Origin of the sequence: Pseudomonas sivasensis (assembly GCF_013778505.1) — a bacterium.
In the GTDB taxonomy this organism is placed as follows: Bacteria; Pseudomonadota; Gammaproteobacteria; order Pseudomonadales; family Pseudomonadaceae; genus Aquipseudomonas; species Aquipseudomonas sivasensis.
In genome coordinates, this window is record NZ_JAAOWU010000003.1 from 1 (window position 1) to 57671 (window position 57671).

At 59.1% G+C, this 57671-nt stretch carries 50 protein-coding genes, 1 tRNA gene, 1 rRNA gene and 1 pseudogene (1 of these 53 running past the window's edge); 41 read left to right on the top strand and 12 right to left on the bottom strand.

Annotation, left to right across the window (positions count from 1 at the left end; all coding sequences use genetic code 11):
• Positions 1–76: ribosomal RNA gene (gene rrf / locus G9Q84_RS29980) — 5S ribosomal RNA — on the top strand; the annotation flags it as partial.
• Between the two features lie 193 nt (positions 77–269).
• Positions 270–691, top strand: a pseudogene (locus G9Q84_RS06370) (IS3 family transposase); the annotation flags it as partial.
• A gap of 85 nt (positions 692–776) precedes the next feature.
• On the opposite strand, the gene G9Q84_RS06375 reads toward G9Q84_RS06370, so the two are convergent.
• On the bottom strand, positions 777–926 hold the full coding sequence (locus tag G9Q84_RS06375) for a hypothetical protein (RefSeq protein WP_241149728.1): 150 nt from the start codon (positions 924–926) through the stop codon (positions 777–779).
• Positions 927–1460: 534 nt separating this feature from the next.
• A tRNA-Leu gene (locus G9Q84_RS06380) sits at positions 1461–1545 on the bottom strand.
• Positions 1546–1653: 108 nt separating this feature from the next.
• Between G9Q84_RS06380 and queA the strand changes: the two genes are divergently transcribed.
• From queA to G9Q84_RS06410, 6 genes are all read left to right on the top strand, one after another.
• On the top strand, positions 1654–2703 hold the full coding sequence (queA, locus tag G9Q84_RS06385; RefSeq protein ID WP_099602713.1) for a tRNA preQ1(34) S-adenosylmethionine ribosyltransferase-isomerase QueA: 1050 nt from the start codon (positions 1654–1656) through the stop codon (positions 2701–2703).
• A gap of 5 nt (positions 2704–2708) precedes the next feature.
• Positions 2709–3824, top strand: a complete 1116-nt coding sequence (gene tgt, locus G9Q84_RS06390) for a tRNA guanosine(34) transglycosylase Tgt (RefSeq protein ID WP_003175976.1) — start codon at positions 2709–2711, stop codon at positions 3822–3824.
• Between the two features lie 43 nt (positions 3825–3867).
• On the top strand, positions 3868–4206 hold the full coding sequence (gene yajC, locus G9Q84_RS06395) for a preprotein translocase subunit YajC (RefSeq protein ID WP_003175975.1): 339 nt from the start codon (positions 3868–3870) through the stop codon (positions 4204–4206).
• Positions 4207–4268: 62 nt separating this feature from the next.
• Positions 4269–6137 carry a protein translocase subunit SecD gene (gene secD / locus G9Q84_RS06400; RefSeq protein WP_032890673.1) on the top strand — a complete coding sequence of 623 codons (1869 nt, stop codon included), beginning with the start codon at positions 4269–4271 and terminating at the stop codon, positions 6135–6137.
• Between the two features lie 9 nt (positions 6138–6146).
• Positions 6147–7061, top strand: a complete 915-nt coding sequence (gene secF, locus G9Q84_RS06405; RefSeq protein ID WP_032890676.1) for a protein translocase subunit SecF — start codon at positions 6147–6149, stop codon at positions 7059–7061.
• A 124-nt stretch (positions 7062–7185) separates the two neighbouring features.
• Positions 7186–7728: a glycine zipper 2TM domain-containing protein gene (locus G9Q84_RS06410; RefSeq protein ID WP_032890678.1), complete on the top strand. Its 543-nt coding sequence runs from the start codon at positions 7186–7188 to the stop codon at positions 7726–7728.
• Between the two features lie 203 nt (positions 7729–7931).
• Here the strand turns inward: G9Q84_RS06410 and suhB are convergent, their stop codons facing one another.
• Positions 7932–8747 carry a type III secretion system regulator SuhB gene (gene suhB, locus G9Q84_RS06415; RefSeq protein WP_181643050.1) on the bottom strand — a complete coding sequence of 272 codons (816 nt, stop codon included), beginning with the start codon at positions 8745–8747 and terminating at the stop codon, positions 7932–7934.
• A 145-nt stretch (positions 8748–8892) separates the two neighbouring features.
• Here suhB and trmJ point away from each other — a divergent pair, with 145 nt between their 5' ends.
• The 19 genes from trmJ (at position 8893) to der (ending at position 25660) form a co-directional block, all read left to right on the top strand.
• Positions 8893–9663, top strand: a complete 771-nt coding sequence (gene trmJ, locus G9Q84_RS06420; RefSeq protein WP_095185821.1) for a tRNA (cytosine(32)/uridine(32)-2'-O)-methyltransferase TrmJ — start codon at positions 8893–8895, stop codon at positions 9661–9663.
• A 2-nt stretch (positions 9664–9665) separates the two neighbouring features.
• The gene (gene cysE / locus G9Q84_RS06425; protein WP_032890682.1) at positions 9666–10448 is read left to right on the top strand and encodes a serine O-acetyltransferase; all 783 of its coding nucleotides are present in this window, start codon (positions 9666–9668) and stop codon (positions 10446–10448) included.
• Between the two features lie 302 nt (positions 10449–10750).
• Entirely contained in the window at positions 10751–11242 is a 492-nt protein-coding gene (gene iscR, locus G9Q84_RS06430) for a Fe-S cluster assembly transcriptional regulator IscR (RefSeq protein WP_003194020.1), read from the top strand.
• Between the two features lie 50 nt (positions 11243–11292).
• Complete coding sequence (locus G9Q84_RS06435; RefSeq protein WP_181643051.1) at positions 11293–12507, top strand: IscS subfamily cysteine desulfurase; 1215 nt, start codon at positions 11293–11295, stop codon at positions 12505–12507.
• 99 nt (positions 12508–12606) lie between these two features.
• Positions 12607–12993, top strand: coding sequence for a Fe-S cluster assembly scaffold IscU (gene iscU / locus G9Q84_RS06440; RefSeq protein WP_003209682.1), 387 nt, complete (start codon positions 12607–12609; stop codon positions 12991–12993).
• Positions 12994–13021: 28 nt separating this feature from the next.
• Positions 13022–13345, top strand: a complete 324-nt coding sequence (gene iscA / locus G9Q84_RS06445; RefSeq protein ID WP_003209680.1) for an iron-sulfur cluster assembly protein IscA — start codon at positions 13022–13024, stop codon at positions 13343–13345.
• Between the two features lie 8 nt (positions 13346–13353).
• A complete protein-coding gene (gene hscB, locus G9Q84_RS06450) occupies positions 13354–13875 on the top strand; it encodes a co-chaperone HscB (protein WP_032890686.1) in 522 nt (173 codons plus the stop codon).
• A 51-nt stretch (positions 13876–13926) separates the two neighbouring features.
• On the top strand, positions 13927–15789 hold the full coding sequence (gene hscA / locus G9Q84_RS06455) for a Fe-S protein assembly chaperone HscA (RefSeq protein ID WP_032890687.1): 1863 nt from the start codon (positions 13927–13929) through the stop codon (positions 15787–15789).
• A 3-nt stretch (positions 15790–15792) separates the two neighbouring features.
• Positions 15793–16134, top strand: a complete 342-nt coding sequence (fdx, locus tag G9Q84_RS06460; protein ID WP_032890689.1) for an ISC system 2Fe-2S type ferredoxin — start codon at positions 15793–15795, stop codon at positions 16132–16134.
• Positions 16135–16148: 14 nt separating this feature from the next.
• A complete protein-coding gene (iscX, locus tag G9Q84_RS06465; protein ID WP_032890702.1) occupies positions 16149–16349 on the top strand; it encodes a Fe-S cluster assembly protein IscX in 201 nt (66 codons plus the stop codon).
• 91 nt (positions 16350–16440) lie between these two features.
• Positions 16441–16866: a nucleoside-diphosphate kinase gene (ndk, locus tag G9Q84_RS06470; protein ID WP_003175956.1), complete on the top strand. Its 426-nt coding sequence runs from the start codon at positions 16441–16443 to the stop codon at positions 16864–16866.
• 29 nt (positions 16867–16895) lie between these two features.
• The gene (gene rlmN / locus G9Q84_RS06475; protein ID WP_032890704.1) at positions 16896–18044 is read left to right on the top strand and encodes a dual-specificity RNA methyltransferase RlmN; all 1149 of its coding nucleotides are present in this window, start codon (positions 16896–16898) and stop codon (positions 18042–18044) included.
• Positions 18045–18056: 12 nt separating this feature from the next.
• Positions 18057–18815 (top strand): type IV pilus biogenesis/stability protein PilW, encoded by a 759-nt coding sequence (pilW, locus tag G9Q84_RS06480; protein ID WP_122756090.1) that lies wholly within the window; start codon positions 18057–18059, stop codon positions 18813–18815.
• Positions 18815–19804, top strand: coding sequence for a RodZ domain-containing protein (locus G9Q84_RS06485; RefSeq protein ID WP_122756091.1), 990 nt, complete (start codon positions 18815–18817; stop codon positions 19802–19804). Before pilW ends, G9Q84_RS06485 begins: the two co-directional genes overlap by 1 nt.
• A 2-nt stretch (positions 19805–19806) precedes the next feature.
• Entirely contained in the window at positions 19807–20916 is a 1110-nt protein-coding gene (gene ispG, locus G9Q84_RS06490; RefSeq protein ID WP_003175952.1) for a flavodoxin-dependent (E)-4-hydroxy-3-methylbut-2-enyl-diphosphate synthase, read from the top strand.
• Positions 20917–20939: 23 nt separating this feature from the next.
• Positions 20940–22229 carry a histidine--tRNA ligase gene (hisS, locus tag G9Q84_RS06495; protein ID WP_122756092.1) on the top strand — a complete coding sequence of 430 codons (1290 nt, stop codon included), beginning with the start codon at positions 20940–20942 and terminating at the stop codon, positions 22227–22229.
• A gap of 41 nt (positions 22230–22270) precedes the next feature.
• A complete protein-coding gene (locus G9Q84_RS06500) occupies positions 22271–22912 on the top strand; it encodes a YfgM family protein (RefSeq protein WP_032890712.1) in 642 nt (213 codons plus the stop codon).
• Positions 22905–24056, top strand: a complete 1152-nt coding sequence (bamB, locus tag G9Q84_RS06505) for an outer membrane protein assembly factor BamB (protein WP_032890714.1) — start codon at positions 22905–22907, stop codon at positions 24054–24056. The genes G9Q84_RS06500 and bamB overlap by 8 nt, the downstream gene beginning before the upstream one ends.
• A 134-nt stretch (positions 24057–24190) precedes the next feature.
• Positions 24191–25660, top strand: coding sequence for a ribosome biogenesis GTPase Der (der, locus tag G9Q84_RS06510; protein ID WP_032890716.1), 1470 nt, complete (start codon positions 24191–24193; stop codon positions 25658–25660).
• A gap of 34 nt (positions 25661–25694) precedes the next feature.
• Here der and G9Q84_RS06515 read toward each other — a convergent pair whose 3' ends face one another.
• The gene (locus G9Q84_RS06515; protein WP_095185819.1) at positions 25695–26954 is read right to left on the bottom strand and encodes an NHL repeat-containing protein; all 1260 of its coding nucleotides are present in this window, start codon (positions 26952–26954) and stop codon (positions 25695–25697) included.
• Between the two features lie 243 nt (positions 26955–27197).
• Between G9Q84_RS06515 and G9Q84_RS06520 the strand changes: the two genes are divergently transcribed.
• Both G9Q84_RS06520 and G9Q84_RS06525 read left to right on the top strand, forming a co-directional pair.
• Positions 27198–28346, top strand: a complete 1149-nt coding sequence (locus G9Q84_RS06520; RefSeq protein WP_122756093.1) for a pyridoxal phosphate-dependent aminotransferase — start codon at positions 27198–27200, stop codon at positions 28344–28346.
• Positions 28334–29125 (top strand): amidohydrolase, encoded by a 792-nt coding sequence (locus G9Q84_RS06525; protein WP_122756168.1) that lies wholly within the window; start codon positions 28334–28336, stop codon positions 29123–29125. Before G9Q84_RS06520 ends, G9Q84_RS06525 begins: the two co-directional genes overlap by 13 nt.
• Before the next feature lie 170 nt (positions 29126–29295).
• On the opposite strand, the gene leuA is transcribed toward G9Q84_RS06525, so the two are convergent.
• The 4 genes from leuA to G9Q84_RS06545 all read right to left on the bottom strand — a co-directional run bounded on the left by leuA (position 29296) and on the right by G9Q84_RS06545 (position 34405).
• Entirely contained in the window at positions 29296–30975 is a 1680-nt protein-coding gene (leuA, locus tag G9Q84_RS06530) for a 2-isopropylmalate synthase (protein ID WP_017530007.1), read from the bottom strand.
• A gap of 324 nt (positions 30976–31299) precedes the next feature.
• The gene (locus G9Q84_RS06535) at positions 31300–32121 is read right to left on the bottom strand and encodes a M23 family metallopeptidase (RefSeq protein ID WP_032890722.1); all 822 of its coding nucleotides are present in this window, start codon (positions 32119–32121) and stop codon (positions 31300–31302) included.
• Between the two features lie 3 nt (positions 32122–32124).
• Entirely contained in the window at positions 32125–33504 is a 1380-nt protein-coding gene (xseA, locus tag G9Q84_RS06540) for an exodeoxyribonuclease VII large subunit (protein ID WP_122680807.1), read from the bottom strand.
• Between the two features lie 10 nt (positions 33505–33514).
• A complete protein-coding gene (locus tag G9Q84_RS06545) occupies positions 33515–34405 on the bottom strand; it encodes a LysR substrate-binding domain-containing protein (protein WP_122756094.1) in 891 nt (296 codons plus the stop codon).
• 99 nt (positions 34406–34504) lie between these two features.
• Here G9Q84_RS06545 and G9Q84_RS06550 point away from each other — a divergent pair, with 99 nt between their 5' ends.
• From G9Q84_RS06550 to G9Q84_RS06570, 5 genes are all read left to right on the top strand, one after another.
• The gene (locus tag G9Q84_RS06550) at positions 34505–35272 is read left to right on the top strand and encodes a sulfite exporter TauE/SafE family protein (protein ID WP_181643052.1); all 768 of its coding nucleotides are present in this window, start codon (positions 34505–34507) and stop codon (positions 35270–35272) included.
• Between the two features lie 137 nt (positions 35273–35409).
• Positions 35410–35958, top strand: a complete 549-nt coding sequence (locus G9Q84_RS06555) for a hypothetical protein (protein WP_032890730.1) — start codon at positions 35410–35412, stop codon at positions 35956–35958.
• A 104-nt stretch (positions 35959–36062) separates the two neighbouring features.
• Positions 36063–37532, top strand: a complete 1470-nt coding sequence (gene guaB, locus G9Q84_RS06560) for an IMP dehydrogenase (protein ID WP_003209646.1) — start codon at positions 36063–36065, stop codon at positions 37530–37532.
• A gap of 80 nt (positions 37533–37612) precedes the next feature.
• Positions 37613–39190, top strand: a complete 1578-nt coding sequence (gene guaA / locus G9Q84_RS06565) for a glutamine-hydrolyzing GMP synthase (RefSeq protein ID WP_032890732.1) — start codon at positions 37613–37615, stop codon at positions 39188–39190.
• 225 nt (positions 39191–39415) lie between these two features.
• Positions 39416–39823: a hypothetical protein gene (locus G9Q84_RS06570; RefSeq protein WP_122756096.1), complete on the top strand. Its 408-nt coding sequence runs from the start codon at positions 39416–39418 to the stop codon at positions 39821–39823.
• A 28-nt stretch (positions 39824–39851) separates the two neighbouring features.
• Here G9Q84_RS06570 and G9Q84_RS06575 read toward each other — a convergent pair whose 3' ends face one another.
• Entirely contained in the window at positions 39852–40622 is a 771-nt protein-coding gene (locus G9Q84_RS06575) for an APH(3')-II family aminoglycoside O-phosphotransferase (protein ID WP_206287249.1), read from the bottom strand.
• A 19-nt stretch (positions 40623–40641) separates the two neighbouring features.
• A complete protein-coding gene (gene treR / locus G9Q84_RS06580) occupies positions 40642–41346 on the bottom strand; it encodes a trehalose operon repressor (protein ID WP_032890738.1) in 705 nt (234 codons plus the stop codon).
• Between the two features lie 227 nt (positions 41347–41573).
• On the opposite strand from treR, the gene treP reads away from it, so the two are divergent.
• The 5 genes from treP (at position 41574) to G9Q84_RS06605 (ending at position 48929) form a co-directional block, all read left to right on the top strand.
• Positions 41574–43016, top strand: coding sequence for a PTS system trehalose-specific EIIBC component (treP, locus tag G9Q84_RS06585; protein WP_032890740.1), 1443 nt, complete (start codon positions 41574–41576; stop codon positions 43014–43016).
• Between the two features lie 105 nt (positions 43017–43121).
• Entirely contained in the window at positions 43122–44768 is a 1647-nt protein-coding gene (treC, locus tag G9Q84_RS06590; RefSeq protein ID WP_032890742.1) for an alpha,alpha-phosphotrehalase, read from the top strand.
• Positions 44769–44840: 72 nt separating this feature from the next.
• Complete coding sequence (locus tag G9Q84_RS06595; protein WP_122680810.1) at positions 44841–46061, top strand: maltoporin; 1221 nt, start codon at positions 44841–44843, stop codon at positions 46059–46061.
• A 49-nt stretch (positions 46062–46110) separates the two neighbouring features.
• Positions 46111–48627, top strand: a complete 2517-nt coding sequence (ptsP, locus tag G9Q84_RS06600; protein ID WP_181643053.1) for a phosphoenolpyruvate--protein phosphotransferase — start codon at positions 46111–46113, stop codon at positions 48625–48627.
• A gap of 2 nt (positions 48628–48629) precedes the next feature.
• Positions 48630–48929: a PTS sugar transporter subunit IIB gene (locus tag G9Q84_RS06605; RefSeq protein ID WP_122756099.1), complete on the top strand. Its 300-nt coding sequence runs from the start codon at positions 48630–48632 to the stop codon at positions 48927–48929.
• A 67-nt stretch (positions 48930–48996) separates the two neighbouring features.
• Here G9Q84_RS06605 and mltF read toward each other — a convergent pair whose 3' ends face one another.
• Entirely contained in the window at positions 48997–50457 is a 1461-nt protein-coding gene (gene mltF, locus G9Q84_RS06610; RefSeq protein ID WP_032890750.1) for a membrane-bound lytic murein transglycosylase MltF, read from the bottom strand.
• A gap of 286 nt (positions 50458–50743) precedes the next feature.
• On the opposite strand from mltF, the gene purL reads away from it, so the two are divergent.
• Positions 50744–54640 (top strand): phosphoribosylformylglycinamidine synthase, encoded by a 3897-nt coding sequence (purL, locus tag G9Q84_RS06615; RefSeq protein ID WP_181643054.1) that lies wholly within the window; start codon positions 50744–50746, stop codon positions 54638–54640.
• Between the two features lie 4 nt (positions 54641–54644).
• Positions 54645–54956 carry a YqfO family protein gene (locus tag G9Q84_RS06620; RefSeq protein WP_095185810.1) on the top strand — a complete coding sequence of 104 codons (312 nt, stop codon included), beginning with the start codon at positions 54645–54647 and terminating at the stop codon, positions 54954–54956.
• A gap of 65 nt (positions 54957–55021) precedes the next feature.
• On the opposite strand, the gene G9Q84_RS06625 is transcribed toward G9Q84_RS06620, so the two are convergent.
• Positions 55022–57671, bottom strand: the final stretch of a protein-coding gene (locus tag G9Q84_RS06625; RefSeq protein ID WP_181643055.1) for a membrane-targeted effector domain-containing toxin. Its footprint extends 3029 nt past the window's final position; the window shows 2650 of its 5679 coding nt (coding positions 3030–5679); its start codon lies beyond the right edge, outside the window; the stop codon is at positions 55022–55024.

Below are 57671 nucleotides of genomic sequence, written 5' to 3' on the forward strand. Positions count from 1 at the left end.
CGAACTCAGTAGTGAAACGATGCATCGCCGATGGTAGTGTGGGGTTTCCCCATGTGAGAGTAGGTCATCGTCAAGATTAAATTCCGAAACCCCATTTGCGAAAGCAGATGGGGTTTTGTTTTGGGCGATCGGAAAGTGCGAGGGCGGGTCAGGGCGAGCTCTCGAATATCCTCAGGGACGGCGGGCCTGAACTGGCCTAATGATTTTGAACACTTCAATCGGGCGCTATATTGGTACCCAAGTCTGAGGTGTTTGGATACTTCGCCAAAAAGTGCGCCTTTATCAAGCAGCGCACGGGCGACTACTCGATTCGACGGCTTTGCCTGACGCTGATAGTGTATCCCGGTGGTTATTCCAGCGTGGCGGTCTGAGCCGCAATCTATACGCGCCAAAGACGACCAGCGACTGCTGGGTTTGATCAAGCATTCCTGGCTGGAGAGCGGCGGCGTTTACGGCTATCGAAAAATCCATGACGATCTGCGCGAGGTCTGTGAGGATTGTGGTAGTCATCGTGTGGCGAGGCTGATGCGTCTTTAAGGTATGCGTTCTCAGACAGGTTATCGACGCCGCCCCGGAAAGTGTGGGGGGGAAGCCAGCGGTCGCACCACCCAGTTTGTTGAAGCACCAGTTCGATGTCGTGGAATCCAACAGCGTTTGGGTCACTGACATCACCTACATTCGTACGTATGAAACAACGTAAAACGCCGCCATGGTTTCAACAATCAGCTGCCATCGGTAGAGTTTGAAAAGCGTTACGCAATGAGCTTGCAAGGTGTCTAGAGAATCCGGGGCGATTCACACTGATTGAGAAGGCGCGGGATGACCGGCAAATAGTTAGGATTATTTTTGCCGTCCCAGTTCGGACGATCAATCGCATCTTGAACGTCAAGGATAACAATCAGGATAGGGGCGGATTGGTCCTTCATCTCATCTCCTTTGGGTAGGGCGGCAGGCCGAGTGTGCTAAGACGAGCCTCAACCAACAGTTGATTGCACTCGAAACCTGCCTACAGCTCTCTGCGAAGCCCTCCATAATGAATCTCAAGCTTATGCAAGTTGAGTTCGGCAGACGCTTACCGATACGCGCACTGTCTGATGCGGAACATTTGCCAGGATTCCTAACGGATATTGCCTTCTACCTAAGCTAGAAATCTCTCAATGGTTGGGCCTGGGTGTTGCCGACGCCTCGGCGTAGCCCAAATTCGTCCAATCGATAAGGCCGATATCGTAATTCGAGATTCGCGCGTTGGCTTATGCGTGATGGGAGGTGAGCGAGAGTGGGCTTTCGATGTCATCACAAGGCTTCTGGGGCGGGGCGTGAGCGCGCTCAACGATCTTTAAGGTTGTGGGCTGGTTTTGTCTGTTCTCGCCTTCTGGGCACCTTTGCCGGCCTCTGGCGACGTGACTTCACTTTTCCACAGACGAAAAAAAAGACCTTGAAATTCAAGGTCTTTTTTAAGATGGTGCCCCGAGGGAGACTCGAACTCCCACTCCTTTCGAAAACGGATTTTGAATCCGCCGCGTCTACCAATTCCGCCATCAGGGCTCAATGGCGGCGAAGTATAGAGATGAGATTACCGTTGGTCAATCACGTTTCATGGTCTATTTTCACTATTTCCGCTAAACTTCCCGGCCCTGCTAGACGAACCCCATCATGCGCGTTTCTGACTTTACTTTTGAACTCCCTGATTCGCTGATCGCACGCCACCCTTTGGCCGAGCGTCGCGCCAGCCGACTGCTTACCCTGGAAGGGGTCAGCGGTGCCCTCGCACACCGTCAATTCACTGATTTGCTTGAGCATTTAAACCCAGGCGACTTAATGGTATTCAACAACACCCGCGTAATTCCTGCGCGGTTGTTTGGCCAAAAAGCCTCCGGCGGCAAGCTGGAAATTCTGGTGGAGCGCGTGCTGGACAGCTATCGCGTGCTAGCCCATGTGCGCTCCAGCAAATCACCGAAGCCGGGTTCGAGCATTCTGATCGAAGGCGGCGGCGAAGCCGAGATGGTGGCGCGCCATGATGCATTGTTCGAGCTCAAGTTCGCCGAAGAGGTTCTGCCTCTGCTGGAGCGCGTCGGCCATATGCCGCTGCCTCCCTATATCGACCGCCCTGATGAAGACTCGGACCGCGAGCGCTATCAGACGGTGTACTCCCAGCGCCTAGGCGCGGTTGCCGCGCCAACGGCCGGACTGCATTTCGACCAGCCGCTGCTGGATGCGATTGCGGCCAAGGGCGTCGAGACGGCCTATGTGACCCTGCACGTGGGGGCCGGCACCTTTCAGCCGGTGCGTGTGGATAACATCGAAGACCACCATATGCACAGCGAGTGGCTGGAAGTCAGCCAGGAAGTTGTCGATGCGGTATCTGCGTGCAAGGCTCGTGGCGGGCGTGTAGTCGCAGTGGGTACCACCAGCGTGCGCTCCTTGGAGAGCGCGGCGCGTGATGGTGTGCTCAAACCGTTCAGTGGCGACACCGATATATTTATCTTCCCAGGCCGGCCGTTCCACGTCGTCGATTGCCTGGTCACCAATTTCCATCTGCCGGAATCCACGCTCTTGATGCTGGTGTCGGCATTTGCCGGTTACCCGGAAACCATGGCGGCTTATCAAGCGGCCATCAATAATGGGTACCGTTTTTTCAGCTACGGTGATGCGATGTTTATCACCCGTAACCCGGCGCCACGCGGCCCAGAGGAAACCTTATGAGTCGTATGTCGTTTGAATTATTGGCCACCGACGGCAAAGCCCGTCGCGGTCGCCTTACTTTCCCTCGCGGTACGGTAGAGACGCCGGCGTTCATGCCGGTTGGCACCTACGGCACCGTAAAGGGCATGCTGCCCCGTGACATCGTCGCCACCGGTGCCGAGATCATTCTTGGTAACACCTTCCACCTGTGGCTGCGTCCGGGCACGGAAGTGATCAAGAAGCACGGCGACCTGCACGATTTCATGAAGTGGCAAGGCCCAATTCTCACCGACTCCGGTGGTTTTCAGGTGTTCAGCCTGGGCGCCATGCGCAAGATCAAGGAAGAGGGCGTAACGTTCGCCTCGCCGGTGGATGGTTCTAAAGTATTCATGGGGCCGGAAGAGTCGATGCAGGTACAGCGTGACCTGGGTTCGGACATCGTGATGATTTTCGACGAGTGCACGCCTTACCCGGCCGATGAAGATGTCGCGAGAATCTCCATGGAGTTGTCGCTACGTTGGGCTCAGCGGTCGAAGAACGCCCACGGTGATAACACCGCTGCGCTGTTCGGTATCGTCCAGGGCGGTATGCATGAAAGCTTGCGTAAACGCTCGCTTGAAGGCCTCGACAAAATCGGGTTCGATGGCCTGGCCATCGGCGGTTTGTCGGTAGGCGAACCCAAACACGAGATGATCAAGGTGCTGGACTATTTGCCAGGCCTGATGCCCGCTGACAAACCTCGTTACCTTATGGGCGTTGGCAAACCGGAAGATCTCGTAGAGGGTGTGCGCCGCGGTGTGGACATGTTCGATTGCGTGATGCCAACCCGTAATGCCCGCAATGGGCATCTGTTTATCGATACAGGCGTGCTGAAGATCCGTAACGCGTTCCATCGCCATGATGATTCGCCGCTGGATCCCACCTGTGATTGCTACACCTGCCAGAACTTCTCCCGTGCTTATCTGCACCATCTGGACAAATGCGGGGAAATGCTGGGTAGCATGTTGAATACCATCCACAATTTGCGTCACTACCAAGTCCTGATGGCTGGTTTGCGCGAGGCTATTCAACAGGGTACATTGGCCGCCTTCGTCGATGCCTTCTATGCCAAGCGCGGGCTCCCTGTGCCGCCCTTGGACTGAGTTTTCCGACCCTAAGATTCACTATTTGCAACTGGAGTGCTAAATGAGCTTTTTTATCTCTAACGCCATGGCTGACGCCGCTGCGCCTGCTGCTGCCGGCCCTATGGGCGGTGGTTTCGAGTGGATTTTCCTGGTCGGCTTCCTGGTCATCTTCTACCTCATGATCTGGCGTCCACAGGCCAAGCGTGCCAAAGAGCAGAAAAACCTGCTGGGCAGCCTGCAGAAAGGTGACGAAGTTGTGACTACTGGCGGTATCGCCGGCAAGATCACCAAGGTTTCCGACGCTTTCGTGGTTCTGGAAGTCTCCGACACTGTAGAAATGAAGTTCCAGAAGGGCGCCATCGCCGCCACGCTGCCAAAAGGCACGCTCAAAGCGATCTAAGTAACAACCTTTACCAATCGACGGGGCGCGCAAGGCGCCCCGCGTTATAAGCGGGCGGCGTGATGCTGAACAAATACCCTCTGTGGAAATACGTACTGATCCTGGCGGTGCTGGCGATCGGTTTTATTTATTCCGCTCCCAATCTCTATCCTGATGATCCGGCGATCCAGATCACTGGCGCCAGCACTTCGTTGCAGGTCAATCAGGCTGACCTGGAACGCGCGAGCAAGGCTCTGAACGACGCGGGTATCCAAGTTAAAGCGGCAACATTGGCGGCTGGTGCGAAGGGCGGCTTGTTGCGCCTGACCAAGCAAGAAGACCAATTGCCGGCCAAAGACGTCGTGCGCAAGGCCATGGGTGACGACTACGTCGTTGCGCTGAACCTGGCACAGACCACGCCGCAATGGCTGCGCAGCATTGGCGCGCACCCGATGAAGTTGGGTCTGGACTTGTCCGGCGGTGTGCACTTCCTGCTGGAAGTCGACATGGACAAAGCCCTCGACGCACGCCTGAAAGTCTATGAAGGCGATGTGAAGAGCCTGCTGCGCAAAGAAAAGTTGCGTTATCGCAGCCTGCCGCAGCTCAACGGCGCCATCCAGTTGGGCTTCTCAGACGAAGCTTCCCGCGAACAGGCCCGTGCGCTGATCCGCAAGAACTTCAACGATTTTGACATCGTACCGGCTGACCTGAACGGTCAGGCCGTGCTGCGTCTTGCAATGAGCCCGGCCAAGATCGCCGAAATCCGCGAGTATTCCATCAAGCAGAACTTGACCACGGTACGTAACCGCGTCAACGAGCTGGGCGTGGCCGAGCCGATCGTTCAGCGCCAGGGCGCCAACCGCATTGTGGTTGAGCTGCCAGGCGTGCAGGACACCGCTGAAGCCAAGCGTATCCTGGGTAAAACTGCCAACCTGGAATTCCGTCTCGCAGCTGAGCCAGGCGCTTCCCGCGCGACTTCCGAGGAGTTCGAATTCCGTGAAGGCAATCGTCCGCCGGCGCAAATCGAGCGTGGTTTGATCATCACGGGTGATCAGGTAACCGACGCCAAGGCCGGGTTCGGCGAGCACGGCACACCTGAAGTTAACATTCGCCTGGATGGTCACGGCGGCGAACTGATGAGCCGCGCCACGCGCAGCAACGTCGGTCGCAGCATGGCGGTGATCTTCATCGAGCAGCGTCCTGTTACTACCTACACCAAGCAGATCGTCAACGGCGTCGAGAAAGACGTGCCGGTGCAGACCTTCAAGGAAGAGAAGAAGATCATCAGCCTGGCGACCATCCAGTCGCCGCTGGGTGCTCAGTTCCGTATCACTGGCCTGAACGGCCAGGGTGAATCCTCGGAGCTGGCACTGCTGCTGCGTGCTGGTGGCCTGGCGGCGCCGATGTACTTCGCTGAAGAGCGCACCATCGGCCCAAGCCTGGGTGCGGACAACATCACCAAAGGCGTGGACGCTGCACTGTGGGGCATGTTGTTCGTGTCGCTGTTCATCATCGCCATCTACCGCTTCTTCGGCATCATCGCTACCGTAGCCCTGGCGGGCAACATGGTGATGCTGCTGGCTTTGATGTCGCTGCTGGGCGCTACGCTGACCTTGCCGGGTATCGCCGGTATCGTACTCACCATGGGTATGGCGGTAGATGCCAACGTGCTGATCTTCTCGCGGATACGTGAAGAGATCGCCGCAGGCATGACTGTGCAGCGCGCAATCAACGAAGGCTTCGGCCGGGCATTTACCGCGATTCTCGACTCCAACCTGACCACATTGCTGGTTGGCGGGATTCTCTTTGCCATGGGCACCGGCCCTGTCAAAGGTTTTGCGGTGACCATGTCCCTCGGTATCTTTACCTCGATGTTCACGGCCATCATGGTGACCCGCGCAATGGTCAACCTGATCTTTGGCGGGCGTGACTTCAAGAAGTTGTGGATTTAAGGGGCTGCCATGTTACGTACAATCAACTTCATGGGCGTTCGCAACATTGCGTTCGGCGTCACTGTGCTCCTTACCGTTCTGGCGTTGTTCAGCTGGTTCCATAAGGGCCTGAACTACGGTTTGGATTTCACCGGGGGTACGCTCATTGAGCTGACCTACGAGAAGCCGGCCGACGTTACCTTAGTGCGCAACGAGCTGGTAAAGGCCGGTTATCACGAGGCCGTGGTGCAGAGCTTTGGTGCGACCACCGACCTGCTGGTGCGCATGCCAGGCGAAGATCCGCAACTGGGTCACCAAGTAGCCGAAGCCTTGCAAAAGGTTGGCGGCGACAATCCCGCGTCGGTCAAGCGCGTCGAGTTTGTCGGCCCGCAAGTAGGTGAAGAGCTGCGCGACCAAGGCGGCCTTGGCATGCTGATGGCACTCGTCGGCATCATGATTTACCTGGCTTTCCGCTTTCAGTGGAAGTTCGGTGTCGGCGCGATTGTGTCGCTGATCCACGACGTGATCGTGACCGTAGGTATTCTGGCGTACTTCCAGATAACCTTCGATCTGACCGTACTGGCGGCTGTGCTGGCGATTATTGGTTACTCGCTCAACGACACAATCGTGGTATTCGACCGGGTTCGTGAGAACTTCCGCGTATTGCGCAAGGCGACGCTGATCGAGAACATCAACATCTCCACCACTCAGACCCTGCTGCGTACCATGGCGACATCAATCTCCACTTTGCTGGCGATTGCTGCGCTGATGATCTTCGGCGGTGACAACTTGTGGGGCTTCTCCCTGGCGCTGTTTATCGGCGTTCTGGCGGGTACTTACTCGTCGATCTACATCGCCAACGTGGTGCTGATCTGGTTGAACCTCAACAGCGAAGACTTGATCCCTCCAGCCGCGACTGGCAAGGAGGTCGACGACCGCCCTTAATGAGCGCTTGTTGATCTGCTGTTACAAGAAAGGCACGAGTATTGAACTCGTGCCTTTTTTTTTGCTCCAAGGCTGGGTATAGCGCGGATCTTTCGGTCCGTTTGTGATGGTCAGGAGGTTCAACGTGAACAAGTCGTTACTGGTTGGTGCGGTATTGGGTGCTGTCGGTGTAACTGCCGGGGGTGCTGTCGCCACCTACAGCCTGGTAAAAAGCGGCCCTGAGTATGCGCAAGTGCTGGCGGTGCAGCCGGTAAAAACCCAGATCAAGACCCCTCGCGAAGTCTGTAAGGACGTCGCAGTTACTCGGCAGCGACCGGTGCAGGACCAGCATCAAATCGCAGGTACCGTTGTAGGTGCCCTGGCGGGTGGTTTGCTGGGTAATCAGATCGGTGGCGGTAACGGTAAGAAGCTAGCGACGGTAGCCGGTGCGGTCGGTGGTGGTTATGCCGGTAACAAGGTTCAAGAGGGTATGCAGAATCGCGATACCTACACCACCACACAAACGCGTTGTAACACCGTCAACGACATCAGCGACAAGGTAGTCGGCTATGACGTGCGTTACACCTTGGATGGCAAGGAAGGCTCGGTGCGGATGGATCGTGATCCGGGTGGCCAGATTCCGGTCGATAAAGAAGGTCGTTTAGTGTTGGGTCAAAACCAGCAATAATTTGAGGCTTGTCATAGTTGAAGGTGTGGGAGGGTGCTTGCTCTTGATGTGGGCGCATCGGTTAATGAGTCTGTAACTGAGCTGCTGTCATCGGAGGCAACATCCCTTTCACATTGATTGGTAGCGTTGCTGGTATTCAAGTTCGCACCAAATCGCAGGCATAAAAAAGCACCCCGAAGGGTGCTTTTTTTATGCTCGCTAGCTTAGCGCTTCAGCGAGGCTGGCAGGTGTGGCTGTATAGCCGTCAGCACTGCCTTGAAGCATTTGGTGTTGCCAGCAACGACGTGGCCTTTTTCCAGGAAGTCGTGACCACCGGTGAAGTCGCTCACCAAGCCACCGGCTTCCTGGATCAGCAGAGCGCCTGCAGCCATATCCCACTCGGACAGGCCTGACTCCCAGAACGCATCAAAACGACCGGCAGCAACATAGGCCAGGTCCAGGCTGGCTGCGCCAGCGCGACGGATGCCTGCGGTCTGGCCAACCAGGGCGCGGAACATGCCCAGGTAGTTTTCCAGGTTGTCCATCTGGTCGTCACGGAATGGGAAGCCGGTACCCAGCAGGGCGCCGTCGAGACTGGTACGGCCGCTGACTCGCAGGCGACGACCGTTCAGCTGGGCGCCACGGCCACGGCTGGCGGTGAATTCTTCCTGGCGAACCGGGTCGAGGACGACGGCATGTTCCAGGCGGCCACGGTATTTGCAGGCGATACTTACTGCGAAGTGGGGGATGCCGCGCAGGAAGTTGGTGGTGCCATCCAGTGGGTCGATGATCCACAGGTAGTCTTCGCCTTCGACGCTACCTTTATGCAGGCCGGTTTCCTCACCCAGGATGCCGTGGGTAGGGTAAGCCTTGCGCAGTGCGTCGATGATTTTCTGTTCGGCGGCGCGGTCTACCTCGGATACATAATCCTTGGCGTCTTTTTCGTCGACCTTGATGGTATCCAGGCGCTCGATGGAGCGGAAAATCAATTCACTGGCGCTGCGGGCGGCGCGCAGCGCGATATTCAGCATGGGCTGCATGGATGTGTCACCTAAGGTTGTTAAAGAAAGCCGAGCATTCTAGCAGAAACTTTCTTCAGGTGAAGGACGACGTTAGCTTTCATGGCATAACCTTAGGCTGTTCTGTAAGATTTGCTCCCCTTTCCCGTGTCCGAGAGCGCCTCCCTTGCTGCAAAACATTCGTGTCGTCTTGGTCAATACCAGTCATCCAGGCAATATCGGTGGGGTGGCGCGTGCCATGAAAAACATGGGGCTGACGCGCCTGGTGCTGGTCGAACCGCGTGTGTTCCCGCATCACGAGGCCGATGCCCGTGCATCCGGTGCCAATGACATCCTTGAAAAAGCCCAGATCGTCGCCACCCTGGAGGATGCTTTGGTCGGCTGCAATCTGGTGCTCGGCACCAGCGCCCGTGATCGTCGTATCCCCTGGCCTTTGCTGGATCCCCGTGAGTGCGGCGGCAAAGTGGTGGAAGAGGCTGCTGGTGGCGCTGAAATCGCCTTAGTGTTCGGTCGTGAAGACTCCGGCCTCACCAATGAGGAGCTGCAGCGATGTCACTACCATGTGCACATTCCATCGGACCCTGAATTCAGTTCACTGAACCTCGGGGCTGCGGTGCAGGTGCTGACTTACGAAGTGCGCATGTCGTGGCTGGCAGCTGCCGGTCAGCCAAGCAAAATGGAAAAGGAAGAAGTTGCGTCGACCAAAAGTGGCGAGCTGGCCACCATGGATGAGCTGGAGCGGTTCTATGAGCACCTGGAGCAAACCCTGGTGGCTATCGAATTCCTTGACCCTGACAAGCCGCGGCACTTGATGGCGCGCCTGCGTCGGTTGTACGGGCGCAGTTCGGTAAGCCGGGCGGAAATGAATATATTGCGTGGCATCCTCACGGAAACCCAAAAAGCGGCCCGTGGCGAGCTTCTTAAGCGGAAGGATTAAAAATGTTCGAGCGTTTGCGAGAAGATATCCAGAGTGTTTTCCACCGTGACCCGGCGGCCCGCAACGCCTTTGAAGTGCTGACCTGCTATCCGGGTATGCACGCGATCTGGATTCATCGGTTATCCGGCGCCTTGTGGGGCATGGGCTGGAAGTGGCTGGCGCGACTGGTGTCGAACTTCGGCCGCTGGTTGACGGGTATCGAGATTCATCCGGGGGCCAAGGTGGGGCGCCGTTTTTTTATCGATCATGGTATGGGTATCGTCATCGGTGAAACTGCTGAGATTGGCGATGATGTCACGCTCTATCAAGGTGTGACGTTGGGCGGCACTAGCTGGAACAAAGGCAAGCGCCACCCAACGTTGGGCGATGGCGTGGTGGTAGGGGCCGGCGCCAAGGTGCTAGGGCCATTCACTGTAGGTGCTGGCGCTAAGGTCGGCTCCAATGCGGTCGTAACCAAGGCTGTACCGCCTGGCGCAACCGTGGTGGGTATTCCGGGCCGAATCATCGTCAAGCCGGAAGTTGGCGATGAGCAGGAAGCAAAGCGCAAGGCAATGGCCGAGAAGATTGGCTTTGATGCCTATGGAGTCAGTGAAGACATGCCTGATCCGGTCGCGCGCGCCATCGGCCAGTTGCTTGACCACTTGCAGGCGGTGGACGGGAAGCTGGACGGTATGTGCGGTGCGCTGAAGGAGCTGGGCAGCAGTTACTGTGCGAAAGAACTGCCTGAACTGCGCGAAGAGGACTTCGCCGAGATCAAGGACGAAGCTGCGACGAAGACTGGTTAAGGTCTTCCAAGCACTGAAAGTCACCTGTGGGAGGTGGCTTGCTCTCGATAGCGGTTCCTCAGTCGTTCACTACGTGGGCTGGTCCGCTGCTATTGGGAGCAGCTGCCTCCCACATCTTGACCTCCATTGGTCTCGGAGTAGCCGCTAGGCCCTGTTCCCGCTGTTCGTCCCCACCCCATCCTGCTATGATTCGCGCGCCCTTTTTACGGGTAATCCTGACTAAAGTACTAGGTCTTATAGTTGACTTAAATACTCGGGAATCGCATACTTGCCCACATTCTGAAACACCTTGGTAATTGTCCATGAGACTGACTACAAAAGGCCGATACGCGGTGACTGCCATGCTCGACCTGGCTCTGCACGCGCAAACTGGGCCGGTGTCCCTGGCCGATATCTCCGAGCGCCAAGGCATTTCCCTGTCCTATCTTGAGCAACTGTTCGCCAAATTGCGCCGTAGCAATCTGGTCTCCAGCGTGCGTGGGCCAGGTGGCGGCTATCAGTTGTCCCGCGATATGCAGGGCATTCAGGTGGCCCAGGTGATCGATGCGGTCAACGAATCCGTTGACGCGACCAAATGCCAGGGCCTGGGTGACTGCCATGCAGGCGACACCTGCCTGACGCACCATTTGTGGTGTGACTTGAGTCTGCAGATCCATGAGTTTTTGAGTGGTATCAGCTTGGCTGATCTTGTGACTCGCCGTGAGGTACAAGAAGTAGCCCAGCGTCAGGACCAGCGCCGTTGCAACACTAAGGCGCCGCGTCTGGACAAGATTGAAGCGTCCGCCGTCGAGTGACAGCCGAAGAGCTAACGGCACGCCAGCCAGCCTGATTTAGGAGAAAGTCCATGAAATTGCCGATTTACCTTGATTACTCAGCGACCACCCCGGTTGATCCGCGTGTCGCGCAAAAGATGAGCGAGTGCCTGCTGGTCGACGGAAACTTCGGCAACCCGGCCTCCCGTTCCCATGTATTCGGCTGGAAAGCCGAGGAAGCGGTCGAGAATGCTCGTCGCCAAGTCGCCGACCTTGTTAATGCCGACCCGCGCGAAATCGTCTGGACTTCCGGCGCCACTGAGTCCGACAACCTGGCAATCAAGGGCGCGGCGCATTTCTACGCGACCAAAGGCAAGCACCTGATCACCACCAAGATTGAGCACAAGGCTGTCCTCGACACCATGCGTCAACTGGAGCGTGAAGGTTTCGAAGTTACCTACCTTGAGCCGACCACCGACGGTAACGTCACCCCGGCCATGATTGAAGCCGCGCTGCGTGAAGACACAATCTTGGTTTCCGTGATCCACGTAAACAACGAAATCGGCACCATCAACGACATCTCGGCCATCGGCGAGCTGACTCGCTCCAAGGGCATTCTGTTGCACGTCGACGCTGCTCAGTCCACCGGCAAGGTTGATATCGACCTGTCCAAGCTGAAAGTTGACCTGATGTCGTTCTCGGCCCACAAGACTTACGGGCCTAAAGGTATCGGCGCGCTGTACGTGAGCCGTAAGCCACGCGTGCGCATCGAGGCCACCATGCACGGCGGCGGTCACGAACGCGGCATGCGTTCTGGCACCCTGGCGACCCACCAAATCGTAGGCATGGGCGAAGCCTTCCGTGTAGCCAAGGAAGACATGGCTGCCGAAAACGTGCGCATCAAGGCCCTGAGCGATCGCTTCTACAAGCAGGTCGAGAACCTTGAAGAGCTGTACATAAACGGCAGCATGACCGCCCGCGTACCGCATAACTTGAATTTGAGCTTTAACTACGTCGAAGGCGAGTCGCTGATCATGGCGCTCAAGGACCTGGCGGTTTCGTCCGGTTCGGCCTGCACCTCGGCCTCTCTTGAGCCTTCGTACGTACTGCGCGCCCTGGGCCGCAACGACGAACTGGCACACAGTTCGATCCGCTTTACGTTCGGCCGCTTCACCACCGAAGAACAAGTCGACTACGCCGCGCAGAAAGTCTGCGAAGCCGTCAACAAGCTGCGCGTTCTTTCGCCGCTGTGGGACATGTACAAAGACGGTGTCGATATTTCCAAGATCGAGTGGGCGGCACACTAACTATAGAAGCCGCCACCCAAGCTCTGTAGGAACGTGGCGGAAAACGCAGGCGTTTTTACAGGGTTCCAGAGCGGCCCTGATGAGTGAGGATTCAGTACCATGGCTTACAGCGAAAAGGTCATTGACCACTACGAAAACCCGCGCAACGTCGGCAAGATGAACGCGGAAGATCCTGATGTCGGGACCGGCATGGTCGGCGCTCCGGCGTGCGGCGATGTGATGCGCCTGCAGATCAAAGTCAACGAAGCTGGCGTCATCGAAGACGCCAAGTTCAAGACTTACGGTTGCGGTTCGGCCATCGCCTCCAGTTCTCTGGCAACCGAATGGATGAAAGGCAAGACTCTGGATGAGGCTGTGACTATCAGCAACACCCAGTTGGCCGAAGAACTGGCCCTGCCGCCAGTGAAAATCCACTGCTCCGTACTCGCAGAAGACGCCATCAAGGCGGCCGTTCGCGACTACAAGCAGAAGAAAGGCTTGATCTAAGCATTTGGCGACGAGTAAGGAGTCAACGATGGCTATCAGCATGACAGAAGCGGCTGCGCAGCACATTCGCCGCTCCCTGAATGGGCGCGGTAAAGGTGAGGGGATTCGTCTGGGTGTTCGCACCACGGGCTGTTCCGGCCTTGCCTACGTGCTGGAGTTTGTCGACGAGGTGGTTGAGGAAGACCAGGTGTTCGAAAGTCACGGCGAGAAAGTGATCATCGATCCTAAAAGCCTGACCTACCTGGACGGCACCGAACTCGATTTCGTCAAGGAAGGGTTGAACGAGGGCTTCAAGTTCAACAACCCCAACGTACGCGGTGAGTGTGGCTGCGGCGAAAGCTTCAACATCTGAGGCTATTCGTGGGTACTCCTTGTCATTTCGCTTTATTCGAGCTGCAGCCGAGCTTTCGGCTGGACCTTGAGCAGCTTGCCACGCGCTACCGAGAGTTGGCGCGTGGGGTGCATCCGGACCGCTTCGCTGACGCTTCCGAGCGTGAGCAACGCCTGGCCCTGCAGCAGTCGGCCAGCCTCAACGAGGCCTATCAGACACTGAAGAGTCCGCCAAAGCGCGCGCGTTACCTGCTCGCCATGAACGGCGGCGAGTTGCCGATTGAAGTCACGGTTCACGATCCCGACTTCCTGATGCAGCAAATGCAGTGGCGCGAAGAGCTCGAAGACCTACACGACGAGGCCGATGTGGCCGGTGTCGCCGTCTTCAAGCGCCGTCTGAAAGTGGCCCAGGATGAGCTCAACGAAAGCTTCGCAGCCTGTTGGGATGATGCAGCGCAACGTGAACAGGCCGAACGCCTGATGCGACGCATGCAGTTCCTCGACAAGCTCACCTACGAAGTGCGCCAGCTAGAAGAGCGCCTCGACGATTAACCCAGTGCTGCCCGTGATGCACGCCTGATAGACAGATAAGACCTGATTACCATGGCATTACTGCAAATCGCCGAACCCGGCCAAAGCCCTCAACCGCACCAGCGTCGCCTGGCGGTCGGGATTGACCTGGGCACCACCAATTCCCTGGTCGCTGCCCTGCGCAGTGGCCTTTCCGAACCGCTGCCGGACGCTGATGGCCAGGTCATCCTGCCCTCGGCCGTGCGCTATCACGCTGATCGCACCGAGGTCGGTGAGTCTGCCAAGTTGGCGGCATCTAGCGATCCTTTGAACACTGTGCTGTCTGTCAAGCGCTTGATGGGGCGTGGCTTGTCCGACGTCAAGCAGCTCGGCGACCAACTGCCGTATCGCTTTGTCGGCGGCGAATCCCACATGCCTTTCATTGATACTGTTCAGGGGCCGAAAAGCCCGGTGGAAGTGTCGGCTGATATCCTCAAGGTGCTGCGCCAGCGCGCAGAAACGACCTTGGGCGGCGAATTGGTCGGTGCAGTGATCACGGTTCCAGCCTATTTCGACGACGCACAGCGTCAAGCCACCAAGGATGCGGCGAAGCTTGCCGGCCTCAACGTGCTGCGCCTGCTCAACGAGCCGACTGCTGCTGCTGTGGCCTACGGTCTGGACCAGCACGCCGAAGGTCTGGTTGCCATTTATGACCTGGGCGGCGGCACTTTTGATATTTCGATCCTACGCCTGACCGGCGGTGTGTTTGAGGTGCTGGCTACTGGTGGCGACAGCGCGCTGGGCGGCGATGACTTCGACCACGCGATCGCAGGCTGGATTATCAGCAGTGCCGGCTTGTCCGCGGACTTGGATCCAGGCGCACAGCGCAACTTGCTGCAAACTGCTTGTGCCGCTAAAGAAGCGCTGACTGATGCTGCCTCTATTGACGTGTCTTACGGCAACTGGTCGGCACCGCTGACGCGCGAAGCCTTCGATGCGTTGATCGAGCCAATGGTCGCCCGCAGCCTCAAGGCGTGCCGTCGCGCCGTACGTGATTCCGGTATCGAGTTGGAAGACGTCGGTGCCGTGGTCATGGTGGGTGGTTCGACCCGTGTGCCGCGTGTTCGTGGGGCAGTTGCCGAGGCTTTTGGTCGCGAGCCACTGACCGAAATCGACCCCGATCAAGTAGTCGCCATCGGCGCAGCGATCCAGGCAGACACCTTGGCCGGCAACAAGCGCGATGGTGGCGAACTGCTGCTCCTCGACGTGATTCCGTTGTCGCTGGGGCTGGAGACCATGGGCGGCTTGATGGAGAAGGTGATTCCGCGCAACACCACCATCCCCGTCGCCCGCGCCCAGGACTTCACCACTTATAAAGACGGCCAGACGGCCATGATGATTCATGTGCTGCAAGGCGAGCGCGAGCTGATCAGTGACTGCCGCTCCCTGGCGCGTTTCGAATTGCGTGGTATCCCTGCAATGGTAGCCGGTGCTGCGAAAATTCGTGTGACCTTCCAAGTCGACGCCGACGGCCTGCTTAGTGTCGCGGCCCGTGAGCTGGGGTCGGGTGTTGAAGCCAGCATCCAGGTGAAGCCTTCCTACGGCCTCACCGACGGCGAAATCGCCAAGATGCTCAAGGACTCGTTCCAGTACGCCGGTGATGACAAGGTCGCCCGTGTGCTGCGCGAACAGCAAGTGGATGCACAGCGCCTGCTTGAAGCGGTGCAGGGCGCCCTTGAGGCTGACGGCGAACGCTTGCTGGATGCCGAAGAGCGCATGGTCATCGACCTGCAGATGCATGAATTGGCCGAACTGATGAAAGGCACTGATGGTTATGCTATCGAGCAACAGACCAAGCGCTTGTCGCAAGTGACTGATGCCTTTGCCGCCCGCCGTATGGACCAGACGGTAAAGGCCGCCCTGGCGGGACGCAACCTGAATGAAATCGAGGAATAATTAATGCCGCAGGTCATTTTTCTGCCACACGCCGAGCATTGTCCGGACGGTATGGTTGTGGAGGCTGAGACCGGCAAGTCCATCCTCGAAGTTGCCCATGACAACCACATCGAGATCGAAAGCGCTTGTGGTGGCGTGTGCGCCTGTACCACTTGTCACTGCATCATTCGCGAGGGTTTCAATTCGCTTGAAGAAGCCGACGAGCTGGAAGAGGACTTTCTCGATCGTGCCTGGGGCTTGGAAGCGCAATCGCGTCTAAGCTGTCAGGCAAAGGTGGGAACTGAGGACATCACTGTCGAAATTCCGAAATATTCGCTCAACCATGCGGCCGAAGCGCCGCATTGATTCAAGGAACTGTCATGAGCCTGAAATGGGTTGATGTACAAGAAATCGCTATACAACTTGCTGAAGCTCATCCTGAGGTCAATCCTCTTACCGTGAACTTCGTCAAACTGCGTGATCTCGTAATGGCGCTGCCGGAATTCGATGACATCCCGGATCGGGGTGGCGAAAAGGTTCTGGAGGCGATTCAGGGCCTGTGGATCGAAGAAGCAGACTGAGCCGCCTTTTACGCAGTTAGGCAATACCCAATAACCCGCGTATAATTCGCGGGTTTAATTTTTCGTAAATTACCGTTTCTGGAGTTACACCATGGCTGTTCAACGTACTTTCTCCATCATCAAGCCTGACGCTGTTGCAAAAAACGTCATCGGCGAGATCACCACTCGTTTCGAAAAAGCCGGCCTGAAGGTTGTAGCTTCGAAACTCAAGCAACTGTCCAAGGCTGAAGCTGAAGGCTTCTACGCTGAGCACAGCGCTCGTGGCTTCTTCGGCGACCTGGTTGCCTTCATGATCTCCGGTCCTGTTGTTGTTCAGGTTCTGGAAGGCGAAAACGCTATCGCTCTGAACCGTGAGCTGATGGGCGCTACCAACCCTAAAGAAGCGGCTGCCGGCACTATCCGTGCTGACTTCGCTGAATCCATCGACGCCAATGCTGTACACGGCTCGGACTCCGAAGCTGCCGCTGCTCGCGAAATCTCGTACTTTTTCGCTGCTACTGAAGTAACCGCTCGCTAAGCATTGGCTTAAAGAGTGAGGGTGAATCCATGACTACATCGACTGTTAAAACCAACCTGCTGGGTCTGACTCAGCCGGAAATGGAGAAATTCTTCGACTCAATCGGGGAGAAGCGCTTCCGTGCCGGTCAGGTAATGAAATGGATTCACCACTTTGGTGTCGACGATTTCGACGCCATGACGAATGTCAGCAAGGCCCTGCGCGACAAGCTCAAGGCCATTGCTGAGGTCCGTGGTCCCGAAGTTGTCAGCGAGGACATTTCCACCGACGGCACCCGTAAATGGGTGGTGCGCGTGGCGTCCGGCAGCTGCGTCGAGACCGTGTACATTCCCCAGGGCAAACGTGGCACCTTGTGCGTTTCGTCCCAGGCAGGCTGTGCCCTGGATTGCAGTTTCTGCTCCACCGGCAAGCAAGGCTTCAATAGCAACCTCACTGCCGCCGAAGTCATCGGTCAGGTGTGGATTGCCAACAAATCCTTTGGCAGCGTCCCGGCGACCGTCGACCGTGCCATCACCAACGTGGTGATGATGGGCATGGGTGAGCCGCTGCTGAACTTCGACAACGTGATTGCGGCCATGCATCTGATGATGGACGACCTGGGCTACGGCATCTCCAAGCGCCGTGTGACCCTGTCGACCTCCGGTGTGGTACCGATGATTGATGAGCTGGCCAAGCACATCGACGTATCCCTGGCGTTGTCGCTGCACGCACCTAATGACGCATTGCGTAACCAATTGGTGCCGATCAACAAGAAGTATCCGCTTAAGATGCTGCTCGAATCTTGCCAGCGTTACATGGCGACTTTGGGTGAGAAACGCGTGCTGACCATTGAGTACACCATGCTCAAGGACATCAACGACAAGGTCGAACACGCGATCGAGATGATCGAGTTGCTCAAGAACACCCCGTGCAAGATCAACCTGATCCCGTTTAACCCGTTTCCCCATTCTGGCTACGAGCGGCCGAGCAACAACGCCATTCGTCGTTTCCAGGATCAACTGCACCAGGCAGGCTACAACGTCACCGTACGCACCACTCGTGGTGAAGACATCGACGCCGCCTGCGGCCAATTGGTAGGACAGGTGCTGGATCGCACCCGTCGCAGCGAACGTTATATCGCCGTGCGTGAACTGAATGCCGCCGACGACATGCCGCAAATCGCTGTGAATCGAATCTGAGAGAGGATCTCTATGCCCTTGCGCCTTGCGCTGCTTCTGCTTGTTACCGGCCTCGCGGCCGGTTGTGTTTCATCGGGCCATGAGAGCCCTTTGCAAACCGGTAAAGGTCGTGATGAGGCGCGAGTTGCCTATGTGCAACTGGGGTTGGGTTACCTGCAGCAGGGCATGAGCGAGCAGGCCAAGGTGCCTTTGAAAAAGGCCCTTGAGCTGGACAACAACGATGCCGACGCCAACGCTGCATTGGCCTTGGTGTTCCAAGCCCAGGCCGAGCCTGAACTTGCCGATCAGTATTTCAGAAAGGCTTTGGCCTCCCGTCCTGCCGACCCTCGGCTGCTGAACAATTACGGCAGCTTCCTGTTCGAACAGAAACGTTATGACCAGGCTTCCCGTTATTTCCAGCAAGCTTCTGCCTACACCCTTTATCCAGAGCGTTCGCGGGTCTTCGAGAACCTTGGGGTGACCTCAATGCGTCTCGGCCAGCGCGACAGTGCTCGCCAGCAATTGGAAAAAGCCCTGCACCTGAACAGTCGCCAGCCGCGGGCATTGCTCGAAATGGCTGAGTTGTCTTACGAAGACAGGCATTATGTGCCGGCACGTGACTATTACGAGCGTTTTAGCCTGCTCAGCGGGCAAAATGCACGTAGTCTATTGCTCGGTGTGCGCCTGGCGACAGTTCATGAAGAACGCGACACGGCCGCACATTTTGGCCAGCAACTCGAACGACTCTATCCCGGTACGCCGGAATATCAGCAATACCTGTCGGAGCAATGATGAAAGCGGCGCACCCGGAAGTTGTAGCAGCTAATCGCGTAAACCCAGGCGAAACCTTGCGTCAGGCCCGCGAAAGCAATGGTTGGTCGCTGGCGGAAGTGGCCCTCAAGCTCAATTTGACCACCACGTCCTTGGGCAATCTGGAAGCTGGCGCGTTCGATAAGCTGCCTGGGCACACCTTCGCCCGAGGCTATATCCGCGCATACGCCAAATTGCTGGGTATCGACCAGACCGTTCTGGTTCAGGAGTTCGACCAATTCACCGGCACCGATTCCCAGGGCAGCAGTGTTCATGGCCTGGGTCGTATCGAAGAGCCAGTGCGCGTTTCCCACACCATTTTGCGAATTGTTAGCCTGTTGCTGCTTGTTGCGGTGATCGGTGGCGGGTTTGTCTGGTGGCAAGACCAAGCCTCTCAGCGCAGTAAAGACCTGACCAGCAGCGCGATGGAGCACGTCGAAGTCGAAAGCGCCGATGGCACCACTCAGATCCATCCGTTGGATGAACCGGAAGACCAGGCTGTTGCCGAGGGGCAGGCCACGTCTGAAGCGCCGCTCGCGACCGAGCAACCGGCACCGGAAACCGCTCCTGCGACAACCGCCGCTTTGCCTGCTCCTGTAACGCCAGCGACTCCGGCAGCGCCCACCGCCCAGGCTCATACGCCGGCAGCACCCGCGTCCGCGCCCCCCGCTCCAGCAGCCTCGGCTACGCCAGCTATTTCGCCACCTACCACTCCAGCATTGATCGCCGGTGACGGGCGCGTACAAGTGACCTACATTGCTGACTGCTGGACGCAAGTCACCGATGGCAACGGTAAAGTGCTGTTTAGCGGTCTTAAGCGTAAGGGAGATACTCTTGACCAAGGCGGTAAGCCTCCTCTGACGCTGCGTCTGGGCTTCGCCCGTGGCGCGCAAGTGGCCTACAACGGTCAGCCTGTGGACGTGGCGCCGTTCACCAGTGGCGAGACTGCTCGCCTCAAGTTGGGACAATAGTCATGCACGGCGAATCTCCAATCAAACGTCGCGTATCGCGCAAGATCTGGGTCGGCTCGGTGCCGGTGGGCGGCGACGCCCCCATCGCAGTACAAAGCATGACCAACAGCGACACCAATGATGTAGCCGCCACTGTGGCCCAGATCAACCGTTTGGAAGCCGCTGGCGTGGACATAGTGCGGGTTTCCGTGCCGGACATGGACGCAGCGGAAGCCTTCGGCCGCATCAAACAGTTGGTCAAGGTGCCGTTGGTTGCAGACATTCACTTCGACTACAAGATCGCGTTGCGCGTGGCTGAACTGGGTGTCGATTGCCTGCGTATCAACCCAGGCAACATCGGTCGTGAAGACCGTGTGCGCGCGGTGGTGGATGCTGCCCGTGATCGTGGGATCCCGATCCGCATCGGCGTCAACGCAGGTTCTCTGGAAAAAGACCTGCAAAAGAAATACGGCGAGCCCACTCCGGCGGCGCTGGTTGAGTCGGCATTGCGCCACGTTGAACACCTTGAACGCCTGAATTTCCAAGACTTCAAAGTCAGCGTAAAGGCCTCCGACGTGTTCATGGCGGTTGAAGCTTACCGGCTGCTGGCGAAGGAAATCGTGCAGCCATTGCACTTGGGTATCACCGAGGCTGGCGGTTTGCGCTCAGGCACAGTGAAATCTGCGGTAGGTCTCGGTATGCTGCTCGCCGAAGGGATTGGCGATACTATCCGCATTTCGTTGGCGGCAGACCCTGTAGAGGAAGTGAAAGTCGGTTACGACATTCTCAAATCCCTGCGTTTACGTTCCCGTGGCATCAACTTCATTGCCTGCCCGAGCTGCTCGCGGCAGAACTTCGACGTGGTGAAAACCATGAACGATTTGGAGTTGCGCCTTGAAGACCTGCTGGTACCGCTGGATGTTGCGGTGATCGGTTGCGTGGTCAACGGGCCGGGTGAAGCCAAGGAAGCGCATGTGGGCTTGACCGGCGGTACACCGAACCTGATTTACATCGACGGCAAGCCGTCGCAGAAGTTAACGAATGACAATCTTGTGGATGAGCTGGAAAAGCTGATCCGCGAGAAAGCGGCCGAAAAGGTCGCCGCTGACGCAGCGCTGATCGCTCGCGGCTGATTGAACGAATTTAAGGATTTGATGTGAGCAAGTCTCTGCAAGCCATTCGTGGCATGAACGACATCCTGCCGGAGCAGACGCCCCTGTGGCGCTACTTCGAGAATACTGTCGCGCGTCTGCTGGATAACTACGGTTACAAGCAGATCCGCATGCCGATCGTCGAGTTCACCGAGCTGTTCAAGCGCTCCATTGGTGAAGTGACCGATATCGTCGAAAAAGAGATGTACACCTTTGAAGACCGTAACGGCGACTCCCTGACCCTGCGTCCGGAAGGAACTGCCGCGTGCGTGCGTGCTGTGCTTGAGCACGGCCTCACCGGTGGCGGCCAGCCGCAAAAACTATGGTACATCGGTCCGATGTTTCGCCATGAGCGTCCGCAGAAAGGCCGCTATCGTCAGTTCCACCAGATCGGCCTGGAAGTATTCAACCTCGACGGTCCGGACATCGATGCCGAGCTGATCGTGATGACGTGGCGCTTGTGGGGCATGCTTGGCATTCGTGATGCGGTCAAGCTTGAACTCAACAGTCTGGGGACCAGCGAATCCCGTGGCCGCTACCGCGTCGCACTGGTCGAGTACCTGTCTGCGCATCTGGACAAGTTGGACGAAGACAGCCAGCGCCGTCTGAAAACCAACCCGTTGCGCGTGCTGGACACTAAGAACGCCGACACGCAAGCCGTACTGGTCGATGCGCCGAAAATGGCCGACTACCTGGATGACGAATCCCGCGCGCACTTCGAGGGCCTCAAGGCTCGCCTGGATGCGGCCGGCATTCCCTACGTAATCAACCCTAAGTTGGTGCGTGGTCTCGATTACTACAGCAAAACCGTGTTCGAATGGGTCACTGACAAACTAGGCGCCCAAGGCACTGTGTGCGCGGGCGGCCGTTACGACGGCTTGGTCGAGCAGATGGGCGGCAAGCCGACCACCGGCGTGGGTTTTGCCATGGGCATCGAACGGCTGATCCTGCTGTTGGAAACTCTGGAGCAAATCCCCGCAGAAATCTCCCGTCAGGTGGATGTGTACCTGTGCGCCTTTGGTGAGGCAGCCGAACTGGCGGCCCTGGCCTTGAGCGAGAGCGTGCGCGACCAGCTGCCGAACCTGCGCCTTCAGATCAATGCCGGCGCGGGCAGCTTCAAGAGTCAGTTCAAAAAGGCCGACAAGAGCGGTGCACTGTATGCACTGATCCTCGGCGATGACGAGTTGGCCCAGCAAGTGATAGGTTTCAAACCCCTGCGTGGCCAGGGCGAGCAACAGAACATTGCCTTTGATGCGCTCGCTGCGCACTTGGCCACCTGCGTCGTGCAGGGTTGAAGCTGTCGAACAGCCGAATTTAGCGATTAAGGAGTATTGGGGTGTCGAGTACTGATGATGAGCAGTTGGCCGAGTTCAAGGACTGGTGGCAGCGTAACGGCAAGCCCCTGGTTACTGGCGGTCTGCTGGCTTTAGTGGTGGTGTTCGGCTGGCAAGCCTGGACAAAATATCAGGCCAACCAGTCCCAGGGCGCCTCTATCCTCTATCAGCAATTGCTGGAAACCACCCTGACGCCGGACGGCAAGCCCGACCCTGCGCAAGTGGCGGACCTGGCCGGCAAGCTGAAGAACGAATTCGGCGGTAGCACCTACGCCCAATACGGCAGCCTGTTCGTCGCGAAGGTCGCGGTCGATACCGGCAAGCTGGATGACGCCGCTGCAGAACTGAAGGCTATCGCCGACAAGCCGACCAACCCGACCCTGGGTGAAATCGCACGTCAGCGCCTGGCCCAGGTATTGGCGGCACAGAACAAAGCTGACGAAGCACTCAAACTGCTCGACGGTGATGCGGACAAGGCATTTGTTGCTACTCGCGAAGAGCTCAAGGGCGACCTGTTGGTCCAATTGGGTCGCACCGATGAAGCCAATGCTGCGTACAAGAAAGCCAAGGCGGCGCTGTCTGATGAAGCGGCGGTCGGTGGCTTACAAATCAAGCTCGACGACTTGGCCAAAGGGGATGCGTGACGTGATCCGTTGGAAACATGCAGCATTGCTGGCTCTGGCCGTTCTGGCCGCGGGTTGCAGCAGCAACAGTAAAAAAGAACTGCCTCCGGCCGAGCTGACCAGCTTCAAGGAAGAAGTAGTCCTGCAAAAGCAATGGAGCCGCTCCATCGGTGACGGCCAGGGCGAGACCTACAACATGTTGGTTCCGGCAATCGACGGTGACAACATTGTGGCTGCTGACGTGACCGGCGTAGTGATCTCCATGGATCGCATGAACGGCGATGTGAAATGGAAGACTGACCTCGAATTGCCTGTGTCCGGCGCCGTAGGCGTTGGTTATGGCCTGGTGATGGTCGGCACGCTGAAAGGCGAAGTGGTTGCCCTCGATTCCAGCACCGGTGAAGAGAAATGGCGCGCTCGCGTGACCAGTGAAGTCCTCGCACCCCCTGCCACCAACGGCGACATCGTTGTGGTGCAGACCCAGGATGACCGTGTAATCGGTCTGGATGCCGCTACCGGCAACCAGCGCTGGTTGTACGACAGTACTCCTGCGGTGTTGACCCTGCGTGGTACCAGTGGTCCGGTTGTAACCAACAATCTGGCCGTTGCAGGCCTGTCGACCGGTAAAGTGGTCGCCCTGGACACCCAGAACGGCGTGCCGGCCTGGGAAACCCGTGTGGCAATCCCGCAAGGTCGTTCCGAGCTGGATCGTGTAGTGGATATCGACGGTGGCTTGCTGCTGTCGGGTGAAACCCTCTACGTCGCCACCTATCAGGGCCGTGTTGCGGCGCTGGACCTGCAGAGCGGCCGCGTTAACTGGCAGCGTGATGCTTCCAGCTACGCCGGTGTCTCCCAAGGGTTTGGCAGCGTCTACGTCAGCCTGGCATCCGGCACTGTTGAAAGTGTCGACGAGCGTTCCACCACCGCGTTGTGGAGCAACGACTCCCTGGCTCGCCGTCAACTGTCGGCACCGGAAGTGTTCTCCAGCTACGTAGCGGTCGGCGATTTCGAAGGCTACTTGCATCTGCTGAGCCAGGTGGATGGTCGCTTCGTAGGTCGTGAGCGTATCGACAGCGACGGCCTGCGCGCGCGTCCGCTGGTGGTGGGTAACATGCTTTATGTGTATGGCAACAGCGGCAAGCTGGAAGCCCTGACCATCAAGTAAGAACTATGCTTGGGGTAACACCCAGGCGGCCCCGCTTCGGCGGGGCATGCGGCATCTGACGATGCTGCCCCGAGCACCAGCCGCTGCCCTGCAGCGGCTTTTGTATTTTCTGAAATAACGAAGTGGAGAGCCGCATGGTTCCCGTAATCGCCCTGGTGGGCCGACCTAACGTCGGCAAGTCCACCTTGTTCAACCGCCTGACCAGGACTCGCGACGCTATTGTCGGCGACTTGTCCGGTCTGACCCGTGATCGCCAATACGGTGAGGCAAAGTGGCAAGGGCGCTCCTACATTATTGTCGACACCGGTGGTATCTCCGGTGATGAGCATGGCATGGACGAAAAAATGGCCGAGCAGTCGCTGCTGGCCATTGAAGAAGCCGATGTCGTGTTGTTCCTGGTGGACGCCCGCGCTGGCTACACCGCCGCCGACCAGATGATCGGCGAGCACCTGCGCAAGCGTAACAAGCGTTCCTATTTGGTCGCGAACAAGATCGATAACATCGATCCTGAGGCGGCCCGTGCTGAATTCAGCCCGATGGGCCTGGGCGACGCGATCCCGGTTGCCGGTGCCCACGGCCGCGGCATCACGCAGATGCTGGAAATCGCTCTGCGCGACTTCCCGAAGGATGATGCTGAGGAAGAAGAGGGCGAAGAAGAGATCGTTGCCGAAGGTGAGGAAGCCAAGCGCATTCCTGGCCCTAGTGAAAAAGACGGTATCAAGATCGCCATCATCGGCCGTCCTAACGTCGGCAAGTCGACCCTGGTCAATCGTATGCTCGGTGAAGACCGGGTAATCGTGTACGACCAGCCTGGCACCACCCGCGACAGTATCTACATCCCGTTCGAGCGTAACGACGAGAAGTACACGCTGATCGACACAGCCGGTGTGCGCAAGCGCGGCAAGATCCACGAGGAAGTTGAAAAGTTTTCCGTGGTGAAAACCCTGCAAGCGATCAAAGACGCCAACGTGGTGATCTTCGTGATGGACGCCCGCGAAGGCGTGGTGGACCACGACCTCAACTTGCTGGGCTTTGCCCTGGAAGCGGGCCGGGCATTGGTCATCGCGATCAACAAGTGGGACGGCATGACGCCGAGCGAGCGCGATTTCGTCAAGATCGAGCTGCAGCGCCGCCTGTTCTTCGTCGAGTTCGCCGATATTCACTTTATCTCGGCATTGCACGGTACTGGCGTGGGTAACCTGTACGCTTCCGTACAGAATTCGTTCAAGTCCGCAGTCACCCGCTGGCCGACCAACCGTCTCACCCAGATCCTGGAAGATGCGGTGGGCGAGCATGCGCCGCCGATGGTCAACAACCGCCGGATCAAACTGCGTTACGCCCACTTGGGTGGTGCCAACCCGCCGATTATCGTGATCCACGGTAACCAGATCGAGAAGGTGCCTAAGTCCTACGTGCGTTACTTGGAAAACACCTACCGCCGTGTCTTGAAGCTGGTCGGTACGCCGATCCGTATCGAGTTCAAGGGGGGCGAGAACCCATACGAAGGCAACAAGAACACACTGACTGACCGTCAGGTGAACAAGAAGCGTCGTTTGATGACTCACCACAAGAAGGCCGACAAGAAGCGCCGCGACAAGCGCTGATTCAAGCTTTAAAAAGGCGCCGGTGGCGCCTTTTTTACGCCTGCGATTCGGAAAAATAACACGCCAGCAGGAAGGTTGGTTCAAGCGTGAGGCCTGATAAGGACATCAATACGAGCAATCGTTTTTGTTGGTCCATGACCAGCCCAATGGGCTCGCTGAACTGCTGGTTGAAGTCCAGCTCAACGATGCCGGTGCCGTTAGGCCCGAAGCTTGTATCTATCTCGCCATTGCTATTGAAGCGCGCCATCACGGCCGTTTTGTTCAATACCTCTTCAAGGGTGCCGACCGCTACGATTTTGCCAGCGTCCACCAGCAACTTGTGCCAACGGGTCACGTTTGCCGTGATTACCGGTAGGCCATTGTTGAAGCCGGGATCCGGCACGCCGTCGGGGTCTAGTGAGATAAGCAGTGCTCCTTGCGCAGCAGAGCCGCACGCAAGGATCTTTTCATGGGTGGCAACGAGATCAAGGTATTGATGATCCTGGGTTCGGTACTCGCCGCTGATCGCGAAGGTTGTATCTACCGCACCTTCCGAGGTGTAACGGTGGACGATTCCCGTCTTGATACCCCTGACATGGACGCTGTGGCCGTAAGCGAGAATCTTGTCGTCCGCTTGAATGGCGAGGCCTGCTAAAGCCGTGTTCTCGCCCGCCTTAAGGGTGTCGATATAGCCACGGCCACTATTGAAGGCGAGGTCGGTTTGGCCGTCGGCATTTATACGGGCTATCAGAGCTCCCCAGTGTCCGGGTTCGCCTGTGTACAAGTGCAGGGTGATTATCTTCCCGGTACTTTGAAGGGCCGCGTCCACGCCTGGCGCTTGGTTGGGGCCTTGTTCGTAGGTGATTGGCAGATTCAGTACCGATAGGCCGTTTTTACCGAATTGAGGGACGGGGGCTCCGGTTAGTTGGCTTTTAGCTACTGCGGGTACGGGAGTGCTTGAGTTGTGCGTCAGGGCTCCGCACAGCAAGTAGGACTGGTGATCCGCCGTGAGCACTTTCAGGCCATTTGAGGGCCATTGCTGATCCGATGGTTCAAAGAGCCCTGTCACGATTCCATTTTTACCGAAACCTTGATTGGGCTGCCCATCTGCTTGCAGGTTGAAATAGACGAAGTGGCCTTGGGTGTAAGTGTTCATATCCTTCAGAACACTGGCGGAAACCAGTAACTTGTCGTCAATGCTGTTCAGTCCATATGCCCTGAAAATCGCTCCATCTTCGATGTTGAGCGGCAAGACTCCGCGTTCACCAAACGACGGATCCAGTTCACCGGTTTTGTGGAGGAGAGTGGTTGACATGGGTTGCCTCGCTGATGGGGTAAGCCTGATTAGTTAGGCGCTTTTTTCTTCGTTGAGGTAACTGTCAGAAATACCTGTTATGCACACTGAGACAGTCCGTTCGTCGCAGAGGACGCGGTAGAAGGCCGATACTGGTCATGGCTATCAATGGCGCGTGCCGGCTTTTTTTCTGACAACCGCATGGGCTATCCTCGACCCTTACCGCGCCATTGCAGCGACAGGTGTTCAGCAGGGACTCACCGAATGATCAACAGCAAGTTACCGAATGTCGGCACCACTATTTTCACCACTATGTCGCAATTGGCTGCCGAAACCGGTGCGCTCAACCTCTCCCAGGGGTTTCCCGACTTCAACGGCCCCCAGGCTTTACTCGATGCCGTGGGCAAACATGTTGCCAGCGGGCATAACCAATACTCCCCGATGACCGGCCTTCCGGCGCTGCGTCAACAGGTGGCGGGCAAGATCGCTCGCAGCTATGGCGCCACGGTCAACCCGGACAGCGAAGTGACCATCACCCCCGGTGCCACGGCTGCGATCTTCTGTGCAATCCAGGCGGTGATCCGCAGTGGCGATGAAGTCATCGTGTTCGATCCCTGCTACGACAGCTATGAGCCCTCGGTCGAACTGGCCGGGGGACGCTGTGTCCATGTGCAACTGAGCCTGCAAGGCTTTGCATTGGACTTTGAGAAGATCAAGGCCGCGCTGTCGCCACGCACGCGCATGATCATCCTCAACACCCCGCACAACCCGACTGGCGCGCTGATCAGCCGCGCCGAGCTGGACCAGTTGGCAGAACTGATCCGCGATCGCGATATCTACCTGCTCAGCGATGAGGTCTACGAACACCTGGTATTCGACGGCGTGCCCCACGTGAGCGTGCTGGCTCATAAAGAGCTGTACCTGCGTGCGTTCGTGGTCAGCTCCTTTGGCAAGACCTACCATGTCACCGGCTGGAAAACCGGCTACGTGGTCGCGCCACCGGCCCTGACGGCTGAATTGCGCAAGGTGCATCAATACGTCAACTTCTGTGGCGTAACCCCGTTGCAGTTCGCCTTGGCCGATTTCATGGCCGAACACCCGGAGCACGTCGACGAACTGCCTGCGTTCTATCAGGCCAAGCGCGATCTGTTCTGCGACCTGCTGGCGCCGTCGCGCTTCAGCTTTACCCGGGTGACCGGAACCTACTTCCAATTGGTGGATTACTCACAAATACGCCCGGAGCTGGATGACGTCGCCATGTCCCTGTGGATGACCCGTGAACACGGTGTGGCGACTATCCCGGTCTCGGTGTTCTACCAGACCCCACCCCAAGGCCAGCGCCTGGTGCGCCTGTGCTTTGCCAAACGCGAGGAAACGCTGCAACAGGCAGCTGAAAAACTATGCGTGATCTGAGTGCACTGCCGAATCTGAATATCGCCCTGATCCAGACCACCCTGGCCTGGCACGACCGCCAGGCCAACCTCGAACATTTCGAAGGGCTGCTGGAGCAGGCCCGCGGCGCCGACCTCATCGTGCTCCCGGAGATGTTCACCACCGGTTTCTCCATGGACTCGCAAACCCTCGCCGAGCCGGAAAACGGCCCGACCCATCATTGGCTCCAGGCCCAGGCTGCGAAGTACAACGCGGTGATCACCGGTAGCGTGATCATCCAGGCCGCTGATGGCAGCCACCGCAACCGCCTGTTATGGGCGCGGCCGGATGGCGAGGTGTTGCACTACGATAAACGTCATTTGTTTCGTATGGCCGGTGAACACAATCACTACACACCCGGCGAGCGCCAGGTGCAGTTCGAGTTAAAAGGTTGGCGTGTTCGGCCGCTGATTTGCTACGACCTGCGCTTTCCGGTGTGGAGTCGGGATCCCCAGGACACTGACTTGCTGCTGTACACCGCCAATTGGCCGGGCGCGCGGCGCCAGCATTGGAACCGGTTGTTGCCGGCGCGGGCTATCGAGAACCTGTGCTACGTAGCGGCGGTCAATCGAGTAGGCACCGACGGCAAGGGCTTTGCCTACACTGGCGATAGCCAAGTGCTGGATTTCCAGGGCGAGAGCCTGCTGAGTGCGGGGGAGGCGGACGGGGTGTTCCAGGTGTGCCTGGACGCGGCTGAACTGGCTGCGTATCGCACGCGGTTTCCGGCTAATCTGGATGCCGATAGCTTTCAGTTTGTCTGACAGACCGCTATCGGGGGGGCAAGCCTCCTCCCACACTTTGATTTGTGAATACATTCAAAATGTGGGAGGGGGCTTGCCCCCGATGAGTCCCTGACAGGCAACCCAAATCTGGAACTCAATAAAAAGGCCCCTGGGTTCTCACCCAGGGGCCTTTTGTATGACGGCTAAGGTTACGCCGCTTTGGCTTCCTGCTGGCTCAGCGATCGGTTCAGCGCACTGAACAGCGCCTTGAAGCTCGCCGTGGTGATGTTTTCATCAATGCCCACGCCATGCACTGGACGTTCACCGTTCACACGCAGTTCGATATAGGCCGCTGCCTTGGCGTTGGTACCCGCACCGATCGCATGTTCGTTGTAGTCCATGATTTCCACGCCAATCGGCAGGCCAGCCACCAGGGCTTCCAGTGCGCCGTTGCCCTTGCCCTTCCAGTGCAGGTTGGTTTCGCCCTGGCCCTTGCCCGAGACTTCCACTTCGACAAAGCTGTTGCCGTTCTCTTCCTGCAGGCGATGGCTGACCAGCGCGTACGGAGTGTTGGCTTGCAGGTATTCACGCTGCAGCAAGGCGTAGATCTGTGGTGCGGTCATCTCCAGGCCCACGCGGTCGGTTTCGGCCTGGACTACCTGGCTGAATTCGATCTGCATGCGGCGTGGCAAGCTGATGTCGTATTCCTGTTCCAGCAGGTAGGCGATGCCGCCTTTGCCCGACTGGCTGTTCACGCGGATCACCGCCTCGTAGCTGCGACCGATGTCAGCCGGGTCGATCGGCAAGTACGGCACTTCCCACAGGGCATCATCTTTCTGTTGGGAGAAGCCTTTGCGGATCGCGTCCTGGTGGGAACCGGAGAACGCGGTGTGCACCAGATCGCCGACGTACGGATGACGGGGGTGTACCTGGATCTGGTTGCACTCCTCGACGACTTTGCGCACACCGTCGATGTCGGAGAAGTCCAACTGCGGGTCCAGACCCTGGGTGTACATGTTCAACGCCACGGTGACGAGGTCGACGTTACCGGTACGCTCGCCGTTACCGAACAGGCAGCCTTCGACACGGTCGGCGCCCGCCATCAGGCCCAGCTCGGTAGCGGCCACGCCGGTACCACGGTCGTTGTGGGTGTGCAGGCTGATGATCACGCTGTCACGGCGGTTGATATGGCGGCCGAACCACTCGATCTGATCGGCATAGATGTTAGGCGTGGCGCACTCCACGGTGGCTGGCAGGTTGAGGATCATCTTGTGCTCAGGCGTCGGGTTCCACACCTCGATCACCGCGTCACACACTTCCTTGGCGAACTCCAGTTCAGTGGCACTGAAGGTCTCTGGGGAATACTCGAAGGTCCACTGGGTTTCCGGCTGCTGGGCAGCGTATTTGACGAACAGCTTGGCCGCATTGACTGCGATGGCCTTGATGCCGTCCTTGTCCTGGTTAAACACGATGCGGCGGAACGACGGCGAGGTGGCGTTGTACAAGTGCACGATGGCTTTCTTGGCGCCGCGCAGGGATTCGAAGGTGCGTGCGATCAAGTCTTCACGGCCCTGGGTCAGCACCTGGATGGTGGTGTCCTCGGGGATGTGATTGTCTTCGATCAGGGTGCGCACGAAGTCGAAGTCGGTTTGCGACGCGGCAGGGAACGATGCCTCGATTTCCTTCACGCCGACGGCTACCAGGGTCTTCCAGAAGCGCAGTTTTTTCACTGCGTCCATCGGCTCGATCAACGACTGGTTGCCATCACGCAGGTCGGAGCTGCACCAGATTGGCGCGGTGGTGATGGTCTTCGATGGCCAAGTGCGGTCCGGGATATCGATGGTCGGAAACGCGCGGTACTTCGAAGACGGGTCTTTGAGCATGCTCATCGGGAAATCCTTTGTTGTAGGGGCCGAGAAAAGGCGGCCTGCCGTGGAACTGTTTTTGGGGATAAAGCGTAGAGACGAGGCAGATCGATTCAGCCTGGCAGTCGTGCGCTGACGAGGCACAGGCTGCGGTGCTGGCGGAGCTGAATGAGGGTGTGAGAGGTTTTCATAAGCTCAACCCTAACCGCCGAGGTGAAAGATGGCAAGCAGTCGAGAAAAATTGAGAGAAGTTCTGCTATTTACGTAGGAGGCGAGATTTTATGCCTGAAAATTCGGTGGGTTCTGAATTTAATTGCGCGCGCTTTGCAGCGCACGCAATCGAGTCATTCAGGGCTGGAACGCGCCGATAAAGATCGCAGGGTCCACCCGCGCATCGTTGAGGCTGACGTTCCAGTGCATATGTGGGCCGGTGGCGCGGCCGGTCGCGCCGACCTTGCCCACCACTGTCCCACGCACCAGTTGCTGGCCGACCTTCACGTCTATCTTCGACATATGACAGAACATGCTGATAAAGCCCTGGCCGTGGTCGACGAATACGGTGTTGCCGTTGAAGAAGTAGTTACCGACCAGAATCACCTTGCCGTTCGCCGGCGTCTTGATCGGCGTACCGGCCGGCACGGCGAAATCCAGGCCCGAATGCGGGTTACGCTCTTCGCCGTTGAAGAAACGGCGCACGCCGAACTTGCTCGACAGGGGCCCGTTTACCGGTTTATCCAGCACCAGGTTACTCGGCAGGTTGGGGCTGAAGCTGCGGTAGGCCTTGAGCTGTACGGCCAGTTCGCCTTCGATGCGCTTCAGTTGAGCCGGGTCGGGGTTGACCTGGCTTTTGTTTTTCAGGGTGATGCGCTGTTCCGGATATTTCTTATAGCCGACGATAAACGGCAGACTGCGCCCGCCGCTGCTGATGCGCTCGTTACCCGGCTTGACGCTCAGTGGGATACCGACAATCGCCAGCCAATTGTCCTGTTCCTTGACCACCAGCACCGGCTTGCCTTGATAGGTCGCTTTCGGCGCTGCCGCCGAAGGGCCCAGGTCGACCACGGCCACACCACCCGGCACCGGTTTGTTCAAGGTACGGCTGATATAGCTATCGGCGTGGGCATTAAAGGTAAGGCACAAGAGCATCAACAAACTAAAGAGACGAGGCATCAATCAATCCAATAACGAAAGGGTGACGGGTGTCAGGTGGTTGTCTTCCACGCGCACTTGCAATTGGCCTTCACCGAGACGCGCGGTGAGACGCTGGCCGGTGTGGGTTTGCGCCGCGTTGCGAATGGCATGGCCGCGCTCATCCAGCAGGATGCTGTAACCACGGCCCAGGGTCGCCAGCGGGCTGACCACCTGCAATGTCTGCACCTGGCTTTGCAGTTGCAGGCGACGGGCCTTCAGGCCTTCGCGCATGGCGCGGGGCAAGCGTTCGGCGAGGCTGTTCAGGCGCTGGCGCAATAGCGCCAGTTGACGGCCGGGATGCTGGCCGGCGAGGCGGGTTTCCAGGCGTATCAGGCGCTCGCGACGGGTATTGAGGCTGCGTTCAAACGCACGGCGCAGGCGCATATCCAGATCATCCAGGCGCTGGGCCTGCTGGCGCAGACGTTCGCCGGGATGGCGCAGGCGACGGGCCATGCCTTCCAGGCGCAGGCGGTCGTGGGTCAGGCGGTTACGCATCAGCATGACCAGGCGGCGATGCAGGTTTTCCACCTGACGCACCAGATGGCTGGCGTCCGGTGCCAGCAATTCGGCGGCGGCGGACGGGGTAGGGGCGCGTACGTCCGCCACGAAGTCGCTGATGGACACATCGGTTTCATGTCCGACGGCGCTGACAATGGGGGTCACGCAAGCGTCCACCGCGCGGGCTACGGCTTCTTCGTTGAAGCACCAGAGGTCTTCCAGGGAGCCGCCGCCACGGGCCAGAATCAGTGCGTCAAAGCCTCGCGCATCGGCCAGTTTCAGCGCGCGGACAATCTGCGGGATCGCCTCGCGGCCTTGCACGGCGGTCGGGATCAAGGTCAGCTCGATGTTCGGCGCCCGGCGGCGGAACACGCTGATTATGTCGCGGATCACTGCGCCGGTGGGCGAACTGATAATGCCAATGCGTCGAGGATGGGCCGGCAGTGGGACCTTACGCTCGGCACTGAACAAGCCTTCGGCGCTGAGCTTTTCCTTCAAGGCATCGAAGGCCAAACGCAGCGCACCATCACCGGCGGGCTCCACGGTGTCGAGGATCAGTTGGTAGTCGCCACGGCCCTCGAACAGCGAGACCTTGCCGCGCACCTTCACCGCCAGGCCATCTTTCAGCGCCTGGCGCACCCGTGCGGCATTGTTGCGAAACAACGCACAACGTACTTGGGCGCCGCTGTCCTTGAGGGTGAAATACACATGGCCGGAGGCTGGGCGGGCGAGGTTCGAGATCTCGCCTTCGACCCAGATATTGGTGAACACGTCTTCCAGCAACACCCGCGCACGGCCGTTGAGTTGGCTGACAGTCAGGACTTCACGGTCCAGGCCCAGGCGGGCAAAGGGGTCTTTAATCATGGGCGGCAGTTTATAGGCATTCGTGCAAGGTTTGACAGAACTGCTCAACCAACCGGCTCGGCGTCGGTGGGCAGGCCAGGGCCACGGTGCTCAGGCAATCCGGATCGGCCAGCGGTAGAAAGTGCACATTGGCGGGAGCAATGTCTCGCATGGATTTTGGTAATAAGGCAATACCAAAGCCGGCCTGGATCAACTGTAGCTGGGTGGTCTTTCGTGACATGACCCGCGCAGCCTTAGGGAAAAATCCGGCGCGCATGCAGAGCTCGGCCGCCAGATAACTCAGGCCGCCACGCTGTGGGTGGGGGATCGAGATAAACGCTTCATCTTTGAGCTGTTCCAGGTCGACGGGCTCGTTGCTACGTGCCAAACGGTGATTAGGCGGCACAGCAAGCAGCAATTGTTCGTTATATAAGGGCTCCACACGTACCCCTTCACGCTGGCGCAACACCGGCAACCGTAGCAGTCCGATATCCAGCCTACCGTCGGCGATTTCCTCCAGTTGCGCCTCGGATGACAGTTTGACGATATCCATTGATACGCCGGGGCAACGCTCTAACCACATGTTGATGCCCTGCAACAAAACGCCGCTCATCGGCACGGTGCTCGAATGGCTCAGCCGCAGGGTGCCGAGCTGGCCGTTACCGACCTGGGTCGCGGTTTCACTGGCCTTGAGTAGCTCGCTCAGCAAATTGCATGCCCTCGGGTAGAACGCTTCACCGGCGGCGGTCAGGCGTGGCTGACGCGCGGTGCGTTCGAACAATGGCGTTTGCAGCTGTTTTTCCAGCTCCTTGATCTGTCGGCTTAGAGCCGATTGCGCCACAAACAGACGTTCGGCGGCGGCGCTGAAGCTGCCGCTGTCGGCGATTTCAACGAAGTAGCGCAGTTGGCGAGTGGAAATCACGCGTCATGCCTTTTCGAGATGGGTGGAGAGCTTTGAAGATATTAGTCGCAACCCTCGCCGATGGCTAAAGTGATGGTTATCTCTTTCAAGGAAGACTCCATGAGCTCGCTTGAGCTGATGAACCAGTGGTCGTTTAGCAGTGTGGATTGGCTGGTGATCGGCCTGGGTGTCGTCGTGGCGTACATCGTGTTTGGTATTGCCGGCTTCGGGACGGCGCTGGTGGCGGGGCCTATCCTGATTCTGTTTATGCCGCTGTCGAAGATCATTCCGTTGCTGGTGCTGCTGGATTTTGTCGCGGCCTTTGGCGGCCTGCTGCAAACGCGGCGGGATGTGAATACGTCGGAATTGCTGCGGCTGCTGCCGTGTATGGCCATTGGTTGCACACTGGGCGTGGTGTTTTTGCTCAATCTGCATTCGGACTTGTTGCTGCTGTTGATGGGGCTGTTTATCAGCGCCTATGCCGTCTACACCTTGGCAGTAAAAGCCCGTCCCACGCAGCTCGGCAAAGGCTGGTCGATTCCCATGGGCACCGTGGGCGGCCTGTTTGGCGCGCTGTTCGGCAGTGGCGGCTTTTTATATGCGATCTATCTGAACAGCCGATTATCCAAGGACGCGGCGCGGGCGACTCAAAGTGCGCTGATCAGTTGCAGTACCGTGGTGCGCCTGAGCCTGTTCCTGATCGCCGGGGTGTATGCGGATCTGCCATTGTTGCTGTTGGCGCTGTGCCTACTGCCAGCGATGGGCCTTGGGCTGTGGTTTGGGCGTAGGTTGACGATGCGTATGTCGCGTGAGGCGTTTGTGCGGTTAGTGACGTGGCTGGTGCTGGCCAGTGGCATTGCCTTGATTGGACGGTATCTGAGCACTTGACCGGATTTCTTCAGGGATTAAGCTGCCAGCCTCCCGGGCGTCATCGCGGGCAAGCCCGGCTCCCACAGTTGAGCGCATTCCAATATGGGAGCCGGGCTTGCCCGCGATGACGCCAGAAGCCACACCGCAGGACTCTCATGAACTCCCAAAGCATCCTTGTCCCGAAAATCTCCACCTTGCCCGTCCACGAGCCCCGCGCGCGCGCGATCGTGCGTTGGCTGGTGCGCAAGAACATCATCAAGGAAGAACTCACCACCTGCGGGCGCACCGGCAACCGCATGGCCTACGCCCTGGCCGACGGTGCCCGCGCCGTGGTCCGGCACCCCGAAGCGCTGCCGTTCAACGAGCCGGTCAACGGCCTGGAGATCATCTACAAACGCTGCATCTACACCCCGGCCAAGGGCTTTCTCGAAGAAGCCGGCTGCCCGGAATGTCGCAAGGAGGTCGGCGAGGCGCTGTTTGAAAGCCTGGAAGACTGGATGCCCGGCCACACCGACAACTTCACCTGCCCGCTGTGTGGGCATGAAGATGACATCAATGGGTTTCTGTTCCTGCAGGAATGCGGGTTTTCCAACCTGGGATTCATCTTCAATAACTGGGCAGAGGCGGGGTTCAAGCAAAGCTTCATCGACGAATTCGCCGATTGGCTGGACCAAAAGATCAGTTGGGTTAAGGTCGAACTTTAATCCATCTATCAGTATTACCAAGTTTGTCAGAGTTTTACATTGAGCCCGACAGGGTGCATGTATATAATGGCGCGCTTCCATTTTCCCGCTCGGGAGCCCCCGCGATGCTGCGTATCAGCCAAGAAGCTCTGACATTCGACGACATTCTCCTAGTGCCCGGTTATTCCGAGGTGCTTCCTAACGAAGTCAGTCTCAAGACCCGCCTAACCCGTGGCATCGAGCTGAATATTCCCCTGGTTTCCGCTGCGATGGACACCGTTACCGAAGCCCGCCTGGCCATTGCCATGGCGCAGGAAGGCGGTATCGGGATCATCCACAAGAACATGACCATCGAGCAGCAAGCTGCCGAAGTGCGCAAGGTCAAGCGTTACGAAGCCGGTGTGGTGAAAGATCCAATCACCATCGAAGCCGACGCCACCGTGCGTGATCTGTTCGACCTCACTCGTCTGCACAACATCTCCGGTGTTCCTGTGCTGCACGATGGCGACCTGGTCGGCATCGTCACTTCCCGTGACGTGCGTTTCGAAAACCGTCTTGAAGTCACCGTCCGCGAAGTGATGACGCCTAAAGAGCGCCTCGTGACTGTCAAGGAAGGCGCCGACAAGAACGACGTGCGCGAACTGCTGCACAAGCACCGCATCGAGCGCGTGCTGATCGTCGACGACAAATTCGCCCTCAAAGGCATGATGACCGTCAACGACATCGAAAAAGCCAAGGCTTACCCGCTGGCCAGCAAGGATGACCAAGGTCGTCTGCGCGTGGGCGCTGCCGTCGGTACCGGCAAAGACACCGGTGACCGCGTTGCAGCCCTGGTAGCTGCCGGTGTGGACGTGGTGGTGGTCGACACCGCTCACGGTCACTCCAAAGGCGTGATCGACCGCGTACGTTGGGTCAAACAGAACTTCCCTGATGTGCAGGTCATCGGCGGCAACATCGCCACCGGCGCAGCGGCCAAGGCGCTGGCCGAAGCCGGCGCTGACGCAGTCAAGGTCGGTATCGGCCCTGGCTCGATCTGCACCACGCGTATTGTCGCTGGTGTGGGCGTGCCGCAAATCAGCGCCATCGCCAACGTTGCCGCTGCCCTTGAAGGCACCGGCGTTCCGTTGATCGCTGACGGCGGCATCCGTTTCTCCGGTGACCTGTCCAAGGCCATCGTAGCCGGTGCCTCCTGCGTGATGATGGGCTCGATGTTCGCCGGTACCGAAGAAGCACCGGGTGAGATCGAACTGTTCCAGGGCCGTTCGTACAAGGCTTACCGTGGCATGGGTTCGCTGGGCGCCATGTCCCAGGCTCAAGGCTCGTCCGACCGTTACTTCCAGGACTCCTCGGCAGGCGCCGAGAAGCTCGTTCCGGAAGGCATCGAAGGCCGTGTTCCTTACAAAGGCACCCTGAGCGCCATCATCCATCAACTGATGGGCGGCCTGCGTTCTTCGATGGGCTACACCGGCAGCGCCGACATCGAGGAAATGCGCACCAAGCCAGAGTTCGTACGGATCACCGGCGCCGGCATGGCTGAATCCCATGTCCACGACGTGCAGATCACCAAGGAAGCGCCAAACTACCGCGTAGGTTGAGGCTTCCAGCAAAATGTTAAGTAACCGGGGCTGTTCTTCAGCCCCGAGTTGTTTCTGATTCATTAGACGAGACTGACTTCATGGCCCTCGACATTCACGCCCACCGCATCCTGATCCTCGACTTCGGTTCCCAGTACACCCAACTGATCGCCCGCCGCGTGCGTGAAATCGGCGTGTATTGCGAACTGCACCCGTTCGACATGGATGACGAAGCGATTCGCGAATTCGCACCGAAAGGCGTCATCCTCGCCGGTGGCCCCGAGTCCGTGCACGAAGCCAACAGCCCGCGCTGCCCTCAAGCCGTATTCGACCTGGGCGTGCCGGTCTTCGGTATCTGCTACGGCATGCAGACCATGGCCGAGCAACTGGGCGGCAAGGTTGAAGGTTCCGAGCTGCGTGAATTCGGTTATGCCCGTGTAGATGTGGTCGGCAAAAGCCGCCTGCTGGACGGCATCGAAGACCACGTTGACGCCGATGGTCTGTTCGGCCTCGACGTGTGGATGAGTCACGGTGACAAGGTCACCAAGATGCCGGAAGACTTCCACATCCTGGCCAGCACTCCAAGCTGCCCGATCGCCGGCATGTTCAGCGACGAGCGTCGTTACTACGGCGTTCAGTTCCACCCGGAAGTGACCCACACCAAGCAAGGTGGCCGCATCCTGTCGCGCTTCATCCTCGACATCTGCGAGTGTGAAGCCCTGTGGACCCCGTCTAAAATCGCTGAAGACGCCATCGCCAACGTGCGTGCCCAGGTCGGCACCGACAACGTGCTGCTCGGCCTGTCCGGCGGCGTTGACTCCTCCGTGGTTGCTGCGCTGCTGCACAAAGCCATCGGCGACCAACTGACCTGCGTGTTCGTCGACAACGGCCTGCTGCGCCTGCACGAAGGTGAGCAAGTGATGGCCATGTTCGCCGAGAACATGGGCGTCAAGGTGATCCGCGCCAACGCTGAAGACCAGTTCCTCAACAACCTGGCCGGCGAGTCCGACCCGGAGAAGAAGCGCAAGATCATCGGTCGTACCTTCATCGACGTATTCGATGCCCAGTCCAACAAACTGGACAACATCAAGTACCTCGCCCAAGGCACCATCTACCCTGACGTGATCGAGTCGGCCGGCGCCAAGAGCGGCAAGGCCCACGTGATCAAGTCCCACCACAACGTGGGTGGCCTGCCTGAGGAAATGAACCTCAAGCTGGTAGAACCACTGCGCGAATTGTTCAAGGACGAAGTCCGTCGTCTGGGCCTGGAACTGGGCCTGCCGTACGACATGGTCTACCGCCACCCATTCCCAGGCCCGGGCTTGGGCGTGCGTATCCTCGGTGAAGTGAAGAAGGAATACGCCGACCTGCTGCGTCGTGCCGACCACATCTTCATCGAAGAACTGCGCAAGGCCGACTGGTACCACAAGGTCAGTCAGGCGTTCGTAGTGTTCCAGCCGGTGAAATCGGTTGGCGTTGTCGGCGATGGCCGTCGTTACGCCTGGGTCGTTGCCCTGCGTGCCGTAGAAACCATCGACTTCATGACCGCCCGCTGGGCCCACCTGCCGTACGAACTGCTGGAGACTGTCAGCGGCCGTATCATCAATGAGATCGAAGGCATCTCGCGCGTTACTTATGACGTGTCGAGCAAGCCGCCGGCGACGATTGAGTGGGAATGATGGGACGTCCGGCATTGACCGGTACGATCTAGCAAGAAATACCCTGGAGCCCGCGTAATTGCGGGCTTTTTGTTTTTTGGTGCTGGCAAGTTCTGGCCGCTTTGTGCATCGCTAAGACAGTTACTTCATCAACGATACTAACGCTGTATCACAGTCTTCCAGTGGGGGGCTAAGCCAGTAGATGCAGGGCATTTTCTGCTCCGCCAAATCAAGGATGGAACATTTATGAAAATACGGATCTGGCTCAAAAGCTTCGCGTTGCTAATGCTGGTGGGCCTGGTGTTGAGTACAACGCTTCACCTCGCGCTTTATCTGCCGTTCATTGTGAAATACGTGGGGGTGGGTAGTTCACTCGGCCAGAAGATGCTGATATTCACTGCCATGGACATCCTTGCTTACCTAGTCTGGGTCTTGCCGGCAGGGTTGTTGTTGATATTCAACTTACGAAAGTCCGCCTACGGTGTAATGCTCATCGTAATTCTGACTTCCCTGAAATTCCCAGAGGCTCTTGCGCTGGCGCAATTGCTGATGTGGCTGTGGGCTGTGTGTCTGGTGCTGAGGACTGTGTTGCTGGCGGTGTGGCTAAGCGGGTGCAAACTTCGCGACCTTTATAACTATCACCGTTCCAAATGATTGCGACCCCAGCAGGGCTCCAAGCGAGTTAGAAGAATTCATCCAGCAAGCAGTAAAACCTCATGCGCTGCTCATCAGGCTCAATACCGTAACGCTCGAAAAATGGCTTTACCCATTCCGGCCCAAGGTTACGCCCGATGCTGCGTGCCGCGAGCGCCAAGTCTTGGTATCGGTCGCTGATACCCAGGCGCCCGCAATCGATGAACCCACTGAAACGGCCGCCTTGTGCCATGAAATTTGGCAGGCAGGCGTCTCCATGGGCCACTACCAGATCATGGGTGTTTGGCTGAGTCGATAAGAGTTCGGCCAGCACATCTTCCGCGCTGCGTCCGAGTCGTTCGTCGTCGAAGTCTGTCTCATCGACCAGCCCGGCACGAACGCGCTCCCGCGCGAGCCCGATGCGTTGCTGTAGAGGGTGATCGTAGGGGCATTGCGCGATGGGTATCTGGTGCAAGGTACGCAGGGCCGTTGCCAGTATGTCGATGGTTTGCGTGGCAGACAGCGTGTTGGCGCTGGCCAGGTCCTGTCCCGGAAGGGCGGTCATCAGCACCCAGTGGTGATGGTTTTCTGTCAGCTCAGCCAGCACGATGGGCGCCGGCAAATTAACCTGCTGGAGCCACCGAAGGCGCTCGACTTCATCCGCAAGCTCACCGAACGCTCCCTGCGGCTCGGCCTTCAGGAACAGGTCTGCACCACAGCCCTGACTCAGGCGAAACACGTCAGCCCGCGATTCACCGATGGCCTGTTGCTCAATCAGGGCCTGCGGGAACTGTTCACGCCACGCGTTCGGAATATTCACTGTGCTTTCCGTTCTCGGCTCAGCGCCGCGCAATATCCGAAAAGTAAAACTTATCCAACGTATGCCGCGACTCGGTGTACTCGAACTGCCGCCCATCCTGCAAAAACGTCTGGTTGCTCACCACGATCACGTGGCTTTGGCCGTCGAGGTCTAGGTGTGTCTGGTCGTCTTTACTGCGGGGCAGGGCTTCGATGGTGCGTTGGGCGTAGCTGATCTGCAGCTGCAAGGTCTGCTCGATAAACGCGTAGATCGACTGCTCGGCAATTGCTTGGTCCAGGCCAGGGATCAGGTCGGCGACAAAGTGGTTGATGTCGAGAATCACCCGTTTACCACCGATACGCCGCACGCGTTTGATGCGGGTGATCAGGCTGCCGGGTTCGGCTTCGATGTGTTGCTGCAATGAGCCTTCCAGCGGGAACTGCGTGAACTCGACCACTTCGGTGTGTACGTCATCGCCCAGGTCGGCGTGAGTTTCGTGGAAGCTGACGATGCCACCCAGTTGAAATTCGATCGGGTTGGGCGACAGGACGAAGGTGCCTTTGCCGTGGATTTTTTGCGCAAAGCCGCGTTCCTGCAGCTGCTCGATGGCGCGACGCACGGTGCCACGGCTGGCCTGGTAGCTGTCCATCAATTCGGTTTCGGAAGGAAGGCGCGTACCGCGTTGCAGGCGTTCAGTGGTGATGCTGGCAAGCAGATCCGTATAGATCTGGTTGTATTTGCTCATGTGATGGCTGCTCTGTGCCCGGCTTTCTGTAGGTGAACGGTGCGTTCAAGGCAGGAACCTTAGTGGCAGCGGTGGGGTTTGTCCATTGGGCCTTGGAAAGCGGTAAGCCAATATTTTTAAACTCGTCTGTACGAGTTGTTGCTTTAACTCGTACAGACGAGTACTTTTGGCTTCGGCGTGCTGCCAATGACTGCCCTCAAATAAAAAAATCAAAGTGGAAACCAAGCATGAGCCACGACTATTCAACGATCGCCCGCGAGATTCTCGACAACCTCGGGGGGCGCGAAAACCTTGAGCAAGCGGCCCACTGCGTGACCCGCCTGCGCCTGGCGCTCAAGGACCCAAGCCTGGTCAATAACAGCGCGCTGAACCAGGTCGATCTGGTCAAAGGCTCGTTCTTCACCGGTGGTCTGTTCCAAGTGGTCATCGGCCCCGGCGAAGTGGAAAAGGTCTACGCCGCCCTGCGCGAACAGACCGGCCTCGCCGCTGCCACCATCGCCGACGTAAAGAAGAAGGGCGCCGACAAGACCAACGCCATGCAGCGTCTGGTGCGGGTGTTCTCCGATGTGTTCATGCCGATCCTGCCTGCGCTGATCATCGCCGGCCTGCTGATGGGCGTGAACAACTTGATGGGCGCCAAGGGCATGTTCATCGAGGGCAAGACGTTGCTGGAGGCGTATCCGAACCTGGATGGCCTCTGGAGCCTGATCAACCTGATGGCCAACACCTCGTTCGTGTTCCTGCCGGCGCTGGTGGGCTGGTCGGCGGCGAAGCGGTTTGGCGGCAGTGAAATCCTCGGCATCGTGCTCGGGCTGATGCTGGTGCACCCGGACCTGCTCAATGCCTGGAACTACGGCAAGGCGGTGGCGGGGCTCGACGGCCAGAGCCTGCCGTATTTCGATATTTTCGGCTGGTTCAAGATCGAGAAAGTCGGCTACCAAGGGCAGATCCTGCCGATCCTGATGGCGGCGTATGTGATGAGCGTCATCGAGAAATGGCTGCGTGCTCGCGTGCCCAATGCCATTCAACTGCTGGTCGTGCCGATCACCACCATCGTCGTTACTGGCGTGCTGGCGTTGGCGATCATCGGCCCGGTGACCCGTCACCTCGGCATCCTGATCACCGAAGGCGTGGTCACCCTGTTTGACCTGGCGCCCATGCTCGGCGGGGCGATTTTCGGCCTGCTGTATGCACCGTTGGTGATCACCGGCATGCACCACATGTTCCTCGCCGTGGACCTGCAACTGATTTCCACCCAAGGCGGCACCTTTATCTGGCCGATGATCGTGATGTCCAACCTGGCCCAGGGCAGCGCCGCGCTTGCGGTGTTCTACATGACCCGTAATGCGCGGGACAAAAGCATGGCCTCGACCTCGGCGATTTCCGCGTACTTCGGTATCACTGAGCCGGCGATGTTCGGGGTGAACCTGCGCTTCAAGTTTCCGTTCTATGCGGCATTGCTCGGCTCGGCGCTGGGCAGCATTTTCCTGTCGATGAACAAGGTGCAGGCGTCGGCCATCGGGGTGGGTGGCTTGCCTGGGTTTATTTCGATCGTGCCGAGTGCCATTCCGATGTTTGTGATTGGGATGGTGGTCGCGATGGTGGTGCCGTTTGTTCTGACCTGTGCGTTGAGCATGAAGATTGTTCGGCCGGGTTATCGCGTCGCCTGATCGACCGCTATCGGGGGCAAGCCCCCTCCCACATTTGACCGCGCTCACCTGTGCCGGCGATAGGGCCCAAGAGGCCGGCACACAATTCAACTGAAGGAACCCAGCATGCAAACCTGGCAACACTCGGTGATCTACCAGATCTACCCCAAAAGCTTCCACAGCCACGCGGGTAACGCCACCGGTGACCTGCTGGGCATCGTGGACAAACTCGATTACCTCCAATGGCTGGGCGTGGATTGCCTGTGGATCACGCCGTTCCTGCGCTCGCCGCAACGGGACAACGGCTACGACATCAGCGACTACTACGCCATCGACCCCAGCTACGGGACCATGGCCGACTGCGACCTGCTCATCAGCGAAGCGGCCAAGCGCGGAATCAAGTTGATGCTCGACATCGTGGTCAACCACACCTCCATCGAGCACGAGTGGTTCCAACAAGCGCGCAGCAGCCTCGACAACCCGTACCGCGACTTCTACATCTGGCGTGACCAGCCGAACAACTGGGAATCCAAGTTCGGCGGCTCGGCCTGGGAATACGAAGCGCAGACCGGCCAGTACTTCCTGCACCTGTTTGACCACACCCAGGCCGACCTCAACTGGGACAACCCCAAGGTCCGTGCCGAAGTGTTCAAGCTGATGCGCTTCTGGCGCGACAAAGGCGTAGGCGGTTTCCGGCTGGACGTGATCAACCTGATCTCCAAACCTGCCGACTTCCCCGAAGACACCAGCGACGGCCGCCGCTTCTACACCGACGGCCCCAACGTGCACGAATACCTGCAAGAGATGCACCGCGAAGTCTTCGAAGGCCATGACCTGATCAACGTCGGCGAAATGTCGTCCACCAGCCTGGAACACTGCATTCGTTACTCTCGGCCTGAGTCGAAAGAACTGTCGATGACCTTCAACTTTCATCACCTGAAAGTGGATTACCCCAACCTGCAGAAGTGGGTAAAGGCCGACTTCGATTTCCTGCAACTCAAGCGGATCTTGTCTGACTGGCAACTGGGCATGCAGGCCGGTGGCGGTTGGAATGCATTGTTCTGGTGTAACCACGACCAGCCGCGAGTGGTCTCGCGCTTTGGGGATGACGGTGAACACCGCGTGGTCTCGGCGAAGATGCTCGCCACGGCGCTGCACTTCCTCCAGGGCACACCGTTCGTGTACCAGGGTGAAGAGTTGGGCATGACCAATCCGGGTTTCGACGCGATCGAACAGTACCGCGATGTGGAGACCCTCAACATCTATCGCCTCAAACGCGATGCCGGTGAATCCGAGGCGTCGAGCATGGCGGCGATCATGCAGAAGTCCCGCGATAACGGACGCACACCGATGCACTGGAACACGCAGGCCAACGCCGGTTTCAGCAGTGGCGAGCCGTGGATCGGCGTTGCGGCCAATGCGGCGCAGATCAACGTCGACAGCCAGCGTGATGACCCGGACTCGGTGCTGCATCACTACCGCGCGCTGATCGCCTTGCGTCGTCACGAACCGCTGATTCAAGAGGGCGTTTACTGCGAACTGCTGCAAGACCATCCCCAAGTCTGGGCTTACCTGCGCGAGGGCCACGGCGAACGCCTACTGGTGCTGAACAATTTCTACGGGCAGCCCTGTGACATCCAACTGCCCGAGAGCGTGATCAGTGCGGCGAGCGAGCAGCGTCTGTTGATCAGCAATTACCCCGACTGTCCGCGGCGTACGTCTTCGGTGGTGCTGCGCCCTTACGAATCCTTCGTGCTGCATCTCAAGGACTAAGACCCGTTGTAACCCCCGTATGGGAGTGCGGGGGCGCTGCAAAAAAACATAATAAAAATATCGGAGTGCTTCATGAAAACAACAATAAAGTTGGGCCTCGTTGCATCCTGCCTGAGCCTGCCTCTCGGCGCTCAAGCCCTCGAATTCGCCGGCTATTTGCGTAGTGGCGCGGGGACGTCAACCGGCAGTGGCCCGCAGCAATGTTTCCAACTTCCGGGCGCGCAATCCAAATATCGTTTGGGTAATGAATGCGAGCAATACGGCGAACTGGAACTGCGCCAGGACCTGCTGACCTTTGACGATGGCTCGGTGCTTAGCGTCGATGCCATGGCTTCCCTCTACAACAAGTACGACCGCGAGCTGAAATTCCAGGGCGAGAATAACGGCTCGGCGCGCATGCCGCAGATGTATGCGCAATGGTCGAACCTGCCCGCCCTCAACGGCGGTTCGGTGTGGGCCGGTCGGCGTTACTACAAACGTAACGACATCCATATCTCCGATTTCTACTACTGGAACCAGAGCGCCACCGGCGGCGGCATCGAGGACGTGCTGATCGGCGACCTTAAATACAGCTACGCCATTTCGCGCAAGGACAACCTGTACCAGAAGGAATACGCCACCCGTCACGACTTCAACGTCGCGGGCTTCAAGACCAACCCCGGCGGGGAGCTGGAGCTGGGCTTGAGCTATATCGAGAAAGCCGGCGGTCGCGATACCAACAGCGGCTGGGCACTGACAGCGCAGCACGTGCAAAAACCTTTCCTCGGCGGCAAGAACAAATTCGCCCTGCAATACGGCGAAGGCCCCGGCACTGGCCTGGGCTACACCGGCAATACCTTCCTGGATAAAAGCAGCAAAAGTTATCGCGCCGTGGAGTTCTTCGACTGGCAAGTGACCCCGCGCTTTGGTGGGCAGATCGAGGCGGTGTACCAGAAGGATATTCGCCCCGGCAGCCAGGACCAGACCTGGATGTCCATCGGCGTGCGCCCGGCCTATGCCCTCAGCGAGCAATTCAAACTGGTCACCGAGCTGGGCCATGATCAAGTCGATGCCAGCGGCGGTACGCGCAAGTTGAGCAAATTCACCTTCGCCCCGACATGGTCGCCCAAAGGTCCGGATTTCTGGGCACGGCCCGAAGTGCGCTTGTACTACACCTATGCCACCTGGAACGAAGCTGCCAAGCGTGCGGCGAATGAACTGGCGGCTGGTTCGGCGTTATCCGACACCGGGTCCTACGGCACCGCGCGGCATGGATCGAACTTTGGTGTGCAGGTCGAGTATTGGTGGAAGTGATCCCTCTTCTGCCCAATGATTTTTACAGAACCAAACAGCAGGTGACGTCATGACCGCAACTCAACCCCTGGAATTGCTGGCGCCTTTATCCGGCGTGCTGCTGGCGCTGGATCAGGTGCCGGACCCGGTGTTCGCCAGCCGCATGATCGGCGACGGCCTGTGCATCGATCCCACCTCGCAGACCTTGTGCGCACCGTTGACCGGGGTGGTCAGCAATATTCAGAACACGGGGCACGCGGTGAGTATCACCGACGACAACGGCGTGCAGGTGCTGATGCATATCGGCCTGGATACCGTGAACCTGGCGGGCAAGGGCTTCACCCGATTGGTCGAAGAAGGCCAGCGGGTGGAGGCCGGCGAGCCGCTGATCGAATTTGACGCTGACTACGTGGCGCTCAATGCCCGCAGTTTGCTGACCCTGATGCTCGTGGTCAGCGGCGAACCGTTCACCCTGCTGGCAAACGGTGCTGTAGACATCGGCCAGCCGCTGTTGCAGGTATCCCCAGGCGAGCCGATTGAAGCTGCAAGCGAGGAGGAGGGTGATGCGCTGTTCTCCAAACCGCTGAGCCTGCCCAACGCCAATGGCCTGCACGCGCGCCCGGCGGCGGTATTTGCCCAGGCGGCGAAGGGGTTCAATGCGAGCATTTATCTGCACAAGCAAACCCAAAGCGCCAACGCGAAATCCCTGGTGGCGATCATGGCGCTGCAAACCGTGCAGGGCGATATCTTGCAGGTGAGTGCGGCGGGAGAAGAGGCTGAGGCGGCCATCAAGGCGTTGGTGGAATTGCTGGCGCAAGGGTGCGGCGAGCCGGTCGCGGCAACGGTGGCGGTGGTTGAGTCGGTGGTGTCTGCGACTGTGCTGCGAGGTGTTTGCGCATCGCCGGGTTCGGCGTGTGGTCATGTGGTGCAGGTGGCTGAGCCTGAACTGAACATCCCTGAAAAGGGCGCGGGCGAAACGGTCGAGCGTGCCGCGCTGGCGCGTGCGCTGCGGGCTGCTACGGAAGCGCTGCAAACCTTGCAAGCCAAGGCGGTCGGCAGTGCCCAGGCGGAGATTTTCCGTGCTCATCAGGAATTGCTCGAAGACCCGACCCTGCTGGAACACGCCCATGGCCTGCTCGCCGCTGACAAAAGCGCAGCATTTTCCTGGCACAGCGCCACGGCGGCCACGGTCAAGTTGTTCCAGGGGCTGGGCAATGCGCTGATCGCTGAGCGTGCAGCGGACCTGGCCGATGTGGGCCAGCGCGTACTCAAACTGATCCTGGAAATTGAGGACCGCGCCTGGGATCTGCCCGAGCGCGCCATCTTGATCGCCGAGCAACTGACCCCGTCACAAACCGCCAGCCTCGACACCGGCAAGGTGTTGGGGTTTGTCACGGTCGGCGGCGGTGCGACCAGCCATGTGGCGATCCTCGCCCGTGCTTTGGGTTTGCCAGCGATCTGTGGTGTGCCCGTGCAAGTACTCGCGCTGGCCAACGGCAAACACGTCCTGCTGGATGCCGATAAGGGTGAGCTGCACTTGGAGCCGAACCAGGCTGAGATCGAACAGTTGAAAGCCGCACGTCAACAACAGGCACAGCGACAGCAGCGCGACGTTGCACAGGCTGCGTTGCCCGCCATCACGCGCGACGGCCATCACGTTGAGGTCACGGCCAACGTCGCCTCATTGCAGGAGGTGGAGCAGTCGCTGACTCTCGGCGGTGAAGGGGTCGGCTTGCTGCGTTCGGAGTTTCTGTACCTCGACCGCAACCGCGCGCCGAGCCCGGAGGAGCAGGCCAGCACCTACACGGCCATCGCCCGCGCCCTGGGCGCTGAGCGCAACCTGGTTGTACGCACGTTGGACGTGGGCGGCGACAAACCGCTGGCCTACGTGCCGATGGAGGCCGAGACCAACCCGTTCCTGGGCTTGCGCGGCATTCGCCTGTGCCTGGAGCGCCCGGAACTGTTGCGCGAACAGTTCCGCGCGATCCTCGCCAGCGCCGGTCTGGCGCGGCTGCATATCATGTTGCCGATGGTCAGCCTGCTGTCGGAACTGCATCTGGCCCGCAGGATTCTCGAAGAGGAAGCGCTGGCGCTGGGGGTGGGCGAGTTGCCGAAGCTGGGGATCATGATCGAAGTGCCCTCTGCGGCGTTGATGGCAGACGTGTTTGCGCCCCATGTGGATTTCTTCTCCATCGGCACCAACGACCTGACCCAATACACCCTGGCCATGGATCGCGACCACCCACGCCTGGCCAGCCAGGCGGACAGCTTTCACCCGGCGGTATTGCGCTTGATCGCCACCACCGTCAAGGCCGCCCATGCCCATGGCAAGTGGGTTGGCGTATGCGGCGCGTTGGCGTCCGAAGCGCTGGCGGTGCCGGTGCTGATCGGGCTGGGGGTGGATGAGTTATCGGTCAGCGTGCCGTTGATCCCGACCATCAAGGCCACCGTGCGCGAGCTGGACCTGGTCGACTGCCAGAGCATTGCCCGTCAGGTGCTGGGCCTGGAAGAGGCCGCCCAAGTGCGCGAGGCCTTGCGTGGCTTTCACGCGGCGACCGTCGAAACCTCATCTGTGCTGGAGAACTGAGCATGTTGGATAAATTGAAGCAGGCGTTCTGGAAAGCCCTGACCCCGGATTTGATTGCCGAAACGGTCGAGGCGCCGACGCAGAGTCTAGTGTCGGCCGACGTGCTGAGTGCGTTGGGTGGCGCGGATAACCTCACGTCGCAACAGCGTGTGGCACTGACGCGGGTTAGGGTGCAATTGCAGGATGTGGGGCGGTTGGATGAGTCAGCGTTGAAAGCGGCGGGTGTGCCGGGTGTGATGGTGTTGGCGGGAGGTGTGGTGCACCTGATCACTGGCCTACAAGACGACGGTGATCGAATGTGAGCCGTTTGAATGGGGTGTAATTTACTTGCTTTGGTGAGCGGGCTTGTCCCGCGCTGGTTGGTGGCGTTTAGAGCTTAGGGTTGTCTTCCGCAGGCTTGGTCTTGTCCACACCTGGCACATGCAGGTTGCCTTCGACCACCTGGTTGCCTTCCAGCTGCGGCTGCGTCACCCACGTCAGAATGTCGTAGTAGCGCCGGATGTTCGCCACAAAGTGCACCGGCTCACCGCCCCGGGCGTAGCCGTAGCGGGTCTTGCTGTACCACTGCTTCTGCGACAGGCGCGGCAGCATTTTCTTCACATCCAACCACTTGTTCGGGTTCAGGCCTTCTTTCTTCGCCAGGGTGCGCGCGTCGTCCAGATGGCCGGTGCCGACGTTATAGGCGGCGAGGGCAAACCATGTGCGGTCCGGCTCGGCGATGCTGTCGTCCAACTCATCTTTGATTTTGGCCAGGTACTTGGCGCCGCCCATGATGCTCTGTTTGGGATCCAGGCGGTTGGAAACGCCCATGGCCTGTGCGGTGTTCTGTGTCAGCATCATCAGGCCGCGCACGCCGGTCTTGGAGGTGACCGCCGGTTGCCACAGTGATTCCTGGTAGCCGATGGCCGCTAACAGGCGCCAGTCGACCTTTTCTTCCTTGGCATAGGCTCGGAAGTGTTTCTCGTATTTGGGCAGGCGCTGCTGCAGATGCTGGGCGAAGGTGTAGGCGCCGACATAACCGAGCACATCGACGTGCCCGTAATAGCGGTCTTTGAGACGTTGCAGGGTGCCGTTCTTTTCCACCTTGTCCAGGTAGCTGTTGATCTCGTTGAGCAGGCTGTTGTCTTCGCCGGCGGCCACGGCCCAGCTCTGGTTGCTGGCGTTGCCCAGGTCGAAGGCCACGCGTACGTTGGGGAAGTACACCTGGTTCATCGCGACTTCGTTGGAGTCCACCAGGGTCAGGTCGATTTGCCCCTCGTCCACCATGCGCAGCAGGTCGACCACCTCAACCGCGTCGGATTCTTCGTACTCGATTGCAGGGTTTTGCTTTTTCAGCTCGGCCAATTGCTCGGCGTGGGTACTGCCCTTGAGCACCATGATCTTCTTGCCCACCAGGTCCGCCGCGTTCGTCGGCCGTGACTGGCCGTTGCGGTAGATGACCTGCGGAGTGACTTCAAGGTAAGGATGGGAGAAACGCACCTGTTGCTGGCGCTGCTCGCTGCTGACCAGGCCGGCGGCGGCGAGCACCGGGCCATTGGTCTTGCCCAGTTGGCCGAACAGGTCGTCGAGGTTGTCGGCAGTCTCGATCTCCAGCTTCACGCCCAGGTCGTCGGCAAAGCGCTTGACCAGTTCGTATTCGAAACCGGTTTCACCGTTGCGGTCCTGGAAATACGTGGCCGGGCTGTTCCGGGTAATGACCCGCAATACGCCATCCTCCTTGATTCGCTCAAGCGTGCTGGGTTTATCAACACAGGCGCTGAGCATCAGGAAGAGTCCGGTGGCGATGAGCCATTTGGCGCATCGCGGGCGCAAAGCAGTTGGTGAGAACATCTGCGCAGTATACGCAAACGGCCCACGGCGCCATATCTCGACAGCGGGGGACTTGTCTGCTAGCGCCGCCAAAACTGTGCTGCAGCCCGCAGAAACGTGGCTTGGCGGGCAAATGTGACGGTTAAAATAACTACGCGCAATGCCTTGGATAACGCCCCGATAGTGTGCAAACCGTGCCAACTGACGTCCGGCAGCAGCCAGCGATGCCGTTTCGGGTGCCGTTGGCGATGGTTTACGCTAGAATGCACGGCCTCAAAGCACACCCCTTCCCGAGGCTGTCCCGAAGATGTTGATCCTGCGCGGCGCTCCTGCCCTTTCTGCCTTTCGCCACAGCAAACTCCTTGAGCAACTGAGCCAGAAGGTTCCAGCGGTTACAGGCCTGTATGCTGAATTTGCTCACTTCGCCGACGTTACCGGCGTATTGACCGCCGACGAACAGCAAGTGCTCGCACGCCTTCTGAAGTACGGCCCAAGCGTTCCCGTTCAAGAGCCGACCGGCCGCTTGTTCCTGGTTCTGCCACGGTTCGGCACCATCTCGCCCTGGTCGAGCAAGGCCAGCGACATCGCCCGCAACTGCGGCCTGGAAAAAATCCAGCGCCTGGAGCGCGGTATCGCCTTCTACGTTGCCGGCCAGTTCAGCGATGCCGAGGCCGAGCTGATCGCCAGCAGCCTGCACGACCGCATGACCCAGATCATCGTCAGCCAGCTCGAACAGGCTGCCGGTCTGTTCAGCCACGCCGAGCCCAAGCCGCTGACCGCGATTGACGTGCTTGGCGGTGGCCGCGCCGCCCTGGAGAAGGCCAACACCGAACTGGGCCTAGCCCTGGCCGAAGACGAGATCGACTACCTGGTCAACGCCTTCAACGGCTTGAAGCGCAACCCGCACGACATCGAACTGATGATGTTCGCCCAGGCCAACTCCGAGCATTGCCGTCACAAGATTTTCAACGCCAGTTGGGACATCGACGGCCAGAGCCAGGAAAAAAGCCTGTTCGGCATGATCAAGAACACCTACGTGATGCACAGCGAAGGCGTTCTGTCGGCGTATAAGGACAACGCCTCGGTCATCGTCGGCTCCGTCGCCGGCCGTTTCTTCCCGGATCCAGAGACCCGCCAGTACGGCGCGGTTCAGGAACCGGTGCACATCCTGATGAAAGTCGAAACCCACAACCACCCGACCGCGATTGCCCCGTTCCCTGGCGCAGCCACCGGTTCCGGCGGTGAAATCCGTGACGAAGGTGCTACCGGACGTGGCGCCAAGCCAAAAGCCGGCCTGACCGGTTTCACCGTGTCCAACCTGCAGATCCCTGGCTTTGAACAGCCGTGGGAAGTGCCGTACGGCAAGCCTGAGCGCATCGTTACCGCCCTCGACATCATGATCGAAGGCCCGCTCGGCGGCGCCGCGTTCAACAACGAGTTCGGTCGCCCGGCTCTGACTGGCTACTTCCGTACCTTCGAACAGTCCATCACCACTCCCCATGGTGATGAAGTGCGCGGTTACCACAAGCCGATCATGTTGGCCGGCGGCATGGGCAACATCCGTGAAGAACACGTCAAGAAAGGCGAGATTCTGGTCGGCTCCAAGCTGATCGTGCTGGGTGGCCCGGCGATGCTGATTGGCCTGGGCGGCGGTGCTGCTTCCTCTATGGCAACCGGCACCAGCTCGGCTGATCTGGATTTTGCTTCCGTACAGCGTGAAAACCCGGAAATGGAGCGTCGCTGCCAGGAAGTCATCGACCGTTGCTGGCAGTTGGGTGACAAGAACCCGATCAGCTTCATCCATGACGTCGGTGCTGGTGGTTTGTCCAACGCCTTCCCGGAACTGGTCAACGATGGTGACCGTGGTGGCCGTTTCGAACTGCGCAACATTCCAAACGACGAGCCGGGCATGGCCCCGCACGAAATCTGGAGCAACGAATCCCAAGAGCGTTACGTGCTGGCCGTCGGCCCTGAAGACTTCGCGCGCTTCCAGGCCATCTGCGAACGCGAGCGCTGCCCGTTTGCCTTGGTCGGCGAAGCCACTGCCGAGCCGCAACTGACGGTCACTGACAGCCACTTCGGCAACAGCCCGGTGGACATGCCCCTCGAAGTGCTGCTGGGCAAAGCCCCGCGCATGCACCGTTCAGCGGTGCGTGAAGCCGAGCTGGGCGATGATTTCGACCCAAGCACACTCGAACTGGCCGACAGCATCGAACGCGTGCTGCATCACCCGGCCGTGGCGAGCAAAAGCTTCCTGATCACCATTGGTGACCGCAGCATCACCGGCCTCGTAGCCCGTGACCAAATGGTCGGCCCATGGCAGGTGCCGGTGGCCGACGTTGCCGTCACCGCCACCAGCTTCGACGTCTACACCGGTGAAGCCATGGCCATGGGCGAGCGTACGCCGCTGGCCCTGCTGGACGCCCCGGCGTCGGGCCGCATGGCCATTGGTGAAACCCTCACCAACATCGCCGCGTCGCGTATCGGCAAACTGTCTGACATCAAACTGTCGGCCAACTGGATGTCCGCTGCCGGTCACCCGGGTGAAGATGCGCGTCTGTATGACACCGTAAAAGCGGTCGGCATGGAGCTGTGCCCGGAACTGGGCATCACCATTCCAGTGGGCAAGGACTCGATGTCCATGGCCACCCGTTGGAACGAAGACGGCACCGACAAGAGCGTGACCTCGCCGCTGTCGTTGATCGTGACCGGTTTTGCACCGGTTACCGATGTCCGCCAGACCCTGACCCCGCAACTGCGCATGGACAAAGGCACCACCGATCTGATCCTGATCGACCTGGGCCGTGGCCAGAACCGCATGGGCGCCTCGATCCTCGCGCAAACCCACGGCAAGCTCGGCAAAGTGGCGCCGGATGTTGACGACGCTGAAGACCTCAAAGCCTTCTTCGCCGTGATCCAGGGCCTGAACGCCGACGGCCATCTGCTGGCTTACCACGACCGTTCCGACGGCGGCCTGCTGACCAGCGTTGTCGAGATGGCGTTTGCCGGTCACTGCGGCCTGAACATCGTGCTCGACAGCGTTGCCGAGGATGCATCTGAGATCAACGGCATCCTGTTCAACGAAGAGTTGGGCGCCGTGATCCAGGTTCGCCAGGACGCAACCCCGGACGTACTCGCTCAATTCAGCGCCGCTGGCCTGGACGACTGCGTGGCGGTGATTGGCCAGCCGATCAACAACGGTGAAATCAATATCTCGTTCAATGGCGATACCGTGTTTGCCGGTCAACGCCGTCTGCTGCAACGCCAGTGGTCCGAGACCAGCTACCAGATCCAACGCCTGCGTGACAACGCCGATTGCGCCGAGCAGGAATTCGACGTGATCCTGGAAGAAGACAACCCGGGCCTGAGCACCAAGCTCAGCTTCGACGTCAACCAGGACATCACCGCGCCGTACATCAAGAAAGGCATTCGCCCACAAGTTGCTGTGCTGCGTGAGCAGGGCGTCAACGGCCAGGTGGAAATGGCGGCGGCGTTCGACCGTGCCGGCTTCAATGCGATTGACGTGCACATGAGCGATATCCTCGCCGGTCGCGTTGACCTCAACGAGTTCAAAGGCCTGGTCGCTTGCGGCGGTTTCTCCTACGGCGACGTGCTGGGTGCCGGTGAAGGCTGGGCCAAGTCGGCCCTGTTCAACAGCCGTGCCCGCGATGCGTTCCAAGGCTTCTTCGAGCGCAACGACAGCTTCACCCTGGGTGTGTGCAACGGTTGCCAGATGATGTCCAACCTCAGCGAACTGATCCCGGGCAGCGAGTTCTGGCCGCACTTTGTGCGTAACCGTTCCGAGCAGTTCGAAGCCCGTGTCGCCATGGTGCAGGTGCAGGAGTCCAACTCGATCTTCCTGCAAGGCATGGCCGGTTCGCGCATGCCGATCGCCATCGCCCACGGCGAAGGCCATGCGGAGTTCGCCAGCGAAGAAGCCTTGCTCGAAGCCGACCTGTCCGGTTGTGTGGCCATGCGCTTCGTCGACAACCACGGCAAAGTCACCGAAAACTACCCTGCCAACCCGAACGGCTCGCCGCGCGGGATCACCGGCCTCACCAGCCGCGACGGCCGCGTGACCATCATGATGCCGCACCCGGAACGTGTATTCCGCGCTGTGCAGAACTCGTGGCGCCCGGAAGAGTGGAACGAAGACGGTGCGTGGATGCGCATGTTCCGTAACGCTCGCGTTTGGGTGAACTAAGGTCGTGTACAAGCTTGCCTTCTTTGTGCCCGACAGCCATGTGGAGACGGTGAAAACCGCCGTCTTTGCAGCCGGCGGCGGACGCATTGGCGACTACGACAACTGCGCCTGGCAAGTGCTGGGCCAGGGCCAATTCCGCGCGTTGGACGGCAGTCAGCCGTTTATCGGCCAGGTTGGCCAGGTCGAAGTCGTCGAAGAATGGAAGGTCGAGTTGGTGGTGGCGGATGCGCTGATCGTGGCTGTTGTGGCTGCGTTGAAGCTGAGCCACCCCTACGAGACACCGGCGTACGAGGTATGGCAGTTGGCGGATTTTTGATTCGTTGACGGCATAAACAAGAAACCCGCTGGCCAGTTTGGTCAGCGGGTTTTTTGTTGCCTGGATTACGGCGCGGGCGTCAGTTGTACCTGGGCGCGTACGGCGTCGATCAAGGTGGTCTGGTAGAGGAAGCGCTGCTGCGCCATGCCCCAGCGATCGATGTAGAACAGGCCCTGGTCATCGACCTGGATCGGGGTCGAGACGATTTCGCCGCTGCGGGATTTGTGCAGCAGGTTGCTTTCGGCCATTGACGGGTGTTCGACCAGAAAGTGGCCGGACACTTTCAGTCGGGTGCGGTCCAGCGGTACGAATGCGGCAGGCTCACGCATGCCAGCCACGCCGACCTTTAGCGTGAAGTCGCTGCGCAGTGCCGTCCAGCGGGTTTCCAGACCTGTCTCCCAGCGGCCGGGGCGGATGGGGGACGACAGGTTGGGCGCAGCATCGCGGATATGCAGGCTGGCGGCGCCTTGCAGCTCGGCCAGGCCGGGCACTTGCAGGTTGGTGTTGGTGTGGGCGCTGCCGATGAACGCCACCCATTTGTGTGGGCCGTGCGCCGCCTGGTCAGCGTCGATCACCCGTGACGCGAAGTAGCTGAACATCTGATTGCGCGCCTCTGTGTTTGCGCCCTTGACGTGGTAACTGGCGGTGCAGTCGAGTGCGCGTACACGCAACCCATATTTGTTGGCTTGCTGGATCACTTCGAAGTAGGTGTTAGCCCCACTGTAGAGCGGCATGTGCCCGGCATCCTGGCGTTTGAGGTAGTCCTTGAGCGCGGGCGAAAGGCGTTTGGATTGGCGGAAGGCATCCAGCTCGGCCTGGTGCAGGTCGGTGAGCAAATGTTCGACGTACAGCGTGTCGAACTTGAGCGCCTTGAGTTGCTTCATGTGTTTGATCAGGAACGCCTTGCTCGTCTGCGCGCTGTGGGCCTCGCCGATGACCAGCCCCGCCAGCCGGCTTTCGCTGACAGCGCGCAGAAACGGTTCCGGCTGCGTCTGCCCGCTGAGTCGCGACAGTTCCGGGCGAGCCGGCAGGGTGTGCTGGCTGAAGTACTGCTGTGCATCTTGGGTCAGACGCTCCCGCGTTTTCTTGAACACTGAAAACGCCTTGCGGTGCTCGGGGGCCGGCAGGAAATGACTGTCCAGGCCGTGGGACTGGTATGACTGGGTCTGGATGCTTTCGCGCAGGTCCGCAGCGATATCGTAGTCGCTGTAATGCGTGACCGTTGCCGCACCACTCGACGGGGCTGGGGATTCTACGGTTCGTTCAGGCCCGCGCACGGCCAGGGTGTAATCGGCGGAAGCGTCGCTGGCGTCGATGCGCAAACCCAAGGCATGGTCAGCGCCGACATTTTCCACGCGCACAGCAACTGCCTTGTGCAGATCGGCCAAGCCCGGGACTTGATCGGCCGCGCGCATGCGCGCGGGGTCCAACAGGGCAATCCAGCGCTCATCGGGCAGGGCTTCGCTGTCGCCTTGCAGGACTTTGTGCGAGTAGAAGTTGCGCAACGCGGTGCTGCGCGTTGTGGTGGGTGGGGTGTCGCCGAGGTTGAGGGCATCATCCAGGTCGTAGCAGGTCGAGGCGTCCAGTGCCTTGATCTTGATGCCTTTGGCCGAAGCCTTGCGTACCAGCGCCACGTAGGAGAATTCGGCGTTGTCGGCAAAACCCATTGCCTTGTCGACGAGCTTCAGATGCCGCTCGATGTGCTTCCAGGATTTGCCGCTGTTGAGCTTGTCCAGTTTCAGGCGAAACACATCACCGGGCAGGTATTCGATGTACAGGCGCTTGAAGCCTTTGTTGAGCAGCGTGTCGATGTTCTCGATAAGCACCTGCTGGCCGACACCGCTGCCGGGGATGGCGCCAATGATCAGGTTCGGTGCGCGGCTAAATGCGGGGTTATCGGTGAGCGTGGCCAACGATGTCTCCCGCGTTACGGTAGGTACCTCGGCACGGGGCGCGACGGGCGGCTGCTGGCGGAAAAAGTCCTCGGCGTCGCGGGTCAATTGGCTGACTTGTTGCTGATACACATCGCGCACCGGCTGCAATTCCCGGGACGCCGCAGCGACGGTGACGTGCGGGTTTTGGTACACCCAGTCACCCTGTTGGCGCAGTTGCGCCGTGAGGTCGGGGTTGAGCACCTGCTCCAGTTTGTCCGCGTACTGGGCGGGCATCTCGTAGTGCTTGAGCGCGTCGGGGGCCTGCGGGACTTTTTGATACTTCGGCGCGACGCCAGTCACTCCGGTACGGCGCCATACACCTTGGGCATCCGGTGCGGCGAGGCGGGTGGTGGAGACCAGCTTGCCGGTGACCGGGTCGAGGCGATAGAGCAAATAGCGTCCGATCGGGTCCGGGGTCTGATGAGCCCAGAGATATTCGCCATTGAACAGCACCGATTGCATCCCCGCAGGCTTGAGTGGCGCGGGTTCCACGGCGCTGATCAACTGCAGCGTCGGGCTCTGTACGAGGCGCCTTGGGGCCTGGCGCACGGCGAACTGTTGCAAGGTGCCGAGGGCCGGGCGCAGGTCGGTGAACAGCCCGCCGGCGCTGTTGAGCAGGTAACCCATCAAGTGTTCCAGGGCCTGGGCGTTGTCGCCCTGATGGTAAGCGTGCAGAGCCAGCATGGCGTCCTTGAACGCCAGCGCCAGACCGATGCTCAGGCTCAGCACTGGAAAAGGCGCGCTAGCGATGGCGGCAACCCATTCCACACAGGTCCAGGCG

Excerpts from the sequence above, each read along its gene's own strand:
- pilW (WP_122756090.1), top strand. The coding sequence starts at position 18,057 with ATGCCCTTGCGCCTTGCGCTGCTTCTGCTTGTTACCGGCCTCGCGGCC.
- treP (WP_032890740.1), top strand. The coding sequence starts at position 41,574 with ATGAGCCACGACTATTCAACGATCGCCCGCGAGATTCTCGACAACCTC.
- ispG (WP_003175952.1), top strand. The coding sequence starts at position 19,807 with ATGCACGGCGAATCTCCAATCAAACGTCGCGTATCGCGCAAGATCTGG.
- cysE (WP_032890682.1), top strand. The coding sequence starts at position 9,666 with ATGTTCGAGCGTTTGCGAGAAGATATCCAGAGTGTTTTCCACCGTGAC.
- purL (WP_181643054.1), top strand. The coding sequence starts at position 50,744 with ATGTTGATCCTGCGCGGCGCTCCTGCCCTTTCTGCCTTTCGCCACAGC.
- secD (WP_032890673.1), top strand. The coding sequence starts at position 4,269 with ATGCTGAACAAATACCCTCTGTGGAAATACGTACTGATCCTGGCGGTG.
- G9Q84_RS06485 (WP_122756091.1), top strand. The coding sequence starts at position 18,815 with ATGAAAGCGGCGCACCCGGAAGTTGTAGCAGCTAATCGCGTAAACCCA.
- mltF (WP_032890750.1), bottom strand. The coding sequence starts at position 50,457 with ATGTTCTCACCAACTGCTTTGCGCCCGCGATGCGCCAAATGGCTCATC.
- treR (WP_032890738.1), bottom strand. The coding sequence starts at position 41,346 with ATGAGCAAATACAACCAGATCTATACGGATCTGCTTGCCAGCATCACC.
- leuA (WP_017530007.1), bottom strand. The coding sequence starts at position 30,975 with ATGAGCATGCTCAAAGACCCGTCTTCGAAGTACCGCGCGTTTCCGACC.
- queA (WP_099602713.1), top strand. The coding sequence starts at position 1,654 with ATGCGCGTTTCTGACTTTACTTTTGAACTCCCTGATTCGCTGATCGCA.
- G9Q84_RS06595 (WP_122680810.1), top strand. The coding sequence starts at position 44,841 with ATGAAAACAACAATAAAGTTGGGCCTCGTTGCATCCTGCCTGAGCCTG.
- treC (WP_032890742.1), top strand. The coding sequence starts at position 43,122 with ATGCAAACCTGGCAACACTCGGTGATCTACCAGATCTACCCCAAAAGC.
- guaB (WP_003209646.1), top strand. The coding sequence starts at position 36,063 with ATGCTGCGTATCAGCCAAGAAGCTCTGACATTCGACGACATTCTCCTA.
- G9Q84_RS06520 (WP_122756093.1), top strand. The coding sequence starts at position 27,198 with ATGATCAACAGCAAGTTACCGAATGTCGGCACCACTATTTTCACCACT.
- iscX (WP_032890702.1), top strand. The coding sequence starts at position 16,149 with ATGAGCCTGAAATGGGTTGATGTACAAGAAATCGCTATACAACTTGCT.
- tgt (WP_003175976.1), top strand. The coding sequence starts at position 2,709 with ATGTCGTTTGAATTATTGGCCACCGACGGCAAAGCCCGTCGCGGTCGC.
- der (WP_032890716.1), top strand. The coding sequence starts at position 24,191 with ATGGTTCCCGTAATCGCCCTGGTGGGCCGACCTAACGTCGGCAAGTCC.
- G9Q84_RS06435 (WP_181643051.1), top strand. The coding sequence starts at position 11,293 with ATGAAATTGCCGATTTACCTTGATTACTCAGCGACCACCCCGGTTGAT.
- xseA (WP_122680807.1), bottom strand. The coding sequence starts at position 33,504 with ATGATTAAAGACCCCTTTGCCCGCCTGGGCCTGGACCGTGAAGTCCTG.
- guaA (WP_032890732.1), top strand. The coding sequence starts at position 37,613 with ATGGCCCTCGACATTCACGCCCACCGCATCCTGATCCTCGACTTCGGT.
- G9Q84_RS06555 (WP_032890730.1), top strand. The coding sequence starts at position 35,410 with ATGAACTCCCAAAGCATCCTTGTCCCGAAAATCTCCACCTTGCCCGTC.
- G9Q84_RS06525 (WP_122756168.1), top strand. The coding sequence starts at position 28,334 with ATGCGTGATCTGAGTGCACTGCCGAATCTGAATATCGCCCTGATCCAG.
- G9Q84_RS06535 (WP_032890722.1), bottom strand. The coding sequence starts at position 32,121 with ATGCCTCGTCTCTTTAGTTTGTTGATGCTCTTGTGCCTTACCTTTAAT.
- suhB (WP_181643050.1), bottom strand. The coding sequence starts at position 8,747 with ATGCAGCCCATGCTGAATATCGCGCTGCGCGCCGCCCGCAGCGCCAGT.
- ptsP (WP_181643053.1), top strand. The coding sequence starts at position 46,111 with ATGACCGCAACTCAACCCCTGGAATTGCTGGCGCCTTTATCCGGCGTG.
- rlmN (WP_032890704.1), top strand. The coding sequence starts at position 16,896 with ATGACTACATCGACTGTTAAAACCAACCTGCTGGGTCTGACTCAGCCG.
- G9Q84_RS06605 (WP_122756099.1), top strand. The coding sequence starts at position 48,630 with ATGTTGGATAAATTGAAGCAGGCGTTCTGGAAAGCCCTGACCCCGGAT.
- yajC (WP_003175975.1), top strand. The coding sequence starts at position 3,868 with ATGAGCTTTTTTATCTCTAACGCCATGGCTGACGCCGCTGCGCCTGCT.
- G9Q84_RS06515 (WP_095185819.1), bottom strand. The coding sequence starts at position 26,954 with ATGTCAACCACTCTCCTCCACAAAACCGGTGAACTGGATCCGTCGTTT.
- G9Q84_RS06375 (WP_241149728.1), bottom strand. The coding sequence starts at position 926 with ATGAAGGACCAATCCGCCCCTATCCTGATTGTTATCCTTGACGTTCAA.
- iscR (WP_003194020.1), top strand. The coding sequence starts at position 10,751 with ATGAGACTGACTACAAAAGGCCGATACGCGGTGACTGCCATGCTCGAC.
- G9Q84_RS06550 (WP_181643052.1), top strand. The coding sequence starts at position 34,505 with ATGAGCTCGCTTGAGCTGATGAACCAGTGGTCGTTTAGCAGTGTGGAT.
- fdx (WP_032890689.1), top strand. The coding sequence starts at position 15,793 with ATGCCGCAGGTCATTTTTCTGCCACACGCCGAGCATTGTCCGGACGGT.
- G9Q84_RS06570 (WP_122756096.1), top strand. The coding sequence starts at position 39,416 with ATGAAAATACGGATCTGGCTCAAAAGCTTCGCGTTGCTAATGCTGGTG.
- iscU (WP_003209682.1), top strand. The coding sequence starts at position 12,607 with ATGGCTTACAGCGAAAAGGTCATTGACCACTACGAAAACCCGCGCAAC.
- ndk (WP_003175956.1), top strand. The coding sequence starts at position 16,441 with ATGGCTGTTCAACGTACTTTCTCCATCATCAAGCCTGACGCTGTTGCA.
- secF (WP_032890676.1), top strand. The coding sequence starts at position 6,147 with ATGTTACGTACAATCAACTTCATGGGCGTTCGCAACATTGCGTTCGGC.
- bamB (WP_032890714.1), top strand. The coding sequence starts at position 22,905 with ATGCGTGACGTGATCCGTTGGAAACATGCAGCATTGCTGGCTCTGGCC.
- iscA (WP_003209680.1), top strand. The coding sequence starts at position 13,022 with ATGGCTATCAGCATGACAGAAGCGGCTGCGCAGCACATTCGCCGCTCC.
- hscA (WP_032890687.1), top strand. The coding sequence starts at position 13,927 with ATGGCATTACTGCAAATCGCCGAACCCGGCCAAAGCCCTCAACCGCAC.